The organism is Rugosimonospora acidiphila (genome assembly GCF_039543385.1).
Lineage (GTDB): Bacteria > Actinomycetota > Actinomycetes > Mycobacteriales > Micromonosporaceae > Rugosimonospora > Rugosimonospora acidiphila.
The window spans coordinates 56,622-114,292 of the sequence record NZ_BAABJQ010000021.1 but is presented as its reverse complement, the minus strand read 5'-3'; the positions used below and the strand labels follow the sequence as shown (position 1 = coordinate 114,292).

At 71.5% G+C, this 57,671-nt stretch carries 44 protein-coding genes and 1 tRNA gene (1 of these 45 only partly in view); 19 read left to right on the top strand and 26 right to left on the bottom strand.

Features of this window, described 5'->3' with window-relative positions:
* Window positions 1–589 precede the first annotated feature (589 nt).
* Window positions 590–1,429: an SAM-dependent methyltransferase gene (locus ABEA87_RS29365; RefSeq protein WP_345635074.1), complete on the top strand. Its 840-nt coding sequence runs from the start codon at window positions 590–592 to the stop codon at window positions 1,427–1,429.
* 40 nt (window positions 1,430–1,469) lie between these two features.
* Here ABEA87_RS29365 and ABEA87_RS29360 read toward each other — a convergent pair whose 3' ends face one another.
* The 12 genes from ABEA87_RS29360 to selD all read right to left on the bottom strand — a co-directional run bounded on the left by ABEA87_RS29360 (window position 1,470) and on the right by selD (window position 18,236).
* Window positions 1,470–2,309: a DUF72 domain-containing protein gene (locus ABEA87_RS29360; protein WP_345635156.1), complete on the bottom strand. Its 840-nt coding sequence runs from the start codon at window positions 2,307–2,309 to the stop codon at window positions 1,470–1,472.
* Window positions 2,310–2,606: 297 nt separating this feature from the next.
* Entirely contained in the window at window positions 2,607–4,403 is a 1,797-nt protein-coding gene (locus ABEA87_RS29355) for a serine hydrolase (RefSeq protein WP_345635072.1), read from the bottom strand.
* A 200-nt stretch (window positions 4,404–4,603) separates the two neighbouring features.
* The gene (locus tag ABEA87_RS29350) at window positions 4,604–6,235 is read right to left on the bottom strand and encodes a hypothetical protein (protein WP_345635071.1); all 1,632 of its coding nucleotides are present in this window, start codon (window positions 6,233–6,235) and stop codon (window positions 4,604–4,606) included.
* The gene (locus ABEA87_RS29345) at window positions 6,232–7,650 is read right to left on the bottom strand and encodes a vWA domain-containing protein (RefSeq protein WP_345635069.1); all 1,419 of its coding nucleotides are present in this window, start codon (window positions 7,648–7,650) and stop codon (window positions 6,232–6,234) included. The genes ABEA87_RS29350 and ABEA87_RS29345 overlap by 4 nt, the downstream gene beginning before the upstream one ends.
* 5 nt (window positions 7,651–7,655) lie before the next feature.
* The gene (locus ABEA87_RS29340; protein WP_345635068.1) at window positions 7,656–9,788 is read right to left on the bottom strand and encodes a tetratricopeptide repeat protein; all 2,133 of its coding nucleotides are present in this window, start codon (window positions 9,786–9,788) and stop codon (window positions 7,656–7,658) included.
* The gene (locus ABEA87_RS29335) at window positions 9,785–10,876 is read right to left on the bottom strand and encodes a hypothetical protein (RefSeq protein ID WP_345635066.1); all 1,092 of its coding nucleotides are present in this window, start codon (window positions 10,874–10,876) and stop codon (window positions 9,785–9,787) included. Before ABEA87_RS29335 ends, ABEA87_RS29340 begins: the two co-directional genes overlap by 4 nt.
* A complete protein-coding gene (locus ABEA87_RS29330) occupies window positions 10,873–11,904 on the bottom strand; it encodes a transporter substrate-binding domain-containing protein (protein WP_345635064.1) in 1,032 nt (343 codons plus the stop codon). The genes ABEA87_RS29335 and ABEA87_RS29330 overlap by 4 nt, the downstream gene beginning before the upstream one ends.
* A 22-nt stretch (window positions 11,905–11,926) precedes the next feature.
* Window positions 11,927–13,192 carry a hypothetical protein gene (locus ABEA87_RS29325; RefSeq protein ID WP_345635062.1) on the bottom strand — a complete coding sequence of 422 codons (1,266 nt, stop codon included), beginning with the start codon at window positions 13,190–13,192 and terminating at the stop codon, window positions 11,927–11,929.
* Between the two features lie 442 nt (window positions 13,193–13,634).
* A complete protein-coding gene (locus ABEA87_RS29320) occupies window positions 13,635–14,912 on the bottom strand; it encodes a tetratricopeptide repeat protein (protein ID WP_345635060.1) in 1,278 nt (425 codons plus the stop codon).
* 150 nt (window positions 14,913–15,062) lie between these two features.
* Window positions 15,063–16,139 (bottom strand): NYN domain-containing protein, encoded by a 1,077-nt coding sequence (locus tag ABEA87_RS29315; RefSeq protein ID WP_345635058.1) that lies wholly within the window; start codon window positions 16,137–16,139, stop codon window positions 15,063–15,065.
* Between the two features lie 145 nt (window positions 16,140–16,284).
* Window positions 16,285–17,085: an SAM-dependent methyltransferase gene (locus ABEA87_RS29310; RefSeq protein ID WP_345635056.1), complete on the bottom strand. Its 801-nt coding sequence runs from the start codon at window positions 17,083–17,085 to the stop codon at window positions 16,285–16,287.
* 152 nt (window positions 17,086–17,237) lie between these two features.
* Window positions 17,238–18,236 carry a selenide, water dikinase SelD gene (selD, locus tag ABEA87_RS29305; protein WP_345635154.1) on the bottom strand — a complete coding sequence of 333 codons (999 nt, stop codon included), beginning with the start codon at window positions 18,234–18,236 and terminating at the stop codon, window positions 17,238–17,240.
* Window positions 18,237–18,305: 69 nt separating this feature from the next.
* Here selD and ABEA87_RS29300 point away from each other — a divergent pair.
* From ABEA87_RS29300 to selB, 3 genes are all read left to right on the top strand, one after another.
* Window positions 18,306–18,398: transfer RNA gene (locus ABEA87_RS29300), tRNA-Sec, on the top strand.
* A 32-nt stretch (window positions 18,399–18,430) separates the two neighbouring features.
* Complete coding sequence (gene selA, locus ABEA87_RS29295; RefSeq protein ID WP_345635055.1) at window positions 18,431–19,738, top strand: L-seryl-tRNA(Sec) selenium transferase; 1,308 nt, start codon at window positions 18,431–18,433, stop codon at window positions 19,736–19,738.
* Complete coding sequence (selB, locus tag ABEA87_RS29290; protein WP_345635153.1) at window positions 19,729–21,546, top strand: selenocysteine-specific translation elongation factor; 1,818 nt, start codon at window positions 19,729–19,731, stop codon at window positions 21,544–21,546. Before selA ends, selB begins: the two co-directional genes overlap by 10 nt.
* Window positions 21,547–21,599: 53 nt before the next feature.
* Here selB and nrfD read toward each other — a convergent pair whose 3' ends face one another.
* Genes nrfD through fdh form a run of 3 tightly spaced genes read right to left on the bottom strand, consistent with a single transcriptional unit; the run spans window position 21,600 to window position 26,934 of the window.
* Window positions 21,600–22,604 (bottom strand): NrfD/PsrC family molybdoenzyme membrane anchor subunit, encoded by a 1,005-nt coding sequence (nrfD, locus tag ABEA87_RS29285; protein WP_425570975.1) that lies wholly within the window; start codon window positions 22,602–22,604, stop codon window positions 21,600–21,602.
* Window positions 22,601–23,650: a 4Fe-4S dicluster domain-containing protein gene (locus ABEA87_RS29280; RefSeq protein WP_345635053.1), complete on the bottom strand. Its 1,050-nt coding sequence runs from the start codon at window positions 23,648–23,650 to the stop codon at window positions 22,601–22,603. The genes nrfD and ABEA87_RS29280 overlap by 4 nt, the downstream gene beginning before the upstream one ends.
* An 8-nt stretch (window positions 23,651–23,658) precedes the next feature.
* Window positions 23,659–26,934 carry a formate dehydrogenase gene (gene fdh, locus ABEA87_RS29275; protein ID WP_345635051.1) on the bottom strand — a complete coding sequence of 1,092 codons (3,276 nt, stop codon included), beginning with the start codon at window positions 26,932–26,934 and terminating at the stop codon, window positions 23,659–23,661.
* A 236-nt stretch (window positions 26,935–27,170) separates the two neighbouring features.
* Here fdh and ABEA87_RS29270 point away from each other — a divergent pair, with 236 nt between their 5' ends.
* A complete protein-coding gene (locus ABEA87_RS29270) occupies window positions 27,171–28,067 on the top strand; it encodes a formate/nitrite transporter family protein (RefSeq protein WP_345635049.1) in 897 nt (298 codons plus the stop codon).
* A 176-nt stretch (window positions 28,068–28,243) separates the two neighbouring features.
* On the opposite strand, the gene ABEA87_RS29265 is transcribed toward ABEA87_RS29270, so the two are convergent.
* Window positions 28,244–30,172, bottom strand: a complete 1,929-nt coding sequence (locus tag ABEA87_RS29265) for an ABC transporter ATP-binding protein (RefSeq protein WP_345635047.1) — start codon at window positions 30,170–30,172, stop codon at window positions 28,244–28,246.
* A 238-nt stretch (window positions 30,173–30,410) separates the two neighbouring features.
* Here ABEA87_RS29265 and ABEA87_RS29260 point away from each other — a divergent pair, with 238 nt between their 5' ends.
* Window positions 30,411–30,932, top strand: a complete 522-nt coding sequence (locus ABEA87_RS29260; RefSeq protein ID WP_345635045.1) for a DinB family protein — start codon at window positions 30,411–30,413, stop codon at window positions 30,930–30,932.
* A gap of 36 nt (window positions 30,933–30,968) precedes the next feature.
* Here ABEA87_RS29260 and ABEA87_RS29255 read toward each other — a convergent pair whose 3' ends face one another.
* The 3 genes from ABEA87_RS29255 to ABEA87_RS29245 all read right to left on the bottom strand — a co-directional run bounded on the left by ABEA87_RS29255 (window position 30,969) and on the right by ABEA87_RS29245 (window position 35,597).
* Window positions 30,969–31,373: a rhodanese-like domain-containing protein gene (locus tag ABEA87_RS29255; protein WP_345635149.1), complete on the bottom strand. Its 405-nt coding sequence runs from the start codon at window positions 31,371–31,373 to the stop codon at window positions 30,969–30,971.
* A 203-nt stretch (window positions 31,374–31,576) separates the two neighbouring features.
* Window positions 31,577–34,690, bottom strand: a complete 3,114-nt coding sequence (gene ileS / locus ABEA87_RS29250; protein WP_345635043.1) for an isoleucine--tRNA ligase — start codon at window positions 34,688–34,690, stop codon at window positions 31,577–31,579.
* 364 nt (window positions 34,691–35,054) lie between these two features.
* Complete coding sequence (locus ABEA87_RS29245; protein WP_345635041.1) at window positions 35,055–35,597, bottom strand: DUF4240 domain-containing protein; 543 nt, start codon at window positions 35,595–35,597, stop codon at window positions 35,055–35,057.
* Window positions 35,598–35,739: 142 nt separating this feature from the next.
* Here ABEA87_RS29245 and ABEA87_RS29240 point away from each other — a divergent pair, with 142 nt between their 5' ends.
* The gene (locus tag ABEA87_RS29240) at window positions 35,740–36,261 is read left to right on the top strand and encodes a DinB family protein (protein ID WP_345635039.1); all 522 of its coding nucleotides are present in this window, start codon (window positions 35,740–35,742) and stop codon (window positions 36,259–36,261) included.
* A gap of 47 nt (window positions 36,262–36,308) precedes the next feature.
* Here ABEA87_RS29240 and ABEA87_RS29235 read toward each other — a convergent pair whose 3' ends face one another.
* Window positions 36,309–37,025 (bottom strand): SDR family oxidoreductase, encoded by a 717-nt coding sequence (locus ABEA87_RS29235; protein ID WP_345635037.1) that lies wholly within the window; start codon window positions 37,023–37,025, stop codon window positions 36,309–36,311.
* Window positions 37,026–37,157: 132 nt separating this feature from the next.
* On the opposite strand from ABEA87_RS29235, the gene ABEA87_RS29230 reads away from it, so the two are divergent.
* A complete protein-coding gene (locus tag ABEA87_RS29230; RefSeq protein ID WP_345635035.1) occupies window positions 37,158–37,670 on the top strand; it encodes a CGNR zinc finger domain-containing protein in 513 nt (170 codons plus the stop codon).
* Between the two features lie 43 nt (window positions 37,671–37,713).
* Here the strand turns inward: ABEA87_RS29230 and ABEA87_RS29225 are convergent, their stop codons facing one another.
* Complete coding sequence (locus tag ABEA87_RS29225) at window positions 37,714–38,181, bottom strand: VOC family protein (RefSeq protein ID WP_345635033.1); 468 nt, start codon at window positions 38,179–38,181, stop codon at window positions 37,714–37,716.
* 200 nt (window positions 38,182–38,381) lie between these two features.
* Entirely contained in the window at window positions 38,382–39,383 is a 1,002-nt protein-coding gene (locus ABEA87_RS29220) for an aldo/keto reductase (RefSeq protein ID WP_345635031.1), read from the bottom strand.
* A 78-nt stretch (window positions 39,384–39,461) separates the two neighbouring features.
* On the opposite strand from ABEA87_RS29220, the gene ABEA87_RS29215 reads away from it, so the two are divergent.
* Window positions 39,462–40,301 carry an NAD(P)H-binding protein gene (locus tag ABEA87_RS29215; protein ID WP_345635029.1) on the top strand — a complete coding sequence of 280 codons (840 nt, stop codon included), beginning with the start codon at window positions 39,462–39,464 and terminating at the stop codon, window positions 40,299–40,301.
* A gap of 10 nt (window positions 40,302–40,311) precedes the next feature.
* Here ABEA87_RS29215 and ABEA87_RS29210 read toward each other — a convergent pair whose 3' ends face one another.
* From ABEA87_RS29210 to ABEA87_RS29195, 4 genes are all read right to left on the bottom strand, one after another.
* Entirely contained in the window at window positions 40,312–41,268 is a 957-nt protein-coding gene (locus ABEA87_RS29210) for a hypothetical protein (RefSeq protein ID WP_345635027.1), read from the bottom strand.
* A 247-nt stretch (window positions 41,269–41,515) separates the two neighbouring features.
* Window positions 41,516–43,978, bottom strand: coding sequence for a CehA/McbA family metallohydrolase (locus ABEA87_RS29205; RefSeq protein ID WP_345635026.1), 2,463 nt, complete (start codon window positions 43,976–43,978; stop codon window positions 41,516–41,518).
* A 249-nt stretch (window positions 43,979–44,227) separates the two neighbouring features.
* Window positions 44,228–44,863, bottom strand: coding sequence for an HDIG domain-containing metalloprotein (locus ABEA87_RS29200; RefSeq protein WP_345635024.1), 636 nt, complete (start codon window positions 44,861–44,863; stop codon window positions 44,228–44,230).
* A gap of 76 nt (window positions 44,864–44,939) precedes the next feature.
* Entirely contained in the window at window positions 44,940–45,332 is a 393-nt protein-coding gene (locus ABEA87_RS29195) for a DUF5997 family protein (protein ID WP_345635022.1), read from the bottom strand.
* Between the two features lie 104 nt (window positions 45,333–45,436).
* Between ABEA87_RS29195 and ABEA87_RS29190 the strand changes: the two genes are divergently transcribed.
* From ABEA87_RS29190 to ABEA87_RS29145, 10 genes are all read left to right on the top strand, one after another.
* Window positions 45,437–46,225: a LysR substrate-binding domain-containing protein gene (locus ABEA87_RS29190; protein WP_345635020.1), complete on the top strand. Its 789-nt coding sequence runs from the start codon at window positions 45,437–45,439 to the stop codon at window positions 46,223–46,225.
* Window positions 46,226–46,325: 100 nt separating this feature from the next.
* Window positions 46,326–46,691: a hypothetical protein gene (locus ABEA87_RS29185; protein ID WP_345635018.1), complete on the top strand. Its 366-nt coding sequence runs from the start codon at window positions 46,326–46,328 to the stop codon at window positions 46,689–46,691.
* Between the two features lie 405 nt (window positions 46,692–47,096).
* Window positions 47,097–48,959, top strand: coding sequence for a family 16 glycoside hydrolase (locus ABEA87_RS29180; RefSeq protein ID WP_345635016.1), 1,863 nt, complete (start codon window positions 47,097–47,099; stop codon window positions 48,957–48,959).
* 284 nt (window positions 48,960–49,243) lie between these two features.
* Window positions 49,244–50,347, top strand: coding sequence for a glycosyltransferase family 4 protein (locus tag ABEA87_RS29175; protein ID WP_345635014.1), 1,104 nt, complete (start codon window positions 49,244–49,246; stop codon window positions 50,345–50,347).
* 307 nt (window positions 50,348–50,654) lie between these two features.
* A complete protein-coding gene (locus tag ABEA87_RS29170) occupies window positions 50,655–52,046 on the top strand; it encodes an ABC transporter substrate-binding protein (protein ID WP_345635012.1) in 1,392 nt (463 codons plus the stop codon).
* Window positions 52,047–52,195: 149 nt separating this feature from the next.
* The gene (locus ABEA87_RS29165) at window positions 52,196–53,083 is read left to right on the top strand and encodes a carbohydrate ABC transporter permease (protein WP_345635010.1); all 888 of its coding nucleotides are present in this window, start codon (window positions 52,196–52,198) and stop codon (window positions 53,081–53,083) included.
* Entirely contained in the window at window positions 53,080–54,009 is a 930-nt protein-coding gene (locus tag ABEA87_RS29160; protein ID WP_345635008.1) for a carbohydrate ABC transporter permease, read from the top strand. Before ABEA87_RS29165 ends, ABEA87_RS29160 begins: the two co-directional genes overlap by 4 nt.
* Window positions 54,010–54,216: 207 nt before the next feature.
* Window positions 54,217–55,362, top strand: a complete 1,146-nt coding sequence (locus tag ABEA87_RS29155; protein WP_345635006.1) for a mandelate racemase/muconate lactonizing enzyme family protein — start codon at window positions 54,217–54,219, stop codon at window positions 55,360–55,362.
* Between the two features lie 109 nt (window positions 55,363–55,471).
* Window positions 55,472–56,473, top strand: a complete 1,002-nt coding sequence (locus ABEA87_RS29150; protein ID WP_345635004.1) for a LacI family DNA-binding transcriptional regulator — start codon at window positions 55,472–55,474, stop codon at window positions 56,471–56,473.
* 87 nt (window positions 56,474–56,560) lie between these two features.
* Window positions 56,561–57,671: the 5' portion of an acyltransferase family protein gene (locus ABEA87_RS29145; protein ID WP_345635003.1), read on the top strand. 194 nt of this gene lie beyond the right edge of the window; only the first 1,111 of its 1,305 coding nucleotides appear in the window; its start codon is at window positions 56,561–56,563; its stop codon lies off the right edge, out of view.

Here is a 57,671-nt window from a genome sequence, read left to right as displayed (position 1 = left end):
CCGCAACCCGGGTAGCACCGTGACCCCCGCAAACACCGTGACCCCCGCAAACACCGTGACCCCCGCAAACACCGTGACCCCCGCAAACACCGTGACCCCGAGAGCACCGTGACCCCGAGAGCACCGCAACTCAGGAAACACCGCAAACCTGGGAGGCACCACAACCCGGGAAGCACCGCCGTCCAGGAAGCACCGCGACCCAGGGAAGCATCTCCCTCGCGGCGTTCGCAGCCGCAACGTTCCCCCAAGAGCGGCTGCTCCCCCGAAAGCAGCCGCTTCCTCGGCAGTCACCGCTCCCCCCGAGCCGCCGTGACGACGATCCCCCCACTGTCGCATTATCGGACGGCTCTGCGGTGGCACCCCGACATGTGTCACGACGCGGCGGCGCCACCGGTTCATCCAGCGCCGGTGATGGAGACCACGCCGTGTCGCCCAGGTCACGAGCCCCATTCAGCGATCTTGATGAGGATCCGCCGAACCGCACCGGGGGCGCGGGGTCCGCCACGGCGGCGCGATCTGCCAGGATGTCCGCGACAGGGTAGCCACACCGGGCCGCTCGGCCCTGGCCGCGACAAGGAACGGCATCCGCATGGATCCCGAATACTGGGCACGCGACATCGACCCGAACGTGCCCAGCGCGGCACGGATGTATGACTACTTCCTGGGTGGGAGCCACAACTTCGAGGCGGATCGGGAGGCGGCCCGGCGGGTGATCGAGGCCATGCCGCAGGCCCCCCTGATCGCCCGGGCCAACCGATCGTTCCTGCGCCGAGCGGTGCGGTTTCTCGTCGCCAGCGGGGTTCGGCAGTTCCTCGACATCGGTTCGGGGGTGCCCACGGTCGGCAACGTCCACGAGATCGCGCAAGGACTGGACCCGGACGCCCGAGTGGTATACGTCGACATCGACCCGGTCGCGATCAGTCACGCGCAGCAGCTACTGGAGGGCAACACCCGGGCCACGGCCATCGTCGCGGATCTGCGCCGCCCCGCCGAACTGCTCGACCTGTTGCGTCGTGCCCGGACCAGGGCTGTGCTGGACCTGAGCCGGCCGGTCGGGCTGCTGATGGTGTCCATGCTGCACTTCCTGCCCGGCGAGGGGACGTACCGGGCGGCCGCGGCGCTGCGCGACGCGCTGGCCCCGGGCAGCCACGTGGTGGTCTCGCACCCGGTCAGCGACGCGATCGACGCGCGGGCGGCCACGGAGGTCGAGGCCGTGTACCGGCGGACCGCCACCCCGGGCGGGCTTCGCACCCGCGCCGAGGTACAGCGGTTCTTCGACGGGTACGCGCTGGTCCCGCCCGGCCTGGTCTGGGTGCCCGAGTGGCGGCCGGACGATCGAGCCGACAACGCAGCCGATGACGACGGTGAGCCCGGAGCCGATCCCCGGCGCGTCGGCATGGTCGCCGGGGTGGGCGGCAAGACCGGCTGACGGTCGCCGGGCGGGCGGTCGGCCACTCAGAAGCGGCCGCTCAGAACAGGGTCAGCGGCTCGTCCGGTGGCTCGTCCGGTAGCGGCTCGGGCAGCGGCTCGAGTTCGGGCACCCGCGAACGCACCTCGTCGTGGAACCGACAGGCCAGCAGCGGCGCGTCGGCGTTGTCCGGAGTGTGGATGAACACGGTGGGGGCGCGCCCCTCCCGCAGCCACTCGCCGACCACGGTGACCCAGTGCCGCCAGCCCTCGACCGTGCGCGTGGAGTCGTCGCGGCCGAGGTACCGGACGATCGGCCGATCGGTCAGCGCGAGCGATCGGCGCGGCGTACGCGGCTTCTTGGCCCAGGCGTCCCGCTCCGCGTCGCTGGTCGGCGGGGACTGGAAGAAGACCGTGGTGTCGAAGGGGATCCACTCGGCGTCGACGTTCGCGAGCACCCCTTCCAGCAGTCGGGTCGAGCGCGGATCGTCGAAGAACGCGGGGTGGCGAACCTCCACGGCGTACCGGTGGGCCGCGGGCAGCCGGCGCAGGAAGCGGTCGAGTGCCGGAACGTCGGCCGGCCCGAAGGATGCCGGCAGTTGGACCCAGAGGGCGTGGGTACGCGGGCCGAGCGGTTCGATCGCGTCCAGGAAGGCGCCCAGCGGTTCGTCGGTGTCGGTCAGCCGGCGTTCGTGCGTGATGAGCTTCGGCAGCTTGACGACGAACCGGAAGGCGGGGTCGGTCTGCCGCGCCCAGGTCGCCACGGTGTGACTGGCCGGCGTGGCGTAGAAGGTGGTGTTCCCCTCGACCGCGTCGCACCAGCCGGCGTAGTGCCGCAGGCGTTCCCCCGGCGGCACCGCGCGATCCCACAGCCGCCCCTGCCACGACCGGTGGGTCCACATCGCGCATCCCACGTGAAGTCGCATGACCCGATCTCACCATCCCGGCCGTCGGGCCGCGCCCGCGGGCACCGATCGGCGGGCCAGTCAGCGTGGTTCGTCTCCCGGACCTGGAGGTCGATCTCGGCCACCGTGATCGCGTGGGTCCACCGCTCGGGCAGATCCGCAAGTCCGGACCGGGTGCGCTCGCGCCGCCCGCCGGCGTGCAGCACCATCCGGGACCCTATCGTGGTGCCGCGGCAGCGCGGGTGCCCGACCTCTGCCAGGTCGGGCACCCGCCTCATGCCGGTGGTCGCGGGATCAGGTCCGGTTGCGGATCCAGCCGACGGGCTGGAACAGGGCGGCGTCGCCGGGCCGCCGGTCGTCGAAGAGGACTTCCCGGTTGCCGACCACCCGCACGCCGTCAACATAGATGCCCCGGCCCCGGTAGAACGCGTCGGTGGTGGTGTAGCGCCAGCGCACGTTGGTGGCTCCACGTGGCAGCCCCGCCGACGCCCGCAACCACTGCCGGCCCTCGAACCCGGAGAACGTGCCGTCGGTCTGCCACTGGTCGCCGTTCACGGACAGCGACAGCGGCACCAGGTGCCAGGTCGCGCCGCCGTCCGACGACGCCTCCAGCGCGCCGATATCGGTCACGTCGGTGTCGTACCACAGATCGAACGACAGCCGGGCGCCGGTGGCGGGAAGGGAGACGGGAATGGTCAGCGTCGCCGTCGTGGCGGTGGCCGTGCCCGAGTACCAGTGGGTCGGGCCCTGCGACGGGGGGACCGGCTGCGCGAGCGCGAGATCGCGGGCGACGGCGGCGCGTACCGGGTTGATGCTGCCCCGGTCGCGGTCGGGGTGTACCCGGTTGGTGAGCAGGATCATGAACGAGTGCGCCAGTGGATCGATGACAATCGAAGTACCGGTGAAGCCCGTCTGCCCGGCGGTCACCGGTGAGCTCATCGCGTCCATGTACCGGCGCTGGTTGAGTTCGAAGACCAGGCTGTGTTCGTGGGTCGGGAACGCCTGGTTGTAGTTCGTGAACAACAGCCGAGTGGAGTCCTCCGAGAGGATCCTGGCCCCGCCGTACACTCCGCCGTTGAGCAGCGCCTGCGCCAGGATGGCGAGGTCGTGCGCGGTGGAGAAGACACCGGCGTGGCCGGCGACCCCACCGAGGCAGAATGCGTTCTCGTCGTGCACGGTGCCCCACACCAGGCCGCGGCCGGGCTCGAACTCGGTGGCGGCGATGCGCGGCCTGAGCGAGGCCGGCGGGTTGAACATCGTCTCGGTCATCCCCAGCGGCCGCGTGATGCGCTGCGCGATCACCCGGTCGAGAGTCTGCCCGGTGACAACCTCGATGACCTTACCCATCACCATCATGTTCATGTCCGCGTACAGGTAGGTCGTGTTCGGCGGCGCGATGGGCGTCACGTCGTAGACGGCGGCCCACTGCTCGTCGTGCGTCGGGTAGGTACACAGCGACGGGTCCGGATCGGCGGGCAGTCCGGAGGTGTGGGTGAGCAGTTCGCGGATCGTGATGTCGGACTTACCGTGCGAGGCGAACTCCGGGATGTACTTCACGACCGGGTCGTTCAGCCCGATCCGGCCCGCCTGGATGAGCTGCACGGCGGCGGTCGAGGTGAATATCTTGGTCATCGACGCCACATCGAAGATGGTGTCGGGCCGCATCGCTATCCGCTGGTCCGGCGGCAGCTTGTCGCCGCCGCGGTTGGCGTAGAGCAGTGCGTAGCCGGCGGCGTCCTGGGCGACGATGGTGCCGTCGTGCCCCGCCAGCGCGACCGCGCCGGGGTAGAGCGGCTGCATCGGTGGCGCGGGCTGCGGCCGCAGGCCGGCGGCAATGTCGTCGTAGATCTGGTCGATGTAGCGCGGAAGGAGGCCCACCGACTCGGCGCTGCCGTACCGCAGCGCCTTCGGCGGGTGCGCGAACCGGATGTCATCGGCGGTGACCGTGGGCGGCCCACCGCCGGGCGTGCCCGGCCCGGCGGGCGAGGTCAACCCCGCGGACGAGGCCGTCCCCGCCGACGCGGAGACCAGGGTCAGGCTGGCCGCGGTGGCGATGACCGCCGCGGCGCGCAAGGTACGTCCAAAAATCATCGACTGCCTCCGCGTGGCGGTAGGTTGGCCAACCCCTGCCGCGGCGCGGAGGGGGTCACGTGTCCGGCGGCCCGGATGGATCCGCAGGGGTGACGACAGGTAACAGAAAGTGTATAAGTTTCATACCGCGATAATCGGACTGTTTCCGAAGGCAGGGCCCACAACCCCATAGGGCGGACAAGCGGGCCGGCGGGGGAGGGTCAGCTCGTCCGGCGCAGCGCGAGGAACTGGGTGGTGGCCCGGCGCACCCGGGAGGGGCGGTCCGGATCGGTGGCGACCGCGTGCAGTTCGCGGCGGCGCTCGGCGGTCGTGTCGTAGCTGGCCAGCAGCGACCAGCACTCACCGTCGGCCCTCGGCGGGGTCCAGCCGGCCAGCAGCGCCGCCAGGATGTCGGCCCGCAGCTCCGGATCGTCCACCTCGCCGGACACCAGCCAGTACCCGGCGGCCAGCACCCCGGCCGGGTCGGCCAGTTGGGCGCGGGTCCGATCCGGGTCGACGCGCGCCAGGGCGGCGCTCTGCACGCCACGGGTCTGCGCGGTCACCGGCTCGTCGCCGGCCGGATCGCCGTCGCCACGGGCGATCGGGCCGGCCGCCAGGTGCTCGATGACCCGACGCCACACCGGCGCCAACTCCTCGGGGGTGAACAGGCCGGTCGCGCCGAGGATCCGGCGGACGTGCTCCGGCCAGTCGGCCGGAAGCTCGGCCGGCGCCACCCCGGCCTGCCGTGCGGTCCAGGCGACGACCGCCTCGACGGGGTTCCGCTCCGCCAGCACGGCGGTCGCGGCGACCTCGACGAGCGGCTGGTGCAGGCCGGCGAGCCGGTCCGCGAAGTCGCGACCGTGCGGCAGCCGGGCCCGGAGCTTCTCGCACGCCTCGTCCAGCGGCGCCCGGCCGGCGGGGAGCAGGTGCTGCACGAACCTGTCGAGCAGTTCGGCCGGGCCGGCCGCCTCGCCGACCGCCTCGCGCCGCCACAGCTGGGCGGCGATGCCGGCGAACAGCGGTATGCGGGTGAGCGCGTCGAGATTGCGCCGGCTGACCCATTCGGTGAAGGCCTCGGCACCGGAGCCCGTCCAGGCGTGAGCGCACCGCCGGAACGCCTCGTCGTCGAACGGAGTGAGGTGGTACGCGGTGTACCCGTGCCGGGTCAGCGCGGCCAGTTCGTCGGCCGGCAGCTGGCGGGTGGTGACGAGCACCTGCCACGGGTCGGCGCCGGTCAGCCCGGCGAGCCGGGACAGCACCGCGGCCCGGGCGCCCGGATCGGTGACGGCGTCCAGCGCGTCCACGCAGACCAGCCAGCGGCGCCCGGGCAGCGGGGGCCGGGAGAAGTCCGCCCTCGGCGCCCTGGGCGCGAGCGCGGCGGGCAGCGAACGGTGTACCAGCGCGGCGGCGGGCAACACCACGATCACCGCACCGGCCCTGCCCCACTGCTTCGGGTTCAGCCCGATGAGGTGCCGCGCGGACTCGGCGGCGGCGTGCTTGACCAGTGCCGTCTTTCCGCTGCCCGGTTCGCCGATCACCAGCGCGTTGCCGGCCTTCGGCGACAGCAGCGCGGCCTCGGTCACGGCCTGGTCGCCGCCCTCGCGCGCGACGAGGGTACGGGGCACGTACTCGTCGGACAGCAGCGGGACCGGGGACGTCAGCGGGTAGGACTTGATCGCGTCGGCGTCCCGCAGCTCCTGGATCAGGCCGCCCAGCGGGGACGCGCGGCCCTTGGGTTGCCGCCGGTCGCGCAGGATCCGGGCCGCGCCGATCGCGACGCCACCGACCGCCACGATGCCGCCGATGACGCTCGCCACCTCGTTCCACCAGTCGAGGTCGAACGGCGGGATCACGCGGACTCCGCCCCCGGGTAGCCGCAAACGTCGCAGTAGTAACCGGTGCGCTCGCCGAAGCCGCACCGCGGGCAGGGTCCGTCGGGGGCGGCGGCCTGGCCGGGCGAGGACCGCGGTGCTTCGCCCGGGTCCGGTCGCCACGCCCCGGTGCGCGCGCTCAGCACGGTGAATGGCGGCCAGAGATCGTCGCGGATGTCCGGCCGCAGGGTGACCACGCCGTGCTCCGGATCGTCCCATTCGCACAGCCGGCGCAGCAGGTCGAGCAGGTCGCGGTCATTCAGGTGGAACGCGACCCGCACCGCGGCGCCGAGCAGTTGCTCCGCCTCGGCGTGCCGGCCCGATTCGAACGCCTCGCGGGCCTCGGTCAGCCTGCGCTCCAGGGTCTGGTGCTGGGTGTAGTGCTCCACCGCGCCGTGCGTCGAGCCTTCCTGCTCCACCTCGTGCGACCAGGTGACCTGCACCGGCGACATGCGGGGATCCGGCTCCCCGGCGCCGATACCGATCCAGGCGATGCGGCGGCTCGACCCGGACGGCATCGGCTGCACCTCCAGCGTGAGGAAGAAGTCCCGGCGCTCCCCCGGCCCCCAGGCGCCGGTCGGGTAGTCGGTGGCCGCGTCCGAGCCGGGTATCCCCCGCGCGCTGAGGTCAGTGATCGTCGGATGTACCTGCTTGATCGAACGGACCCGGGCCACCGCGGCGGTGCGCACGGTCAGCGACGCGTTCGCGATCCGGCGGGACATCGCGGTGCGCAGCCGCGTGGTGAACTCGGCGACCAGCACGTCGGGATCCTCGACCGGGACCACCGGGTTCGCGCCCAACGCCGCGGCGACCATCAGCAACTCGTCGCCGCTCCAGGCGTGCCGCCCGTCCCGGGCGCCGATGGCCCAGCAGTCCACCGTGAACCGGTCGGCGCAGGCGGCCACCGCCGCCTCCAGCACGGCACGGGGTTCGGTCTCGTTGCGCCCGTCGGTGACCAGCAGCGCGTGGCCGATGGCGCCGGGATCGGTGTCCAGCAGCCGGTCGGCCAGTCGCAGCCAGGCGCCGATGGCGGTGCCGCCGTGCGGCCTCAACCGGCGGATGCGGTCCTTCGCGGCGGCGCGGGTCTGCTCATCCGCCACGGCCAGCTTGGTCTCCGACGGGTACACCATGGTGGCCTGGTCGGTGCCCTCGACGACCGCGAACGCCACGCCGTCGGGCAGCGCGTCGACGGCGCCGATGGCGGCCAGCCGGGCATTGTAGATCTTCTCCTGCGGCGCGGCCATCGATCCGGAGCAGTCCAGCAGGATCACCTCGGCGTGCCGGCCGGCGGGCCGGTCGTCGCCGCCGGGCTCGGCCCGCACGCTCACCACGATGTTGACCACCGCGTCGTCCGCCGGCAGGTATTCGTTGTAGTGCACCGAGGTGCTCAGCTGCATATTGGTCACCACCAGGTAGCCGGCCGGAAAGTGTAGGACAGGTCGACCAGGGCGCACCGCAGGACGCTGTCGCGGGTCTGCTCGGCGAGCCGGCGCAGCTGCCGGTACAGCGCCCAGCGCAGCCCGTTCTCGTCGACCGGTTCGCCGAACAGGCCGCCGGGGTGCCGGTCCGGCCGGTCGGTGCAGTTCAGCGCGGCGCGCAGGACCCGGATGCGCAGCCGCAGTCCCTGGGAACCGGGCACGTTCAGCTCCTCCACTATCGCCGCGGCCCGCAGCACGTCGGCGAACCGGGCCGCGTCGGCCGGCTCGATGAGCAGGTCGATGGCGCCGGTACGGGCGGTGACCGCGGCCGCCGCGCCGGCCGGCACCGCGAGTAGCACCTCCGCCGCGGCGGACCGGTCCTTGACCGCGAGCAGCGCACGGGCCAGGCCGAACCCGGCCGCGACCGCGCTGTGGTCGGTGCGCCACACGCCGCGGTAGTCGCCGGCCGCCGCTGGCCAGTCCCGGGCCAGCTCGCTGGCGACCGCGTTGCCGAGGCGGGCGGCGATCTCGCCCGGCAGCCAGCCGTACACGCGGTCGAACCACTGCCGGGCGGCGGCGTGGTCGGCACCGGCCAGCGCCACGAGCCCGCGGTGCCACCAGCCCGACCAGTCACCGGGCCGGTCGGGCAGCGCCCCGGCCGCCTCCCGCGCCTCACCCGGCCGGCCGGCTGCCAGCAGCGCGCGGATGCGGTGGTACGCGACCGCCGGCGAGTCGACCGGCGGACCCTCGAGCGCGGCCAGTTGCTGCGCCGGATCCAGCGAACCGAGCGAGGCGAGGAAGCTGACCGCCGGGTCGTCGGCGGCGACCAGCGGCACCGGCAGCGCGCGCACCGCGTCGAGCGGGTCCACCTCGCCGACGTCGAGGTGCTGGGCGAACTCGCGCGACACCGGGCTGAACAGCACCGAGCGGCCCGGCTGCGGCGTGCCCTCGTGCACCGCGAGCAGCTGCCGGCGCACCCCGGCAAGCTGCTCCCTCATCTGTTCGGCGGTGCCGAAGCGATCCGCCGGATCGGTCGCGGTGGCCCGGGCCAGGAGGCGGATGAACGGGTCGAGGGTGTCACGGGTGACGATGGACCGCGGATCCGTACCCGGCGGGAAGCGGCGCAGGAACTCGGTGGTGCGGGTGGCCAGCGTCAGGGCTCCGAGCGTGCGGCCGACCGTGTACAGGTCCGACCGTACGCTGGGGCCGGCCGGGCCACGCTCCTGTACCTCGGGCGCCTCGAAGCCACGGGTACCCCACGGGGTGCTGGTCCGGTCGTCGATCCGGCGCACGGCACCGAAGTCGATAATCTTGATCCGGGTGCCGGTGAGCATCACGTTGTCCGGCTTCAGGTCGCAGTACAGCCAGCCGGACTGGTGCAGGTAGCCCAGCGCCTCGAGGATCTGCTCGCCCCAGCTGAGCACCTGGGCGGCGACGGCGGCGACCGGCTGGCCCGCGCTGCCCGCGGTGAGCCGGGCGTCCTCCAGGGTACGGCCGCGCACGTACTCCATCGCCAGGTAGAACACGCCGTCCGGGACCTGCGGGGGGACCACCCGGGTGATCGCGACGATCCCCGGGTGGTCGAGGTCGACCAGTGCCCGGCGCTCCAGTTCGAACGCCTCACGGGCGTTGCGGTCCCGCGGGTTGCGCTGGCCCTTGAGCACCCGCAGCTTGCGGTCGGTGTCGAGGTCTGCGGCGAGGAACACCCAGCCGACGCCGCCGTGGCCGAGCGCCCGGATGATCTCGTGGCCGGCCAGCACTTCGCCCTTGCGCAGCGGCGGCGTCAACGAGTAGCGGGTACCGCAGGACGAGCAGAAGCCGGCCACCCGCTGCACCCGGCGGTGGCAGGCCGGGCAGTACCGTCTCGTCTCGGGGACCGCGAAGTCGTCGGTCGGCAGGACGAGCGGATCCTGACCGCTGGTGGGCGGGATCTCCACCGGCTCGTCCCATGGGTTGACCCGGGGGGAGGTGGGAATCCGCATCCCCGGCACGGTCACCGGCTCCGGCGGGCCGGCCTTGCCGTCGCACGGGTAGCCCCACTTGAGGCAGAAGCCGTCCTCGTCCACCTTGCCGGGGCAGCCCCGGTCGGCGCAGGTCCGGCGTCGGGTGGTGGTCATCCGCTCTCCTCGTTCACAGCGCGGATGTACGCACGCACCGCCCGGGCGGCCGGCCGGATCAGGAACGGCCGCGCGTGCAGGTGCCTCGTCGCCGTCCGGTCCAGCGACAGCAGCCGCGGCGTCTCACCGTGGCCCTCGTTCGCCGCCCGCTGCCGGTACGCCTCCAGCATCCCGGTCAGCTCGGACCAGCACTGCACCCGCAGGCGCTGGCGGGCCTCGTCCACGTTGCCGGTGGCGCCGGTCAGCTCCACGAGCAGACCCTCGACCGACTCGACGTTCCACCGGTTACCCTCGCGCCACGCCGGTTCGAGCGCGTCGACGCGGCCCAGCAGCGGTGCGAGCCCGAGCTTGGGGAGCGGGTCGACGCCGTCGCCCAGCTGCTCGGCGCGCGCGTCGTCGAACAGCGATCGCAGCCGGCCCATCGCCTCGCGCAGCTTCCCCACCGCCGCCAGCCCGCGCGTCTCCGCCCGCAGCATCGCGAGCTGCTCATGCCACCGGCCGTCGCGGGCCTGCCCGACCGGGTCGGTGATCGCCGGCAGCCGGGCCAGCAGCGGCGCCCGGTCCGGCTCGGGAAGCTCCCGGATCACACCGCCCGCACGCTCGAGCGCGTCGGCGAGCGCCGCGAGGTCGGCGGCGTACCCGTCCACGATCCGCCGGATGGCGGCCACCTCGGCGCCCGCCGCGGCCACGAGCTCGGCGACGGGCAGGTCCTCGGTCTGCACCGGGTCCTTCGTGGCGGCGGTGAACACCACCCGCACCGGCCGGGCGAGCAGCGCCCAGACCCCGCCCGGGTCAACCTCGGCGGCCTGATCGACGAGGGCGCCCAGGGCCAGGTGCAGGCAATCGAAGCGCTGCCGGTGATCGGCCACCTCGACCGCGGCCTGGCCGGTGGCGCCGATCGCGTCGGCCGGCAGCGGATGCGCCGGCAGCGCGAGCAGCGCCGCCGCCAGCCGGTCGTGCGCCACCCGCAGCCGGTCCACGGTCCAGGCCCCGGCCGTCGGCCCGTTGTCGTAGCTCAGCGCGGCGCGGAAGGTGTCCAGCCGGTCGCGCTCCCGGCGCAGGCGATCGGGCTCCCAGGCCGCGCTCACGGGAACGGCCAGGTGGTGCTCTGGTAGGGCGGCGGCGGTTGAGGATCGCCGTCGTCGTGGTGCTCCGGCAGCCACCTGTCGTGGCTGGCGGTCCAGGCGGTCCGGCCGGCCGGGCTCTCCAGGACGTGATTGATGAAGCCGAGCAGCTGCGTGTCGTCCGGTCGCAGGGCGAACGCGTGCGGCTCGTCGCTGACCCACGGGCACGGGGTGGCGTCGTGGTGGGAGCACGCGGCGCGGTCGTTGCTGGGCGTGTCGGGCACTATCGTGTCGTCGGTCATGCCCTGGAAGCCGAGCAGGATGTTGTGGTCGGTGCTGACCGCGGCCACCTGGTCCTGCTCCAGCATCACCAGGCAGTCGATGACGTTGTCCACCCGCACCACCCGCAGCCCGCCGAAGTTGAACAGGTTGTCGATCGAGGTGGTGTCCGCGGCGGCGCAGACCCGCTGCCCGCGCAGCGCGGCCAGGCTGTCGAAGCGGGGCGCGCCGCTGGCGTCCTTGCGGACCAGGATGGACTGGCCCGAGTCGAGGGTGTCGTCGGAGAAGGCGACCCGCTTGCCGCGGGAACAGGTGGCGGTCAACGAGGTGGCGACGATGTCGACCTCGTGGCGCAGCAGCGCGTCGAACCCGCCGGCGCCGGGCGGCACCACCACGAAGTGCAGGTGGTCCAGCGGGTGACCATCCGGCCAGATGCTCTGCGCGATCTGCTTGACCAGGTCGATGTTGAACCCGGCGAAGGTCTGCGTCACCGGGTCCCAGTGGCTCATCGTGGCGTCCGCCTGGTCGACGCCGATCGTCAGGAAACCGCTCTGCGGCCGGTACGACGCGATGGCTGGCAGGCTTCGGCGCGGGTCGCAGGAGGTGTCCTCGGCGGCGGTCGGCCCGGCCGAGGCGAACACCGCACCGGCGGGCAGCGCCGCGAGCGGGTCGTCGAGCGTGGGCTCCGGTCCGGCGCAGCCGCCGAGCACGCCGACGCCGAGGACCAGGGCGAGCACGGTGGCGAACCCCGCCAAGGCCCGTCGGTTGCGCATCGTCGCTCACACCTCCCGTTCGTCAGCGGTAGTCGGTCAACCGGATCCAGAGACCGAGGACGGCGCCGGCGGCGGCCAGCACCGCCAGCAGGGACGCCGGCCCACCCACCGCGGGTGGCGCGCCCGGCATCCTGCTCAGCGCGGACCGGGTGACGACGTCCTGCGCGTCGATGGTGCGCTGCAGCGATCGGCTCACCGCCGTGAAATCCTGGTCGACCAGCCCGCCCGGCAGCACCCGGGCGATCGCGCCGGAGCGCTGCGCCGCGTTGCCGTTCTGCTGCTGGTCCCACGCGCCCCGCTGGTCCTGGCAGAGCGTCCGGTACGCGCCGGACGGCCGGTCGCAGTGCGCGTACCGCTCGAAGTTGGCCTCGTGGACCGTCGTGTCCACCCCGGCACCCATTGCCAGGTAGACCTCGGCCCGCGCGGCCACCAGGTCACCGACCTGAATCTGGGTGGCGTTCTCCGCCCGCACCGCGGTCTCGGTCGCCTGCAGCCGGCCGCTGGCCGTCGACCAGTGGCTGGCGACGGTCAGGTACAGCACGAGGACCGCCAGGACGAGCGTGGTCGCGGCGAGCAGACCCGGGTTCAGCCTCCGGTGGGTTCGCCGCCACAGCCAGCGTTGCAGCACGATCAGCGCCGCCAGGTCGACCAGCGGCATGGCCACCGAGACCGCCAGCCACCACCTGCCCCGCGACCGGGCCTGGTCGACCCGCCGCGACTCGTCCTGCCACATCCGCTGGGCCGAGGCCAGCAGCGTACCGCGCAGGTAGTCGCTCGCCTCGTGGGCGTACGCGGCGGCGAGCACGTCCCGGGTGGCGTCGGAGTTGAGCCGGAGCGCCTTGGCGATCACCGACTGGTACACCTGGAACTCGGTGGAGATGGTGCCGATCCGGTCGCTGCCACGCTCGTGGCGGACCGACTGGTTGATCGCGTTCGCCACGGCGGCGATCGCGTCCTGGTAGCTGTCACGGAGCGTGGCGGACGCCGGAGCGCTCGCCGGCACCAGGAACATCGCGTTGGCGTCGGAGTCCACGTCGGCCAGCCGGCTGTAGATCAGCCGGGCGTCGGCGCTGGCCTCGGTCGCGTCCACGGCGGACTGCCGGCCCAGTGCCTCGGACGGATCGATCGACAACATCGCCACGAACGCGGTCAACACCGCCAGGATCCCGATTCCGGCGCCGAACACCGTGATCAGTGTCGGGCTGCGCCCGGAGATCCGGCCGGCCCGATGCCCGACCCCATCGCTCGGCATACTGATGGCATCGATCATGGCGCTGCCAGTTCGCACGACCGGTTTCCCTACCACTCGATTGTCGGGCGTACCCCGATGGCGGCGGGGATCTGGACCAGGCTGAGCAGTGTGGTAAGCACCGAGAATCGCACACGTCCGGTGCCGCGCCAAGAATTGCACGCGCGATTTGGCCAAAAATCCGCATTGTTTCGTCCAAATTCCTGAGCCCGGCCGCCATCGATCACCCTTGCGGCCATGGTCGCGCGCAAGGCCCCGCCCGTGACACCGCCGCCCAGCACGCGGGCCCGGTCCCGACCATCACCCGGCGCCGCCGTCACGCCCGATCACCACCGTCACGCCCGGCCACCGCGGCACGCCCGGCCACCGCGGCACGGCCGATCACCGCGGCACGCCCGGCCACCGCCGTCGCGGCCGATCACCGCCGGCACGCTCGATCACCGCCGGCCCGCGTCGGCGGCGCCGGGTGGCTGTCGTCGTGTCAGGCGAACCGGGAGCTGCGCACCGGGCCCGGCGAGCGCATCCGGTCCCGCGGCCCGGTCAGCCACAGGTCGCGCAGGCCGGCCACGAACGCCGACAGCGACTCGTCGGAGTCCTCGGGCGTCTCGCCGTCGCCGGTGTCGGGCTTGGGGTCCGCGCCGAGAACCTGCGCGGCCAGCGTCTCGACCGGCCGGTCGTCCGCCGGCTCCTGGCTCACCTCGTTGTCCGGGCCACCCCCCAGACGCTCACCCCATGGCGGGACGACGAACTGCGACAGCAGCCCGCTGACGTCCGCGGTGACCGCCGGCGGCTGGGTCCAGCACGTCGCCTGTTCGAAGAGCACCTGGCCCGGCGCCCGCTCGCGCAGCGCGGCGGCGGACTGCTGGTCAACGTCGGACAGGTCGTAGGCGACCACCACGGTGTCCTGCAGGCTCGGGTCGAACGGCACCGCGGGCAGACCGAACAGTTCGGCCGCGGCCCTGCCCAGGATCTGGCTGGACCGGTCGGGCAGCAGCGACACCGTCGCCGGGCGCCGCCCCGCCGCCCGGAGGATCAGGCGCAGCCGGTGCAGTCCCCGCAGGCAGTGCCCGTAGTCATCCTGGAGGTAGGCGTAGCGTCCGGTCATGCCGTGCTGGAATCCGTACGGGGACAGGGTCGCCAGCACCCCGCCACCCACCACGAAGTGCCAGCCGCGCAGATCCTCACCATCCAGCGGGCGCACGGTACGAGCCAGCGCGGCGCGATCGAGCATGTGCCGCACCCGCTCCCGCGCCGGCGCCCACTGCCGGTCCTCCGGCTCGGTCAGGCGCTCGAAGTGCCGAGCCGCCACGTCGAGCCGGCCGGCCATGATGGCGTTGAACACCAGCAGGTACCGTTCGGGCCAGTCGCGCAGTGTCGGCTCGCGCTCCGCCAGCAGCGTCACCGCCTCCTGGTGCCGGTACTCCGACTCCAGCGCGGCGACGAGTTCGGTCAGCACCCTCCGCGACTCCGGAGCCGCGCGCAACGCGGCCGACAGCGCCGGTACGGCGAGGTACGCGACGCCGTGCTCGACGCAGCCGTACCCGAAGTCGTAAAGGCCGATGGGGTTGGCGGGATCGGCGGCGACGGCGGCCGACGCGTCGACCAGGTCGGTGAACCCGACGACCCCGGCGACCCGGCCCATGACCCGGGCCAGGTCCTCGATGCCGATGGTGTCGGCGATCGGTCGCAGGCCGCGCAGGACGCCCTGCACGTCGCCCGCCTCCACCAGTTCCCAGATCTGTGCCAGTTCCGGACCCACCAAGCCATCCTCCGCCTCGAACCTACGGTGCCGGCGGCCATTGTGCCCGATCCCTGTCGGCGAAATCTCCCCCAATTCGCGCCGTCCACAGACGACGGTCACCCCAGCGATCGGTCACCCGCGATCGGTCAGCCGGCCGCGGCTTTCTCGTTACGACGCCTGGGTGGTGAGCAGATAGTCGTCGGCCTCGGGGCTCCACCGGAGTTCGACCGCGCCGCTGGTGGCGGCCGCCTTGCAGAACTGCAGGAAACTGCGGTAGCCGAGTTTCTTCTCGCTGAAGTCGGGCCGTACCCGCCGGAGCTGGTTCTTCAGGCCGGACAGCGCCACCGTGCCCTCGCTGCCGGTCAGGTCCCCGACCACGGCGCGCAGGAGTCCGAACGCCACCTCCCGGTCGCCGTGCTCGGGCAGCGACACCTCCGGGTCGCCCTTGGCGGGGCCCTCGGCCAGCTCGACCACGTTGCGTTCGGCGAGGTGTCGCAGGAGCTCTCCGAAGGTGCGGAAGCCGTAGTCGGACTCGCTGAAGGTCGCGTCCTTGCGCAGCAGGGTGCGCTTCAACGTCGAGGCGGTCACCGCACCGCTGGAACTGCCCTGCAGACCGGCCACGGTCTGCGCCACGAGTCCGACGAGCGCGTCCACGTCGTGTACCGGCTCCTCGCCCGCCGGTTGTACCTCCGGTTCCAGCTCCGGCTGCGGCGACTCGGGGCCGGGCACCCGTGCCGGGCGTCCGCGCCGGCCACGCGCCGGCGGGGTGTCGACCCCCTCCAGCCGGTCGTAGTAGAGAAACTCGTCGCACGCGGGCGGAAGCAGGGCCGAGGTGGACTTTTCGACCCCCACGCCGATGACGCGCTTGTTGAGCTCGCGGAGCTTCTGCACCAGCGGAGTGAAGTCGCTGTCGCCGGTGCAGATCACGAACGTGGAGATGTACCCGCGTTCGAAGGCCAACTCCACGGCGTCGACGGCCATCTTGATGTCGGCTGCGTTCTTGCGCGAGGCCCCCATGCGCTGGGGCATCTCGATGAGCTCCACGTGCGAGCGGGTGAGCATGCGACGGTCCTCGTCAAAGTAGGACCAGTCGGCGTATGCCCGGCGCACCACCACCCGCCCGCGCTCGGCCAGCGCGTCGGCGATCGGCCGGAGATCGAACGCCATCCCGCCCAGGTGCTCGCGCGCACCGAGCGCGAGGTTCTCGTAGTCGAGGAACAGGGCGATCCGATCTTCTTGATCCACGCACGACAGCGTACGCCCGGTGCCGGCCCGAGCCGGTGACTTCGGCGGCGACCGGCCGCCGCGCGTCTCGATCCGGGCTCACGTCTCGATCCGGGCTCGCGTCCCGGTCAGAGCCTCGCGTCCCGGTCAGAGCCTCGCGTCCCGGTCAGGGCTTCCTGCCGACCGCGCCGAAGATCGACGCCTCCAGCGGCGCGGGGCGCTCGGTGGCGTCCGGGTCGGGCCGCCACTCGCTGACCGGGACGATGCCGGGTTCGAGCAGATCGAGCCCGGAGAAGAACTCGGCGAACTCGGCCCGCTCCCGCGGGTACACGTCGGACTGGCCGTTGCGCAGCGTGGCATCCCAGTTGGCCGCCAGTTCCGGGGTGAGGAAGTCCTTGGTGGCGCAGGACATGGTCAGGTAGCTGCCGGACGGCAGTGCCCCCAGTAGGGTCGCCACGATGTCACGCGCGGTCGCCTGGTCGGGCAGGAAGTGCACGATCGCTACCAGCATGAGGGCGACCGGCTGGTCGAGGTCGACGGTGTCCACCAGATCCGGATGGGACAGAATCCGTTCCGGGTTGCGCAGGTCCTGCTCAAGGTACCGGGTGCGCCCCTGCGGCGTGCTGTGCAGCAGGGCTCGGGCGTGCGTCATCACCATCGGGTCGTTGTCCACATACACCACCCGGCTGTCCGGGAGGATGCGCTGCGCGACCTCGTGGGTGTTGTCGGCGGTCGGCAGCCCGGTGCCGATGTCCAGGAACTGGCGGATGCCCACCTCGGCGGCGAGGTAGCGCACGGCGCGCTGGAGGAAGGCGCGGTTGGCGCGGGCCGCGGTCCGGGCCGCGGGGTAGGACTTCGCCAGCAGGTCCCCGGACTCCCGGTCCGCGGCGAAGTTGTCCTTGCCGCCGAGCCAGTAGTTGTACCGCCTGGCCGGATGCGCGACCTCGGTGTCCAGACCGTCACTCATCGCCATCTCCTCCGCTCGGATGCCGCCATCGTAGGTGATGACCGAGGAGGACTCCACAAAGGACATTCGATGGCCCCGGCCGGGGTCAGCGCACGACGGGGTCAGCGCACTTCGCGGGTCAGCCCACTTCGCGGGTCAGCGCACTTCGCGGGTCAGCGCACGAGGAGGGTGAGGCCGTCCCTCGGCGGGATCAGCTCGCCGACGACCGGGTACCCGGGGACCTCACCGGCGACCAGGAGCCCGCCGGAGGTCTGCGCGTCGGCCAGCAGTAACAGCTCACCCTCGCCGGCCGGGCCTGCGTCCAGCCAGGGCCGTACCCAGTCCAGGTTGCGCCGGGTGCCGCCGCTGACGTACCCGGCGGCCAGGGCGTCACGGGCCGCGTCGAGGTACGGCACGGCGGCCGCGTCGAGGACGGCCGTCACGCCGCTGGCGCGCGCCAGCTTGTGCAGGTGGCCGAGCAGCCCGAAGCCGGTCACGTCGGTGGCACAGGTGGCTCCGGCCAGCAGCGCGGCGGCGCCCGCGTCCCGGTTGAGCGTGGTCATCGCATCGACCGCCTGCGGGAACTGCTCGCCGGTCGCCTTGTGCCGGCTGTTCAGTACGCCGATGCCGAGCGGCTTGGTGAGGGTCAGCGGCAGGCCCGGACGGCCGGCGTCGTTGCGCAGCAGCCGTCGCGGATCGGCGAGGCCGGTCACCGCCATGCCGTACTTGGGCTCCGGGTCGTCGACGCTGTGCCCGCCGCCGAGGTGGCAGCCCGCCTCCCGCGCCACGTCGAGGCCACCGCGCAGTACCTGGGCCGCGAGGTCGAGCGGCAACACCTCCCGGGGCCACGCGAGGAGGTTGACCGCCACCAGCGGCGTGCCGCCCATGGCGTACACGTCGGAGAGCGCGTTGGCGGCGGCGATGCGTCCCCAGTCGTAGGCGTCGTCGACCACGGGCGTGAAGAAGTCGGCGGTGGTCAGGATCGCGGTGCCGTCCGCGATGCGCACGGCGGCGGCGTCGTCCCCGCCGTCCAGCCCGACGAGCAGTTCGCCGAGGCCGTCCGGCGGTCGATCACCGACGAGGCCGGCGACCATCGCCTCCAGTTCGCCGGGCGGGATCTTGCAGGCGCAGCCGCCGCCGTGCGCGTACTGGGTCAGCCGAGGCCGGGTCATAATGTCGGTAACATCCCCCACGCACCAGATGTTACCTAATCGGACGGTCCGTGAGGGTAGGGTGCTTGCGGAGGCGTTCGGGTGGCTGGTGCCCTCCACGGTCTTCAAAACCGATGTGACCCGGCATCCGGGTCAGGCGGGTTCGATTCCCGTCCGCCTCCGCAAACGGCATAGCAGCACCCGGGGAGGTCAGGGTGGACTCGCGCCGGCGCGTACCGCGCACCGATACCGTCCTCGCCGACGCGCGGCTGGCCACGGCCGCCGAGACGCTGGGCCGGACGCGGGTGAAGGCGGTGATCAACGCCGCCCAGGAGCGGGCCCGCCAGGGCGAGATCAGGCCGGAGGACGTCACGGACGCCGCGCTGGCCGCCCTGTCGAAGGGGCCCACGAGCCTACGTAGCGTGATCAACGCTACCGGCGTCGTGCTGCACACCAACCTCGGCCGCGCGGCGCTGTCCCCGGCCGCGGTGGACGCGCTGGTCTCGGCCGCCGGGCACACCGACGTCGAGCTGGACCTCGCCACCGGCCGGCGGGCCCGCCGCGGGCGCGGCACGCTGGAGGCGCTGGCCGCTGCCGTACCCGGGGCGGCGGCCGTGCAGGTCGTCAACAACGGCGCGGCGGCGCTCGTCCTCGCCGCCACGGCGCTGGCCGCCGGCCGCGAGATCGTCGTCAGCCGGGGCGAGCTGGTGGAGATCGGAGACGGGTTCCGGCTGCCGGACCTGCTGTCCTCGACCGGCGCCCGGCTACGCGAGGTCGGCACGACCAACCGGACCTCGCTGGCCGACTACGCGGCGGCAGTCGGCCCCGGTACCGGCTTCGTGCTCAAGGTTCATCCGTCCAACTTCGTCATCCGCGGCTTCACCGCGGCCGTCGAGGTCGCCGAGCTGGCCACGCTGGGCGCGCCGGTGATCGTGGACATCGGCTCCGGCCTGCTGGCCGCCGACCCACTGCTGCCCGACGAGCCGGACGCCACCTCGGCGCTGCGGGCCGGGGCGGCGCTGGTCACAGCCAGCGGCGACAAGCTGCTCGGCGGCCCGCAGGCCGGTCTCCTGCTCGGCGACGCCGAGCTGGTGGAGCGGCTGCGCCGGCACCCCCTGGCCCGCGCGCTGCGGGTCGACAAGCTCACCCTCGCCGCTCTCGAGGCCACGCTGCGGGGACCACACTCCCCCACCTGGGCCGCCCTGCGCGCCGACCCGGCCGACCTGCGGGTGCGGGTGAAGGAGTTGTGCCGGGTACTGGGCGGCACCCACGTACTGGGTGACTCCGACGCGCGGGTCGTCCCCTCGGTGGCCGTGGTGGGCGGCGGCGGTGCGCCGGGGCTCGAACTCGAATCCTGGGCGCTGTCGCTGCCCGAGCGCCTGAGCGCCCCGCTGCGCGCCGGAGATCCTCCGGTGGTGGGCCGCGTCGAGCGTGGCCGGTTACTGCTCGACCTGCGATGCGTACCGCCCGAGCTGGACACCGCGCTGGCTTGCGCGGTGAGGCGGGCGGCCACGTGCACGTGATCGCGACCGCCGGTCACGTCGATCATGGCAAGTCCACGCTGATCCGGGCGCTGACCGGGATGGAGCCCGACCGGTGGGCCGAGGAGCGGCGGCGCGGCATGACCATCGACCTCGGCTTCGCCTGGACCACCCTCGCCTCGGGCGAGGAGGTCGCCTTCGTGGACGTGCCGGGCCACGAGCGGTTCGTACCCAACATGCTGGCCGGCGTCGGGCCGGTGCCGGCGGCGCTGTTCGTGGTGGCGGCCGACGAGGGCTGGATGCCGCAGTCGGCCGAGCACCTCGCCGCGCTCGACGCCCTCGGGGTGGGGCACGGGCTGCTGGTGGTCACGCGCTGCGACCTGCTCGACCCGGCGATGGCGGCGGCGCAGGCGCGGGACCGGCTCGCCGCGACCTCCCTGCGGGCGGTGGAGACCGTCGCGGTCAGCGCGGCCACCGGCACCGGCCTGGACGACCTGCGGGCGGCCCTGCGCCGGCTGGTCGCGCGGCTGCCGACGCCCGACCTGTCGGCGCCGGTACGGCTGTGGGTCGACCGATCGTTCACCATCCGGGGCAGCGGAACGGTGGTCACCGGTACGCTCGGCGCCGGCCGGTTGCGCCCCGGAGACGCGCTGGAACTCGCCGGCACCGGCCGGCCGGTGCGGGTACGGGGCCTGCAGGCGCTCGGCGCACCGGCGACGGAGGTGGCCGCCGTCGCCCGGGTCGCGGTCAACCTGCGCGGCGTCGACCGGGCCGACGTACGCCGGGGGGACGCGCTGGTCACGCCGGGCCGGTTCCACCTGACCGACCTCGTGGACGTGCGGGTGTCCGGCGATCCGGTGTCCGCGCTGCCGCCCGAGGTCACTCTCCACCTCGGCTCGGCCGCGGTCACCGCGCGGGTACGGCCCCTGGGCGCGGACACCGCCCGGCTCCGGTTGGTGGCGGCTCTGCCCCTGCGGGTCGGCGACCGCGCGCTGCTGCGCGATCCGGGCCGCCGTCACGTGGCCGCCGCGGCGGCGGTCCTCGACGTGGCCCCGCCCCCGCTGCGCCGGCGGGGTTCGGCCTCCGCCCGCGCCGCCGTACTGTCCACTATGGACGGGATGCCGTCCGAGCGCGACGAGCTACGCCGGCGGGGGCTGGCCCGCCGGGGAGACCTCGAGCGGATGGGGATCGCCGTGTCCGCCGCTCCGGTGGTCGCGGACTGGCTGGCCGATCCGGAGCACTGGGCCGCGCTGCGCGAGCGCCTCGCCGAGGAGGTCGCCCGCCACGCCCGGGCACATCCGCTCGAGGCCGGCGCGCCGGTCGAGGCGCTGCGGCACGCGCTGGGGCTGCCCGACCGCGTGCTGATCGACGCGCTCGTCTCGCCGCCGCTGGCCGCCCGCGACGGCCGGGTCGAGGCCGCCGACCGGGACGGCGCGCTGCCGTTGCCGGTGGCTCAGGCGGTGGAGCGGGTCCGTGCGGATCTCGCCAAGGAGCCCTTCCGCGCCCCGGACGCGAGTCGGCTCGCCGCGCTCGGCCTGGGGCCGCGCGAGTTGGCCGCAGCGGTGCGCGCCGATGCCCTGCTGCCCATCGCGGAGGGCATCGTGCTGCTGCCGAACGCGCCGCGGGAGGCGATGACGGTACTTGCTCGCCTGCCGCAACCGTTCACGCTCAGCGACGCCCGGCAGGCGCTGGGCACCACCCGACGGGTCGCCGTGCCGCTGCTGGAACTGCTGGACCGCCGCGGCTGCACGCAGCGCCTGCCCGACGGCCGCCGGAGCATCGGGCTCGGTCCCGACGCGGCGCGCGGCGGCCCGCCTCAGGGGGCCGCCGCACGCCGCGTCGCCGGGTGAGTCCCGGGTTCCCGCTGTCGTCCCGGCCGTGTCAGGGCGCCTCTATGCCAGCGCTAGGTCGGCGAATGGTCACCGGCTGCCGCTTGCTCCAGGCGTTGACGCTGCGGCGTCACCGTGTATTTAGGATCCTTCGCCGAGGCCACTCCGCCGTCGAAGATGCCGAAGCGGGTCAGCGCCGCCGCGGCGATCAGCGCGGCACCGGACAGCGCGGAGACGAGCCGGTTGCGCCGGCCGAGCACGGCTCCCGCCGCACCGGCCACGCTGAGGGCGCGCGCGGCCCGCAGCCGGCGCCCGGCACGCCCCTGCGTGTAGGGCTCGCTGACCAGACCCATCCCGGTCTCGATTCGGTGCGACGCGGCCACCTCCATCGCGGCGCCGATCACGGCGAGCCGGCGGGCGGGACCGCTCTGTGACAGCGGCGCCGCGAGCAGGCCCACCCCGGAGGCGCTGGCCAGTGCGCTGCCCGCGAACACGAACGGCAGTTGCGGGTACGCCTCGTGCCAGGACGGCACGGCGGTGTCGGCGAGCAGTACGGCCGTGTAGGTGGCGAGCGCCGGCGCCACCCCGGCGGCCAGGTAGCCCGAGGCCGTACCGGCGACCGGCAGCGCGCGACCGGCCAGCCCGAGCACGCCGTGCCGGGGCAGCAACGGCGCCGCCTCGGCCACCGCGGCCAGCCCCGCGGCCGGGCCGAACACAGCCAGGATCCAGGTGCCCACCGACATCGGCGAGGTCGGCTTGGCCACCCGCAGCATGTGGTGGAAGCGCTTCGGGCGCCCGAGGTCGTGAATCAGGAAGTACGTGCTGGCGCCGACGGCGGCCAGGGAGGCCAACCGGGTCGCGCGGCGCATGGCCGGCCGTCCGGTCAGGTCGGCGCCGGCGGCGAGGATCGACGAGCCGGCCGCGAGGCCGCCGGTGAAGAGGTAGGCCGGGATGTCGTGCCGCCACACCGGCGCCTTGAGGATCGGCCGGCCGTAGTAGGAGCGCAGTCCCCTGTCCGCCACGTCGGGCCGCGCCCCGGCGGCTTCCGGGGTTGCGGCGTTGGTTGCCTCGGCGGTCACGCCGACCGCCCGACGAAGGCCACCGCGGCCGCGGCGAGCATGGTGAGCGCGGCAAACCCGGCCCGCTTCCACATGTCCGGCAGGTCCCGCGTGGTCACCACCGGGTCCGGCGGCAGGCCGTACACCTCGGGCTCGTCCAGGAGCAGGAAGAAGGCGCCGTCACCGCCGACACCGTCGTTCGGGTCGTGCCCGTACAGCCGCGCGGTCGTCTGGCCCGCCGCCCGCAGGTCGGCCACCCGGCCCTCGGCGCGCTCACGCAGTTCGTCGAGCGGGCCGTACTGGATGGACTGGGTGGGGCACGCCTGGGCACAGGCCGGGGTGAGGCCGTCGCCGATCCGGTCGTAGCACAGCGTGCACTTCCACGCCCGGCCGTCGCCCTTGCGCTGGTCGATCACGCCGTACGGGCACGCCGGGATGCAGTACCCGCAGCCGTTGCAGATGTCCTGCTGCACCACGACGGTGCCGAACTCGGTGCGGAACAGCGCCCCGGTCGGGCAGACGTCGAGGCAGGCGGCGTGGGTGCAGTGCTTGCAGACGTCGGACATCATCAGCCAGCGCAGGTCCTTGCGGTCCTCCCGCCCCTGTTGCCTACCGGGCAGCCCGGACGTGGGCATGCCCAGCATCGCGGGTCCAGCGGCCATCCGCGCCGCGGACTCGGGTTCCCCGCCGGGATCCGCGCCGGGAATGGTGCCGGTGTCGATGGCGGTGGTCGCTGCGAGGGCCGCGGTCGCCGGTTCGCTCGACGGGCCGGTCGGCGTGTCGCGGAAGGGCGGCGACTGCCGCTGCCCGGCCGGGATCGGCTGCTCAATGAAGGCCACATGCCGCCACGAGTTCGCGGTCAGCGCCCCGGTGTTGTCGAACGACATGCCCAGCAGGGACAGCCCGTGGTCGGGGACGAGGTTCCACTCCTTGCACGCCACCTCGCACGCCTTGCAGCCGATGCAGATGCTCGTGTCGGTGAAGAATCCCATCCGGGCGGGGGCGTCCGCGTACCCGGCGTCGAGCGCCGGGTCGAGCGGGCCGTAGAGGCTGTTTTCACCCACCATCGCTGCTCTCACCCACCATCGCTATGATGCTCCCGATCCAGCGCGTCCGTGGTGATAATCGGCGGGTAGTGGTCGCCGGTGAGCCCCGCCAGGCGGCGGTACTCGGCCACGTAGTCCGCCAGCTCCGGGCCGGTCGGCCGCCGGCCCGGCCTGATGTCGCAGGTTCCGACCTTGCTCTCCTGGATCAGCACGTTGGGGTCGAGGGTGATGCCGAACAGGTCGTTGGCCGAGTCGCCGGTGGCCAGGCCCTCGCCGCCCCAGTGGTAGGGCAGCCAGATCTGGTGGATCACGCGGTCCTCGACCACCAACGGGGTGAGCCGGTCGGTGACCAGCACGCGCGCCTCGATCGCGGCCCGGGCGGTTATCACGTGCGCGAAGTCCAGGTGGGTCAGGCCGCGCTCGGCCGCGAGTTCCGGCGATACCTCGACGAACATCTCCGGTTGCAGTTCGGCCAGGTACTTGACCGTGCGGCTCATGCCGCCGGCGGTGTGGTGCTCGGTGAGCCGGCTGACGCTGAACACGTACGGGAAGACGTCGCTGTGCGGCTCGGGTGGGCTCGGGTTGGTCGGGTTGTCGGGCCGCTGGTACGTCTTGCGGGTGGGGTTGGCCTGCTGGCCGTACAGCGGGTTGCGCACGGGTGACTCGACCGGCTCGTAGTGCGTGGGCATCGGCCCATCGATCAGGCCGACGGGCACGTACAGCCAGCCCTTCCCGTCGCCCTGCAGGATGAACGGGTCGTCACCGGCGAGCGCCTCGACACCCGTCGCCTCCGGCGGCGGCCGGTACGACGGCGGCTTGTTCTTTTCGAAGTCGGGCACGTCGACGCCGGTCCACTCGCCCTTCTCGGCGTCCCACCACACGTACGCCTTGCGCTCGCTCCACGGCCGCCCCTCGGGGTCGGCGGAGGCGCGGTTGTACATGATGCGGCGGTTGGCCGGCCACGCCCAGCCCCACTCGGGCGCCACCCAGCTCTGCTCCCGGCCGGGCTTGCGCCGCGCCGCCTGGTTGACGCCGTCCGCGTAGACGCCGCAGTAGATCCAGCAGCCGCCCACGGTCGAGCCGTCGTCGCGCAGCTGGTTGAAGGTGGACAGCGGGCGCCGGGTGGCGACGTCGTACCCGTTGATTTCGAACAGCACCGCCTCGGCGCTCGGCTCGTCCTGCGGCCCGTGCATGGGGTAATCCCACGCCAGGTCGAGCACGGCGCGGTCGCGCGGTAGTTTCGAGGCGGCCAGCTTCCGCCGGATGATGCGGCCCAGGTGGTAGAAGAACCACAGCTCGGAGCGGCAGTCGCCCGGCGGGTCGAGGGCCTTCTCACGCCACTGCAGCATCCGTTGGGTCTGGGTGAACGTGCCCTCCTTCTCCACGTGGGACGCGGCCGGCAGGAAGAACACCTCGGTGCGGCACTCCTCGGGCGTGATCTCGCCCGACTCGACCTCCGGGCCGCGCTTCCAGAACGTGGCGCTCTCGATCATGAACAGGTCGCGGACGACCAGCCAGTCGAGGTTGGCCATGCCCAGCCGCTGCGCCCTACCGTGCGCCGAGCCGACGGCGGGGTTCTGCCCGAGCAGGAAGTACCCCTTAATCTTGCCGTCGATCATGTTGAGCACCTGCCGGTAGGTGCCGTGGTCGCCGGTCATCCGGGGCAGGTAGTCGTAGCAGAAGTCGTTGTCGGGCGTGGCCGCGTCGCCCCAGTACGCCTTGAGCAGGCTGACGCCGTACGCGCTCGCGTTGCCCCAGAACCCCTTCTGCGTGGGGTGCCGGATGCCCCCTATCCACTCATCGAAGGTGGTGTGCTTCACCTGCGGCATCGGCAGGTACCCGGGCAGCAGGTTGAACAGCGTCGGGACGTCGGTGGACCCCTGGATGCTCGCGTGGCCCCGCAGCGCCAGGATCCCGCCGCCCGGCCGCCCCATGTTGCCCAGCAGGAGTTGAATGATCGCGCCGGTGCGGATGTACTGCACGCCGACGCTGTGCTGCGTCCAGCCGACCGAGTAGATCAGCGCCGAAGTGCGCTCCCGGCCGGAATTCTGCGTCCACGCGCGGGCCACGTCCTCGAACATCTCCACCGGCACGCCGCAGGTCCGCGCGACCATCTCCGGGGTGTAGCGCGCATAGTGCCGCTTGAGGATCTGGTAGACGCAGCGGGGATGCTGCAACGTCTCGTCACGTCCGGACAGGGCGCGCACCGGCTTCCCGTGCGACTCGTGCTGAAGCGCCCCGGCGGTCTCCCGCTCGGCCGTGGTGTCGAACCTGGCGCCGTCGCCCTCCTGCCCCGCGTACTGCCAGCTACGAGGGTTGTAGGTGCCGGTCGTCGGGTCGTAGCCGGAGAACAGGCCGTCGAGGTCCTCGGTGTCGCGGAAATCCTCGCTGACAATGGTGGACGCGTTGGTGTAGGCCAGCACGTACTCCCGGAAATCCAGCTCGTTCTCCAGGATGTAGCGGACGATCCCGCCCAGGAACGCGATGTCGCTGCCGGCGCGGATCGGCACGTACGTGTCGGCCAGGGCGCTGGTACGGGTGAACCGCGGGTCGACGTGGATGACCCGCGCCCCGCGTAGCTTCGCCTCCATGACCCACTGGAACCCCACCGGGTGCGCCTCGGCCATGTTGGAGCCCTGGATGATGATGCAGTCGGCGTTGGCCATGTCCTGCTGGAAGGTGGTGGCGCCACCCCGACCGAAACTGGTTCCCAGACCGGGAACGGTGGAGGAGTGTCAAATACGCGCCTGGTTCTCGATCTGCAGCGCGCCCAGGGCGGTGAACAACTTCTTGATGAGGTAGTTCTCCTCGTTGTCCAGCGTCGCCCCGCCCAGGCTGGAGATGCCGAGGGTGCGGTGCAGCGGCCGGCCCTCGTCGTCGACGTCCTCCCAGGTCGCTCCCCGCGCCGCGATGATCCGGTCGGCGATCATGTCCATCGCCGTCTCGAGTTCGAGGTCCTCCCAGTCTGTGCTGTAGGGACGGCGGTAACGGACCTTCGTCTGCCGCAGTTCGCTGGTCACCAGGTTCTTGCTCGCCGAGCCCTTCGGGCACAGCCGGCCACGCGAGATGGGGCTGTCCGGGTCGCCCTCGATCTGGCTGACCCGCCCATCCTTGACATACACGCGCTGACCGCAGCCCACGGCACAGAACGGGCAGACGGAACGGGCCATCGAGTCGGCCGTCCCGGTGCGCGCGGCGAGCTGCGCCGAGCGCGGCGACATGGCGGCGGCCCCGCGACCCAACGGGTCGGTCCCGGTCAGCTGCCGGTAGACCGGCCACTCCCGGAGCCAGGTGCGCACGCCCATAAATCAATGCGTACCACGTCGCATACCACCCAAAGAAGCGATCCCCGGTATCTCCTCCAGTTGAGCGGGCCGTCAGCGCGCCCGGGGCGTTGCCGCGCCTCCCCTCCCGACATGAACGTGTTTCACCGTTCCGCTTATGGGCATCAGCCGGATCGGGACTACCAGAACCGGGTGAGCGCCCACCGGAGCTACCAGCCGGTCCATATCGCCAGCAGCGTCAGAACCCGAGGGAAACCATGGCCTTCAAGACACCCGATCAGATCGCGACGGCGGCGGTGAACGCCGGTGTCGCCAAGACGAAGCTCAGTCCCGACCGGATGTTCGCCGGTGGGATCCTGGCCGGCGCCTACATCGCCTTCGCCGGGTTGGTTGCCGTCGTCGTCACCGCGGGTATGCCGGTCAGTATCTGGGGCAACCTGTCCACCCTGTTCCTCGGCGCGGTCTTCGCGACGGGTCTGATCCTCGTCATCATCGCCGGCTCCGAACTGATCACCGGCAACATGGCGCTGCTGCCGCTGGCACTGACCTCGGGCCGGGCGTCGGCCGGGCGGGCCCTGATGAGCGTGGTACTGGTGACCGCCGGCAACCTCGTCGGCTCGCTGCTGGTGGCGTACCTGCTCGCCGTGAAGACCGGCGTCATCGGCGACGCGCACTCGGCGGCGGGCTCCGCGGGCGCACTGACCTTCGCCAAACTGGCCACCGTCGCCAAGGGCAAGGCGGTGACCGAAACCAGCGTGGCCATCTTCCTGCGCGCCATCGGCTGCAACTGGCTGGTCTGCCTCGCCGTCTGGATGGCGTACGCCGCGGAGGACATCGCCGGGAAGATCCTCGCCATCTTCTTCCCCATCATGGCGTTCGTCGCGATGGGCTTCGACCACGTGGTCGCCAACATGTTCTTCATACCGGCCGCGATGTTCGCGGGGGTCGGCGGGATCAGCTTCGTGAATCTCGTGCGCAACCTCGGCCTCGCCTTCGCCGGGAACCTGGTGGGCGGCGCGTTCTTCGTAGCCTGCTTCTACTGGTTCATCTACCTACGCGGCCAGGCGCGACCGATGTCGCCGGACGGCATCCAGGAGACGCCGACCCCAGATCCGCGCAGCAAGGGCGGTCAGGAAGCGGCGGGCCCCCGCTGACCGCCGGTCGGCTCACCGACACCCACGCTCAACGACGCGCACGCTCAACGACACAGCGCACCGATCGACAGAGCACCCATCGACGCATTGCTCCCCGGCTTCGGCCGGGGAGCAATGTGTGTCGGCTCCGAGGGCCGGCGGCGACGGTCGTGATGCGCGCGGCCGGTAGGCGGCGCTCAGCGATCCGTGGTGTGGCCAACGTCCTGTGTGTCGGCGATACGCGCATCAGGGATATCAGGGATATCAGGCGGGAGGTACGCCCGCGCGCGGTTCTGGTCTACGGTCGTGCCCAGGAATCCGCCGGACTGCCGCGTCCACAACTGCGCGTAGAGCCCACGTCGTCGCACGAGTTCAGCGTGAGTACCGCGCTCGACGATCCGGCCGGCGTCGAGGACCACAATTCGGTCCATGTGGGCGATGGTGGAGAGCCGGTGGGCGATCGCGATCACGGTACGGCCGGTCATCACCTCGCCGAGCGTGTCGTGGATGGCGCCCTCCGCCTCGGAGTCGAGCGCGGAGGTGGCCTCGTCCATGACCAGAATCGGCGCGTTCCGGTAGAACGCGCGGGCTAGCGCGATCCGCTGCCGTTGGCCGCCGGACAGGCGCACGCCGCGCTCGCCGACCTGTGCGTCCAGTCCGGTCCGGCCGTCCGCATCCCTGAGCGTGGCGACGAATCCGTCGGCGGACGCGCGGCGCAACGCCGCCTCGATCTGCGCGTCGTCGGCGCCACCTGGGCCGGCGATGTTCTCTCGGATCGAGCGGTGCAGCAGGGTGGCGTCCTGGGCGACCATGGAGATCTGGGCGCGGAGGCTCTCCTGGGTCACGTCCGTAATGTCGGTACCATCGATGCTGATCGTGCCGGACTCCGCGTCATGGAACCGCAGCAGCAGGCCGACCAGCGTGGACTTTCCCGCGCCCGACCGGCCCACGATGCCGACCCGCTCGCCCGCGGCGACGTCGAGGCTCAGGTGGTCGAGCCCCCCTTCGCCGCGGCCGTAGTGGTGACTGACCTCCGAGAAACTGATGGCTCCGCCCCGTACCCCAAGAGGGGATGCCCCGGGTTTGTCCGCAACCGCGAGTGGTTGCGCGACCGTTCGCAGTGCCCGCCGGAGCGCGCCGACCGATCCGAACAGTGCCGACACGGCATCCAGCAGCCACTCCCCCATCGAGGTGATCCGGAAACTGAGGGCCAGCGCGGCCGCGACAAGCCCCAGGGGTGTGGCTTCGGTACGCCAGAGCACAATCCCGTATCCGACCAGCCCGACGAGCAGCGCGCTGCCGAGCGCCATCATGGTGCTGTTGACTGTCACCTCGATCCGTTGCAGGTTCAGATGTGCGCGTCTAGCCACCGCGAACAACCGACGATCGTGTTCGACGCGGGTGCTCTGGCCGCCGAGCAACGCGAGCGTGTCGACGTTGGCGTACGAGTCGACCAGCAGGCCGGTCAGCGCGGACTCCGCATCCTGCAGACGCTCCGAGGCTCGCCGGTAGCGGGGCACCGCCCACCGCATGAGCAGCGCGTACGCCACAATCCAGGCGCCCAACGGAAGCAGCAGGCGCACATCGATCGCGGACATCACCCATACCGAGCCAGCGATGTAGACAATCACGAAAACCAGCGTGTGAACAACGACGTATGCGGCGGTGCTGGCGGCATCGCCGCCGTCGCGGACCCAGGTAGCGATGCGCCCGGCCAGATCGTCGCGAAACCAGCCAACGGACTGCCGGGAGACGTGCCGGTGCGCCCGCCAGCGGGCGAGCGAGCGAGCATTGGCACGGAACGCGATGTCGTCCAACGCCTCGCTGACGAGGTTGATCAGTGGCCTGATCAGAAGCACGAAACCGGCGACGGTGAGCAGCTCGGGGGCGCGTTCGGGCCAGAACGTGTCCGGGCTTCCGGCGGCGAGCGTGTCGACCAGACGTCCGGTGTATCCGATGAGCCAGACCTCGATCGCGGCGCACATGATCGTGGTGGCAATGGCTGCCGCTACGACCAGTCGAAGGGGCCGCAGTTCTTCCAGGAGGAACCGCCGGACACTGGCGCCCGGGGTGCGGTCGTCGCCGTTGGGGAATGGGTTAACAGGGCTTTCGAACAGACCTAACACGAAGTGCCTTTCCGGCAGTGGAGAACAAGGGACCAGGGAAACTGCCGGACGTCCTCATGATCGATCCCCTCTTCGTGGTCAGCTGTTTCGTGCTCCTCCGCGGGAGCCTAGGCCATGGCCTTCGGGTCCGCTTCCCATTTGCGGCCGTACGAAACGCTGGCATCCATTGACCAAACCGCAGTCCGCGCCCCACACCGCGCGTGGACCGCCGCCCGTCGCCGTAATAGGGTCGTCGGACATGACGGTGACACAGCCTGATCCGCCGCTCACCGCGGACGAACTCGTGAGTACGGGTGGGGAACGCGAGGTGCTGGAGGCGTTTCTGGACCTGTACCGCGGGGTGGTCACGCGCAAGCTGATGGGTGTGTCCGCCGAGCAGGCGCGCTTACGGCTCGTACCCTCCTTGACCACTCTCGCCGGGTTGGTCAAGCACCTCGCGGCCGTAGAGCGGGAATGGTTTCAGCTCGTGCTGGCTCAACGCTCGGCTGACGAGATCGGCGGGGTACCGCGAGACGACGGTTGGACCGTCGGCACGGAGGAGACCGTTGAGGACCTCGTCGCGGAGTACGAGCGAGCATGCGCACAGTCTCGGCAGGTCGCGGCGGGCTTCGCGTTGGAGGATTCGGTACCCCATCCTCGATTGGGTCGGGTTTCGCTGCGTTGGATCTACGCTCACCTGATCGAGGAGACCGCACGGCATGCCGGGCACGCCGATGTCCTTCGGGAGCAGACCGACGGCGCGACCGGGTTCGATGGCTGACGGCACCCTACCGGCCGTTTGGGACGCGGCGCTCGCTCAGCGGCGGACGTCGGCCGGGCCCGACGTGAGCGGCAGCCCGGCCTCCTGCCACGCCTCGACCCCACCGATCAGGTCGGTGGCGCGCCACAGCCCGATCGACCGGAGGCTCTCCGCCGCCAGGCCGGAGCTGTACCCCTGCCGGCAGATGACCACTACCTCCACGTCGTGGTCGACGGCCTCCGGTATGCGGGCGTCGCTGGTCGGATCCAGCCGCCATTCCAGTACCGTACGGTCGATCACGATGGCCCCGGGGACCTCGCCCTGCTCGAGTCGCTGCGTCTCGGTACGCGTGTCAATGATCAGCGCACCCCTGCGCCCCGCCTCCACGGTCTCCCGCGGCGTCATCCGGCGCGTGCCGGCGCGCGCCTTGGCGAGAACCTGATCGATCCCCGGCCCCCGCATGCGTTCCACGCCACCAGTTTCGGGGACGGGAAGCCCGTTCGCGCCGCATCTGTCCGGAACCACCTCAGGGGCGTACCACCTCAGAGGCATACCACCGACGCGGTGCTTCCCCGACCGTGGTTCCCCGGCGGTGCTTCCCCGGCGGTCGTTCCCCGGCGGTGGTCGACGGACGACCACCGCCGGGGTCCGGTCCGGCCGAACAATCAGACCCGGCGGATCCAGAACGTGAGGCCCAGGTCCGCGTCCTCGTGCGCCTCGGACTCCCAGGACGGCTCGCCCGGCCCGAAGCTCGTCGCCAGCACCTCGTCGGCGACCAGAGCCCGGTGCTCGTCCAGCGCCGCGGCCGTCTCCTCCCGGGTCGCCACGTATCGCAGCTCGATGCGGTCGGAGACCTCGAGGCCGCTGGACTTGCGGGCCTCCTGGATCAGCCGGACCGCCTCCCGGGCCTGGCCGGCCCGGCGCAGCTCCGGGGTGAGGTGCAGGTCCAGCGCCAGGGTGGCGCCGCCCTCCGAGGCGACCGCCCAGCCCTCGCGCGGCGTCTCGGTGATGATCACCTCGTCCGTGGCGAGGGCGACCGGCTCGCCGCCCACGGTCACCGTGGCCGTGCCGGCGGCGAGTTCCCGCTTGAGCGCGGCGGCATCCGCGGCGGCGATGGCCTTGGCGACATCCTGCACGGTCTTGCCGAAACGCTTGCCCAGCAGGCGGAAGTTGGCCTTCGCGGTCGTGTCGACCAGCGAGTCCTCCGACGCCGTGACCGGCAGGACCTCGGCCACGTTGAGCTCGGCCGCGATTTCGGCGATCAGCTCTGGACCGAGGGCGTCGAATCCCTGCGCCGAGGCGAGCGAGCGGGCCAGCGGCTGGCGCGTCTTGACCCCGGACTCGGCGCGGGCGGTGCGGCCCAGCTCGACCAGCCGCCGGGCCAGCGCCATGCGCTCGCCCAGCCCCGGCTCGATCAGGCCCTCGTCGACCTCCGGGTAGGCGGCGAGGTGCACCGACGGCGCGGCGGTCGGGTCCACCGCGGCCACCAGGTCCTGCCAGACCCGCTCGGTGATGAACGGGGTGATCGGCGCGAGCAGCAGCGTCACCGTCCGCAGGGCCTCGTGCAGGGTGGCCAGGGCGGCCGGGTCGCCGCGCCAGAAACGGCGGCGGCTGCGGCGCACGTACCAGTTGGACAGGTCGTCGACGAAGGCGGCGAGCAGCTTGCCGGTCTCCTGGGTGTCGAACGCCGCCATCGCCTCGTCCACCCGGCGCACCAGGAGGTTGAGCTCGGAGAGCACCCAGCGGTCGAGCACCGGACGGTCGGCCGGCGCCGGGTCCGCCTCCGACGGGGCCCAGTCGGCGGTACGCCCGTAGAGCGCCTGGAACGCGACGGTGTTCCAGTAGGTCAGCAGGGTCTTGCGAACCACTTCCTGCAGCGTGGCGTGGCCGACCCGGCGGGCCGACCAGGGTGAGCCCGCCGCCGCCATGTACCAGCGGACCGCGTCGGCGCCGTGCTGTTCCAGCAGCGGGATCGGCTCCAGGATGTTGCCCAGGTGCTTGGACATCTTGCGGCCGTCCTCGGCCAGGATGTGCCCGAGGCAGACCACGTTCTCGTACGCGGACCGGTCGAAGACCAGCGTGCCCACCGCCATGAGGGTGTAGAACCAGCCCCGGGTCTGGTCGATGGCCTCGCAGATGAACTGGGCCGGGTACCTGTGCTCGAACAGCTCCTTGTTCCGGTGCGGGTACCCGAACTGGGCGAACGGCATCGAACCCGAGTCGTACCAGGCATCGATGACCTCCGGCACCCGGGTGGCCGTCGCGCCGCACTGGCAGGTCAGCGTGACGTCGTCGACGAACGGGCGGTGCGGGTCGAGGTTCGACAGGTCCTGCCCGGCCAGCTCGCTCAGCTCGGCGAGCGAGCCGACACAGGTCAGGTGGCCCTCCGGGCAGCGCCAGATGGGCAGCGGCGTGCCCCAGTACCGGGCCCGCGACAGCGCCCAGTCGACGTTGTTGGTCAACCAGTCGCCGTACCGGCCGTGCTTGATGGTCTCGGGCTGCCAGTTGGTCCGCTCGTTCTCGCGCAGCAGCTGGTCGCGTACCGCAGTGGTGCGCACGTACCAGGACGGCTGCGCGTAGTAGATCAGGGCTGTGTGACAGCGCCAGCAGTGCGGGTAGCTGTGCTCGTACGGCTGCTCCCGGAACAGCAGGCCCCGGGCCTGCAGGTCGATCACCAGCGGCGCATTGGCGGTCCGGAAGAACATCCCGCCGACCAGCGGAACGTCCGGCTCGAACGTGCCGTCCCGGCGCACGGGGTTGACCATCGGCAGCCCGTACGCGCGGCAGCTGGCCAGGTCGTCCGCGCCGAACGCGGGCGACTGGTGCACCAGGCCGGTGCCGCTGTCGGTGGTCACGTAGGTGGCCAGGATGACGAAGTGCGCGTCCGGCACCTCGACCAGGTCGAACGGGCGCCGGTACGTCCAGCGCTCCAGTTCCTTGCCGGTAAAGCTGCGCCCGGTGCGGGTCCAGCCCGGCAGCACCTGGTCCATCAGCGGCTCGGCGATGACCAGCTGCTCGGTGCCGTCGGTGGCCACCACGTAGGTGACCTCCGGATGCACCGCGACCGCCGTGTTGGACACCAGCGTCCACGGGGTGGTCGTCCACACCAGCAGCGCGGCCTGGCCGGCCAGCGGCCCCGAGGTCAGCGGGAACCGCACGAAGACCGACGGGTCGATGTCGGTTTCGTACCCCTGGGCCAACTCGTGGTCCGACAGCGCGGTCTGGTCCCGGGGGCACCACGGCGCCACCCGGAAGTCCTCGACCAGCAGGCCCTTGTCGAAGATCTGCTTGAGCGACCACCAGACCGACTCGACGTACTCCGGGTCCATGGTCCGGTACGCGTCGTCCATGTCGACCCAGTAGCCCATGCGCCTGGTCAGCTCGGCGAACGCGTCGGTGTGCCGGGTCACCGACTCCCGGCACCTGGCGTTGAACTCGGCGATGCCGTACGCCTCGATGTCCTGCTTGCCGGTGAAGCCGAGCTCCTTCTCGACGGCCAGCTCGACCGGCAGCCCGTGGCAGTCCCAGCCCGCCTTGCGCGGAACGTGAAAGCCCTTCATGGTCTTGTAGCGGGGAAAGACATCCTTGAAGACGCGCGCCTCGATGTGGTGGGTGCCGGGCATGCCGTTGGCGGTCGGCGGCCCCTCGTAGAAGATCCAGTCGGGGCGGCCCTCGGTCTGCTCCAGGCTGCGCGTGAAGACGCTGTTGGCCTGCCAGAAGTGCAGCACCTCGTGGTCGAGGGCGGGCAGGTCGACCTGCGCGGGCACGGATCTGTACATCGGGTAGTTCCTCCGTCAGGCTCATTCACCAACGGAGGGACGAGGCCGCAGCCCCGCGGTACCACCCTCCTTGGCCGCGCACGATCCACGGCCCGCTCATTCCAACACTGCCGGTTCTACTCGGCCCGAGGGCCTTTCTTCCGGCGGCTCTGGGGTGATCTTCCCACCGCGCACGCTCCCGGGCTCACACCGTCCCCGGGTCGCTACCAGCTGCGTTCGGCGGTACTCGTCCCCATCAACGCCTCGCGGACAGCAATGCTACAGCAGAGCGCCGGCCGGCCGGCCGCCGCCGCCAGCCGGCCCGCCACCGCCAACCGGCCCGCCACCGCCAACCAGCACCCGACGCCAGCCGGCACCCGACGCGCTAGGCGTCCGACCAGCCGGCGGTGTTGCGGCCGGATTCCCGGGAGATGCCGGAGTCGGTCTCCGGCCAGTCGCCGAACCGCTCATCGTGCAGGTGCGTGAAGAGGTAACACATTCTCTCGCACTCGGCATCGACGATCGCCATGGCCGGGGTGGCGCTCACGGCCTCGTAGAACTCGCGACCCATCGCCACGATGAAGCCCCGGCAGTACAGGAATCCGTCGTCCGATCCGTCGGTCACGTCGTGGACATCGGACCGGTCGATGTCATAGAGCTTGCGCTCAGCCACCCGGTCCAGGTCGGTCAGCTCCTGGCTGGACAGCTCCGCGGCCAGGGCCAGAAGGTTGCCCAGGAACGGATCGAGCCACTTGTCGATGGCGTACGCGTCCTCGTCGTCCGCCGCCGGATCGCGCTCGATCAGGGCCCGGCGCAGTGCCGCGGGCTCGGCGCCGAGCCGCTCCCAGGCGGACTCGATCAGCGCCCAGAACCGGGCCTCTTCCGCCGCGGTCGGAAGTCTTCCCGCACCGCCAGTGGTCGTCGTCACCGGGGCAGCTTAGCGGTCGGACACCGTCGCCACCCGATGCGTTCAGATCATGATCGGAGGCCGCTCGGCTGGGGCGAATCCCACCGGGATTTCGCTTATCAACCCAGTTGCCTGGGTCGGCGCGGCCGGCAATCATGAGCAGATGACCTGGAGCGCCCCGCAGCTCGAACGCCGACCCGAGCCCGTCATCGCCGACGAGCGGGCCATGGTGCAGGGCTGGCTCGACTGGCATCGCGACACGTTGCTGCACAAATGCGCGGGCCTGACGGCCGAGCAGCTGAAGCGGGCCAGCACCGAGCCGTCCAACCTCACCCTGCTCGGCCTGGTCCGGCACATGGCCGACGTGGAGCGCTCCTGGTTCCGCAGGAGAGTCGCGGGTGAGGACGTCGACGGCATCTACATCGGCCCCGGCAACGACGACGGCGACTTCGACGACGTGGCCGGCGCGGACGCCGAGGCCGACTTCGCCACGTTCCGGGCGGAGGTGGCGGCCTGCGACGCGGCGGTGGCCGGCCGCTCGCTGGACGACACGTTCGTCCACCCGCGCAGCCAGAAGGAGATCAGCGTCCGCTGGGTGTACCTCCACATGATCGAGGAGTACGCCCGGCACAACGGCCACGCCGACCTGATCCGGGAGCGGATCGACGGCGTGACCGGCGACTGATCCCGCCAGCCCGACCGATCCCGTCAGCCCGAGTTCCACCCGCCGGGTCACACCAGGGGTTCGCCCCCGTCGACGCTCAGTGAGACGCCGGTCATGAAGGTGTTGGTCAGCGCGAAGACGACGGCCTCGGCGATGTCCTCGCCGCGCCCGATGCGGCGTACCGGGTTGCCGGCCTCGCGCGCGGCGAACAGCTCCGCCTTGCGCTGCTCTCCGAGGCCGTCATAGGCCCCGGTGTCGATGGTGCCGGGCGAGATGGCGTTGACCCGGATGGGTGCCAGCTCGACCGCGAGGCTCCGGGTGAGCGCGTCCACGGCCGCGTTGGTCGCGCCGACGGCCAGCATGCCTGCGGTGGGCTTGCGGGCCGACGAGCCGGAGAAGAAGACGAACGAGCCGCCCTCCGGCATGCGTGGCGCGAAGTGCTTGGCCAGGAGCATGGGCCCGACAACCTTGACGTTGAAGGACATCAGCACCGTGTCGTGGTTCAGGTCGCCCACGGCGCCACGGGCCCGGGCCGACGCGGTCGAGACCACGTGGTCGAGGCGACCGAGCCGCTCGGCGAGCGCGGTGATGCTGGACTCGTCGGTGACGTCGACCCGTTCGGCCCGGACATCCTGGCCGCCGTAGGCCGCCGCGAGGGCCGCCGGGTCGCGGCCTGCCACGACGACGGTGCCGCCGGCCCGCCGGACGGCCAGCGTGACGGCGCGGGCGATGCCGGTGGCGCGACCGACAACCAGGACGGTGCGATCGTCGAGAGAGGTGGACATGGATGTTCTCATCGCCTTCGGTTCGATCATGAGCCGGCCACCAATTTTCTAACCTTCATGGCTCCGCTCGGTGGTTAGACTCAAGCATGCCACCATGTAACCCGTCAAGCTTCTTTTGGAGGTTAGGGTCGCGTGATCATCGAGACTGACGAGACACTGCTGCTCGACCTGCTGAACACCACGCCCGTCATCGACGGCGCGCCGCGCGACGACCTCGCCGACGTACGCGCCGGACGGGCCTGGCTCGCCGACCACGGCCAGCCGGCCACCGAGGACGAGTGGCGCGCCCTGCTCGACGCGCGCTCGGCTCTGCAGGACATCGTCCGAGGCGACGGCGCCCCGGCCTCGGCCGCGCGTTTCATCGAGGGGGTGAGCTACCGACCGTCGCTCATCGACGACGGCCTCACCTGGGACCTTGAGGTTCCGCGGGGCCGGTCGGCGGCGGCCGCGGCCGTGCTCGCCTGGGACGCGGTGCGCGCGTCAAGCCCCGGTCGCCTGCGCCCGTGCGCCAACCCGGAGTGCCGACTGTTCCTGATCGACCACAGCAAGGCGAACAGCGCCCGCTGGTGCTCGATGGCGATCTGCGGCAACCGGATGAAGGCCCGGCGCCACTACCAGCGTGCCCGCCAGGTCCGCGCGGACTGAGCGGGGCGGCACGCCACGCCGACCCCGCGCCGTGCGCTGGCCGTCAGAGCCCCTGGCCGATCTCCACGAGGTACCCGTCGGGGTCGCGCAGGTAGCAGCGGATCTCCGTGCCGTGGTCCTTCGGTTCGGTGAGGAAGTCCGCGCCGCGAGCCTTCCACTCCTGGTAGAGCTTCCTGATGTCGGTGACCCGGACGTTCATCGCACAGCTCAACGTGTTCGAGTCGGTCGGCGCCTTGGCCTGCACCGTGGGCTTGTCATCCGTGGGGCCGCCCTCGACATTGATGATGATGTAGCTGTTCAGGAACTTCATGATCAAGGGATTTTCCTCGTGCACACAGGTGGCCCCGAACACCCGCTCGTAATACTCCCGCGACCGGGCCGTGTCACGAACGATCAGCAGGGTCGCGAGGAACATCCCGTCCTCGGGCTTGAAATAGTCAGGTGCCGGGTTCGCCAGGGCCATGTCCACCCCCATGATCGACTGCCCAAACGGCTGGGACGCCGACGGCATTCCCGATCGTGTCCGGCCGAAACCTCGCACGGCTCACCGCGTTTTCGGCCCGCGGCGGTCACATGAAAGACCACGCGACCGCCGCCCGAGCGCCCGGCTGGCGCGGCCACACAAACGGACGCCCGGCTGGCGCGGCCTGGGAAAACGGGCGGCCGGGGCCCGGAAGACGCCCGGACGGGGTGGACGGGGCGGTGGCGCCGTCAGGCGCCGGCGGCGTCCAGCCGGGCCAGCTGATCCTCGGTGAGCTTGATGTCCAGCGCGGGCAACGCCGCCTGGTACTGCTCGAAGGTGCGCGGGCCGACGAGCGGTAGCGCGCCGGGCTCCCGCTGGTGCAGCAGCCAGGCGAGCACCAGCTGGTTGCCCGTCACGCCGAGCTCGCCGGCCAGCCGCGCGACCGCCGCCAGTCGAGCATCGGCATCCGGACCCACGTACGGATCCATCGCCCAGTGCCCCACCCGCTTGGCCGGATCGTCGTAGATGCCCTTGAGGATGGGCGAGTATGCCACGAGCGTCAGCTCCGGATTCGCCCGCAGATAGTCGAGCTGCTCATCGTCCACAATGGAGCCATGCGCCAGCCCGGCCCGGCGGCGCAGGTACGAGTGCTGCTGCTGCACCGCGACCGGCGCCGGCCAGCCGTGCCGCTCGCACAGCTGCCGGATCCGCTCCAGCCGCCAGGTGCGCACGTTGGACCAGCCGAGGTAACGGACCTTGCCCGCCTCGACTATCTCCGCGAGCGCCCGCAGGGTCTCCTCCAGCGGGGTGGCCCGGTCGTCCACGTGCACGTAGTACAGGTCCACGTGGTCGGTGCCCAACCGGCGCAGGCTCTCGTCGATCCCCCGCCGGATGGTCCGCGCGCCGGCCCCCTCGTACCGCACCCGGCCCCAGTCGGCCCGGCCGTGCGCGTCGAAGACCGGAGCCTCGACCATCCCGCCGACCTTGGTCGCCAGGAACACCCGGTCTCGCCGGCCGCCGCCCTGGGCGAACCAGCGCCCCAGCAGCGTCTCGCTCTCCGCACCGGTCGCGTCGGGGCTCGGCCACCAGGCGTAGCAGTTGGCGGTGTCCAGGAAGGCGCCGCCGGCGTCCAGGTAGTGGTCCAGCATCCGGTACGAGGTCGCCTCGTCGGTCGAGGTGCCCATCAGCATGCAGCCGAGGGCGAGTTGGCTCACCTGCTCGCCGGTGCGTCCCAGTTCCACGGTCCTCATGCCGACGACGGTACGCATTCGAGTGGGCTCGAAGTCAATCGATAGGATCGGGGCCCAACCGGGATGAGGGAGGCCGGCATGGTCGCCGTGGTGTTCGGGGCCCGAGGCGGCGTCGGGCGGCACGTCGTGACCGGGCTGCTCGCCGCCGGGGTGCGGGTGCGCGCGACCAGCAGGTTCCCCGATCCGGCGGGCCTGCCGGCCGGTACCCCCGTCGTGGCGGCGGACCTGGAGCGCCCCGAGACCCTGCCCGACGCGCTTCGGGGCGCCGAGACGGCCTTCATCTACGCCAGGCCGCTGGGCATCGAGGGGTTCGTCGCCGCGGCCGAGTCCGCCGGGGTGCGGCACGTGGTGCTGCTGTCGTCCGGCGCGGTCGTGCACCCCGGTTCGCAGGACAGTCCGATCGCCCGGCAGCACCGCGCCGTCGAGGTCGCCCTGGAGCGCTCCGGGCTGGCCTGGACCTTCCTGCGCGGGGGAATGTTCGCCAGCAACGTGGGGTGGTGGTGGCGGGATTCGATCCGGGCGCGGGTCGCGGTGCGGCTGCCGTACCCGGACGCGCAGACCGCCCCGGTGCACGAACGGGACCTCGCGGCGCTCGCCGTGGCCGCGCTGACCGGACCGGGGCACGCGCGGCGGGCGTACACCGTCCACGGACCGGAGTCGCTCACCCTGCGCCGTCAGGTCGAGCACCTCGGGGACGCCATCGGCCGGGAGGTCAGGGTCGAGGTCGTCTCCCCCGACGAGGCGCGTGCCTCGCTGGGCAGGATCGTGCCGCCGGCCGCCGTCGATGCCACCCTGGGCCTGTGGGAGGCCGGCACCCGGGCACCGGCCGAGGTCTCCACGGTGGTCGAGGAGATCACCGGCCGCCCGGGGTACGACTTCGCCCAGTGGGCGCGCGACCACGCGGAGGACTTCCGGTAGCCCGCGCGCGTTACCGGGGTGGGACGAGGGCGTCGTGGAGGTTGCGCGCGGCCAGCAGCGAGGAGCGCACCTCCTGGAGCAGTTCGGTGGTGCTCAGTGGCCGGCCCCACTCCCGCGTCGCGAGGTCGTCGAAGCCGACCGTCTCGATGCCGCAGCCGTAGCGCATGCCGAGCAGGCGGATCGCGTCACAGTGCTGGTACCGCACGTACGGGTCGTTGGTGACCAGCAGCACGCGGTCGGCCGCGGTCGGGGCGCTCACGTACTCGGCCCAGCCGATGAGGGTGTCGGCGGTGTTCGCCCGCTGCGGTGGCCGGGTCGACGGGGCGGCCAGCACGTGGACCTCCGCCACGCCCGGGCGCGGATCGGCCCAGACGCGATGCCACCAGCCGTCCCCCCCACGCTCGGAGGTCGGTCGCGCGAGGTCCATGGCCCGGCACAGGCCCACCGACATCATGTCGGCCTCGGTCTCGATCGGGCCCAGGCCCAGCCGCACGCTCTCCCGGTGCTCCCGGTCGTGTCGCCAGCGCAGGCTGGCCAGCCCGGCCAGGGTTCGCGCGCGCAGGCCCTTCGCGAGCAGCCGGGCCGTGTAGTCGGTGCGGCCGAGGGTCACCCGGATGCCGCCGCCGAGCACGATGATGTGGTCGTAGCTCTCGCGAACGGGGCGGTCGGACCCGCCGAGCCCGAGCACGGAGATCAGCAGACGCAGCCGGGCGTCCACGTCGCCCTCGTAGTCGACGCGTTCGGTGTCGAACCGTTCCTTCACCCCGCCGCGAAAGTCCCACACCCGTGAAAACTCCGCCAGCCGCGCCAGCACCGACCCGATCGGGCCGTCCGGCACCTCGCCACCGAAGTGCACGACCAGTTCGGCCAGCTCCGGCGACGTCACCCATTCGCCGATCGAGGCCACCACCCCCGCCGGGTCGGGTCCACCGGGCTCGCACGGCGGCAGCGCGAAGGGTATGACCATTACACCAACGCCTCCTCGTCGCGGCCCGGAACCAGCAGCCTACAAGACGGTGCCCGGCTGGCCACCGACCGCCGCCAACCGGCGGGTTGCCCATGCCGTTCGGGTGACCGTCTGACCCCCGCCCACCGCCCCGCCGTCCCAGGCTCCGGGCCGGGGCCCGGGGATGAGGCGCCTCCGGCGATGCCGCGGCCGGCCCGGCCCGGTGGGTTCGGGCCGGGCCGGCCACGGTCGCCGACGTGCTCGCGGATCAATGCGCCTGCAGCAGGTAGATCTGCTGGGTCCAGTCCCGCTGCGTGCGCCGCGCCTGCCGGTCGCTGGTGAACACGACGACGCCCTGATCGGCGGCCGGCCAGGTCCCGTTGCCGGCGATGCTGAGCTGGGTCGGCGCGGTCCATCCCTTGTGGACGTCCAGCCGGGCGGTGAACACCTTCCACCGCCAGTCGGCCGCCCGGGTGTCATACCAGACCACCCGCACCGACCGGTCCGGATCCAGGGACAGCCGGGGACGCTGGCTCATCGCGTCCGGGTCCGGCGCCACGGTCTGGAACGGCGACCAGGTCTTCCCACCGTCGGTCGACCGGCCGTACCGCAAACCGATATTGGCGCCGGAACTCTGCAGGGCGCTGCTTTCCCAGACCGCCACGAAGGCGCCCTCGGCGTCGGCCAGCACGGACGGGTGACGGTCGGCCATGGTGGTCACCGCGCTGACCTGAACCGGCGCGCCCCAGCCCTGCCCGCGCTCCGGGCGGGTGCTGGCCAGGATCTGCCAGTTGTCGGGGTCGGTGCCGCTAGGTGCCTGGCCGGGCGCCGGGGTGTGGCCGGTCCACAATGGATCCGGGTCGAACCGGTCGTCCTGCCAGGCGACGAGCACCCGCCCGTCGCGCCCCACCGCGACCGACGGGAACAGCGAGGCGGGGAAGCGCGCTGACCGGGCGTCGGTACCGTCGCCGGGGCTGGTGGTCTTGCCGGTGGCCGACAGGTTGGCCGGGTCGCGGTCGAGGCCGACGACCTGCGCGTAGACGTCGAACGCGCCGCCGGTGTTGTCCGCCCAGGCGACCACCGGGTGCTCGGCGTCAAGCAGCGCGATGGCCGGGTGGATCGCCCGGCCGGTGCCGTGGGTCAGCCGGGTCTCGGGGTCGAACGAGTGCCCGCCGTTGCGGCTGTGCCGCAGGTAGATGGACGACCTGTGCGGCTGCTCCTGGCCGCGCTCGTCCGCCCACACCACCCACACGTCCCGGCCCGAGACCGCCACGCGGGGCGAGCGCGCGGTCGCGGAGTCGCCGGACAGCGTCACCGGCTTGGCCGGCTGGCCGTGCGGCGGCACCTGCCGGTACACCACCGTGGTCGACGAGCCGTCGTGTACCTCGGCCACCACGTGGGCGACACCGTCCCGCACGGCCACATCGGCGAAGCCCGCGAAGCCGCCGTCCTCGCCCAGCGCGACGCTCGCCCGGTCATCGCCCCGCGCCGGTGCCGGCAGCGGGAGCTCGGGCCGCGGGTCGGCCGGCCGCTTCACCGAGATGAACACCGGTGAGGTGGCGGCCCGTAGCTGGTCGGGCAGGGTCGGGTCGGCTTCGGCGCCGGAGGCCGCACCCGGGGCGCGGACCTCGACGCGGTACCAGGTCTGCGCGCCGGTCAGCCGGATCGGCACGAGGTGCGTCTCGTCCGCCGCGGAGGGGGTGACGGTGGCGACCGGCCCGGCCGAGCGCCCGGGCGAGGCGTACACCCGGACCGTGGTGCCGGCCCCCGACTGGATGCGCACCCGCAGGCTCGCCCGGTGCGGCAGGCGGTCGTCGTTGACGATGACCTCGTCGCCGCCCATCGCCTCGAACACGCCGTCGCCGTCGACGTCGGCCTCCAGCGTCACGAACGGCCCGGTGCGGCTGACGGACACCGTCGTGCGGCCGGCCCGCAGCCCGTCGAGGATGCCGCGCACCGAACGCTGCGCGGCGAAGACGTAGGTGGTCGGCTGGCCGGGGCCGGCGATGCCCCACAGCTCGCGGAAGTGGCAGTCGCTGGCCGCGGTCACACCGAACCGGAACCCACGGTTCCACCGGTTCTCCGCGTAGTCGATTTCAGCGTCCGGGTCGGAGGCGACGTTGTACACCTCCACCGTGTTCATGCCCTGCACGCTCGCGTTGTCGTTCGGGCCGTCCTCGGGCGTGTACTCGCCGTCGTCCGGGTGGGCCACCGACCAGATCGCGTTCTGGGCGTGCGCGTCCCACACCGACTGCTGCACGTGCCGGAAGGCCGCGGAACCGGCCGGGTTGGCCCCATCCACAATGGTGTCCACCGCGCCGAGGACGATCGCGTGCGGCGAGCCGTTGGCCTCCTCGCCCGGGATCAGCAGCAGCTTCGAGGACTGCCAACCGGGGTCCCACTGCTGGTCGTAGGTCCGGTGGTCGGTCAGCGGCATGAAGTCGAGGTCGGTCCGCTCGCCCTGGCCGATCTGGTCGGCGACCGGAAGGTTGCCCGGCAGGGTCTGGCCGGACTCCTGCCGGGGCAGGCTGCCGTCCGAGGAGTGGTCGTCGTGCACGTGGGTGTCCCCGGCCAGCCACACGCCCTTCGGCGCCTGCCGACCGGGACCGTCCGGCTTCTTGGCCCCGTCGGCATCGGCGGCCGAGGCGAACGCGGGCGTGGCGGTCAGCCCGGTCGCGGCCACTACGGTGCCGCCACTGATCGCCATGAGTTGCCGGCGACTCAGTTCCATCTTGTCGTTCCCCATTCTGCGTCGGGGGCGCGGGCCGACACGGCCGGTCAGACCGGGGCCGGTCCGCTCCGAGAAACGACCGACATATTGCCGATCCGGCATGCCGATCAAGTGCCGGTAACGGTAGCGAGCGTCCCGTGTGGAATGGGGATGGCGAGATGACGCGACCGTGACCGCGCCGTGAATTCGCCCGCTCCGGGCAGGCTGCTCCACGCGACCGGCCCCGTCGGGTTCGCTCGATTCAGGCGCTCACACCACTGGATGCCGGTACCGGCGGGACAGGCCCGAGAGGTCCGGCTCGCCGAACTCATCCACCATCGCCGCGAACCGCGCCACCTTGTCCTCGCCGAACCGCCGGACGCCGGCGGCGTAGGAGGCTGCCGACACAAACACCGGCGGGATCGTCTTGCTGTGAAACTTGTCCGCGTACATCACGAGTCGCTCCTCATCGGTCTCGGCCAGATAGTCGCCGGCCGGCAGCGGCAGCCCCTGCCGCAGCACGTCCTCCCGGCTGATGCCGACCCCGGTGTGATGCGAACAGAACCTGCGCAGCGACTCGGGCAGGCCGAGCTCGCGCAGCAGGGCGTCCCCCAGCACTCCGTGCCGGAGGTAGTTCTTCTGGTCGAGCTGGCCCTCCTGGTCGTACAGGCGGTACACCCCGATGTCGTGGAGCAGGCACCCCGCTCGGACCAGGCCGACGTCGACGGCCGAGCCGAGCCCGGCGAGCAACTGCTCCGCCACCGCGCAGACGATCTCGCAGTGGGTGTAGACGAGTTCGAAGGCGTCCAGGGTCGGCGCGTACCGCTCGTGCAGCGCCCGGATCTGCCCGTCGGTCGGAATCACCGTCCGCTGGCCGGGCTCCTCCGCCGCCGGCACGCCGGTCACCGACCGGACCGTCGGTCGTGCCCCGCCGGGGCGGACTCCGGCCGCCGGTCCGGCCGGGGGCGGCGGCTCGTCGTCATCACCCGTTGGCCCGGTCGGTCCCCTCGTCCCGCCCCCGCAGCCGCCGCTGCTCGCGCAGCACCTCGGCCTGCGTCTCGCGCTCGCGCTCCAGCCACGGCGGCGGGTCGGCGACGAGTTCCGCGATCTGTGCGGTCGTGAGCGGCTCCGTGATGCCCCCGCGGGCCAGCCCGCTGTTGGAGATCCGCAGGCGCGCGGCGACGACATGCCGCGGGTGCGGCCCGTCCCGGCGCAGGTCGACCAGCCAACCGGGCGGGTTGCGCCGCAGCTCGTCGAACTCCTCGCGGGACACCATGCGCTCCTGGAACTCCCGGGGCGTGGCGGGGAGGTATACCTCCAGCTTCAGCGCCGCCGTGGCGGACTTCATCATCTGGGGCTTCTTCGGCTTGTTCACTGAGCCAGGGTAACGGCCCGGTGAACTGCGGGCACACGACCCGGGCACGGTACCCTGGCCAGGTCTCGTGTCGTCACGACGCCGGTCCACGCCTGAGAGGTATCGTGCCCGAAGATCACCATTCGCCGGAGTTCCGCCTGCTGGTCGTGCCCGGTATCACGATCGACCGGTGGAGCCGCACCTGGGCGGAGCGGTTGCCGAGGGTGGAGCTGCGGCTGGTGCCGGCCGAGGCCGCCCGGGCCGGAGCGCTCCTCGCCGGGGAGGTCGACGCCGGGCTCGTCCGGCTGCCGGTCGACCGGGACGTGCTCGACGCCATCCCGCTGTACACCGAGGCGACCGTCGCCGTGGTCCCGCGCGACCACCTCCTCGCCGCGGCCGATGAACTGACCGTCGCGGATCTTGCCGACGAGACGCTGCTGTGGCCCCTGGACGACGTGCTGGACTGGGGCGGCGCGCCGGCCGCGCCCGCGGCCCCCGTCACGGACCGCCCCACCACGGACCGCCCCGCCACGACGGCCGCCGCCGTGGAGCTGGTGGCGGCTGGTGTCGGTGTCCTGGTCGTACCGCAGTCCCTTGCCCGCCTGTACCACCGCCGCGACCTCACCTACCGCACGGTAACCGACGCCCCGACGTCGTCCGTCGCGCTCGCCTGGACGCGCGAGCGCCACAACGACCTGGTCGAGGAGATGATCGGGATCGTCCGGGGGCGGACCGCGAACAGCACCCGGGGTCGCGCCCAGCCGGCGGAGGCGCCCGGCTCCCCGGCCGCCCGGACACCGACCGCCCGGACACCGACCGCGGGCCGGGACTCCCGCTCCACGCCGGGCGCGGGACGGACCGGCGCCCGCCCCGGCCGCCCGAACCCCCGCACGCCCCGTCGTCGCGGACGCTGACACCCCGGCGCGGACCGGACCGCCTCGCGACCACCGGAGGCGGTCGCATGCCCCCGCTATCCTCGACGGCACCCCAACCCCCTCCCCCGGAGGTCCGGCGATGTTCGGCAGAAGAGCTAAGCCGCCCGTGGTCAGGCTCGGCGGGCACGCGACCGTGCTCGCCGTCGGCGGCTCCACCGCGCAGACGCAGCAGGACGCGGTGAGCGCGCGGGTCAGGGTGCGGGTGGAGCTGGACGGCGGCGGTGGGTACGAGGTAAGCACCGCGTGGAGCGTGGCGATCGGGCAGTTGGCCCGGCTGAAGGAGGGCTTGCGGCTGCGCGTCGACGTCGAGGCCGACCGGCCGCAGGCGGTGCACCCGCGGGACGGTTGGGCGCACTTCGATGTCGTGAAGGCGCCCCGGGAGCCGAAGCTCCGGCAGTTGGCGGACGGCGACAACGATCCGCCCGACCCCACGCCGGCCGGCTGAGCCTCCGCGCGGCTGAACCGCGTGGCTGAGCCTCCGCGCGACTGGGCCCCGGGCGGCCAAGTCTCGCGCGGCTCAGCGTCCGGACGGCTGAGCCTCCGCGCCTCCGCGCCTCCACGCCTCCGGGCCGCTGGGCCGCTGGGCCGCTGGGCTTGCGGGCGCCGCGAGGAACGACGGCACCGCGACCACGCGGTAGCATCGACGGTCATCATCGGATACGGCGCGTCGATGCAACGAAACTGCAAACGATTGCTATTGACTGTTGCTGATGTTGGTGCGAGTTTCTTTCTGAGGAATGCGCTTTCCTACCTTCTCACCTAGGCCGCGTGAATTCGACACCGGCCGGCCTGGAGCACCCCTGCCCACCCGCCGGCGGGGCCTCCGATCCTGTCCATCGAGAGAGGTGACATGAAACTCGCACCCCGCACGGCCCGCCGCCGCTGGTGGATCCTCGGCCTGGCCTCGGGCATGGCCGGGTTGACCGCGACAGCGGTACTCGGCCTCGGCACGGCCGCCCTGGCAGCCACCCTGTTCAGCGACAACTTCGAGTCCGGACTGTCCAGCAGCTGGTCGAAGTCCGGCGGCACCTGGGCCGTCGCCACCGACGGCAACCAGGTGCTCAAGGAGTCCAGCTCGACCAGCGACCTGGCCCGCGACTTCAACGGCTCGACGAGCTGGACCGACTACTCGCTTCAGGCCTCCGTGAAGCCGCTCGCCTTCGGCTCGTCCGACGGCCTGGTCGCCATCTCGGCCCGCGCCTCGGGTTCGTCGAAGTTCTACCGGCTGGGGCTGACCAGCTCCGGCCAGGCGGTACTCCAGGCGTACGCCGGCACCTCCAGCGTCACCACGCTGGGCAGCGCCTCGGTCGGCGCGAGCGCTGGCACGTGGTACACGCTGCGCATCGACGTCGCCGGCAACACCGTGACCGGGTACGTCAACGGGCAGCAGGTTGGTTCCGCGACCAGCACGCTGTCCAGCACCGGCCGGATCGGCATGCAGACCTTCCACGCCAGCGGCGAGTTCGACAACGTCACGGTGACCTCGTCGGCCGGCGGTACCCCGACCGGGTCCCCGAGCCCCACCCACTCGGCGAGCCCGAGCCCCACCCCGAGCCCCACCCGAACGACGAGCCCGACGCCCAGCCCGACCGGCAGCACGAGCCCGCCGCCCACCAGCCCGCCCGGCAGCACGCTGTACGTGGCGCCGAACGGCACCGACGGCGCGGCCGGAACGATGACGGCCCCGACCACTCTCACCTCGGCCATCGCCCGCATCGGAAGCGGTGGGACCATCTACCTGCGCGCCGGCACGTACAACTTCTCCTCGACTGTCACCATCGCGACCGGCAACAACGGCACCTCAAGCGCCCGCAAGACGCTGTCCGCCTACCCCGGCGAGACTCCGGTGCTGAACTTCTCGGCCATGGCCGAGGCCGATGCGAACCGCGGCCTCGCCCTGGACGGGTCCTACTGGCACGTGTACGGCATCGTGGTCCAGGACGCCGGCGACAACGGCATCTTCGTCGGCGGCAGCAACAACATCATCGAGCGCGTGGTGACGCGCGGCAACCACGACACGGGGCTGCAGATCTCGCGGACCGCCTCCGACACGCCGGAGAGCCAGTGGCCGGCCAACAACCTCGTCATCAGTTCGGAGTCCTACGACAACGCCGACTCCGGCGGCGAAAACGCCGACGGCTTCGCCGCGAAGCTCACCGCCGGCCCCGGCAACATCTTCCGCTACGACGTGTCGCACAACAACATCGATGACGGTTGGGACCTCTACACCAAGACCGATACCGGCCCTATCGGCCCGGTGACCATCGAATACTCCCTCTCCTATGACCAGGGGACCCTCACCAACGGCACCCAGGCCGACAACGGCGACCGCAACGGCTTCAAGCTCGGCGGCGACGACATCCCGGTCAACAACATCGCCCAGCACGACATCGCCTACAACAACGGCAAGCACGGTTTCACCTACAACAGCAACCCCGGCACGCTGTCGATTTCGAACGACGTCAGCATCGACAACGCCGAGCGCAACTTCTCGTTCGACGAAGGCACCTCGGTGTTCCGGAACAACACCTCGTGCCGGTTCGACGTCGACGGGTCCAACGACAAGACCATCGGTGACGCCGACAGCTCGAACCAGTTCTGGACGGGCACGAACGGGTCCCGTTGCGCCACGTACAGCGGCGCCCTGGGCTGGTCCTTCGCCGCGAGCGGCCAGCTCGTCGTGACCTTCGGCGGTCACGCCGTGACGATGTAACCGACCCGAGGTCCCCGGTCGGCCCATCCGGTTCGCCGGACGGACCGACCGGGCCCGTGGCGCCAATTGGTCACGTCGATTGGTCGCGTCGATCGGAGGCGCCGCCCGCCGTCGCCCGGTGTCGGCCGGTTCGTGCCCGGGCACGCGACCTCGTCCCGGGAAGGAGGATTGGCCCAAACGGCAGTCCGGGCCCGACCCGGCCGCCTAAACTCGCACCAGGGACGACCGGTGGCCGCGATCGCCACACCGCGGGCGCTGGACGTGGCCGCCGGAGGGAGCAACCCATGCGGATAGGGCTGATCTCCACGCCGTGGACGCCGCTTCCGCCACCCGCGTACGGCGGCCTCGAGGCAGTGGTCGACAGCCTCGCCCGCGGATTCGCCGCCGCCGGGCACGAGCTGCTCGTGGCCGCGACGGGCGACAGCACCTGCCCGGTGCCCCTGGTCCCCGACTCCCCGCCGGCCGACCCCGGCGGCACCTGGCTCACCGAGGCCGAACTCGGCCAGGTTGTGCGCGCCTACGACGCGATGCGCGGGATGGACATCATCCACGACCACACGCTGGCCGGCCCGCTGTGTCTGCTGCGACCGCCCGACGTCCCGGTCGTCACGACCAACCACGGCCCGTACCGGCCTCAGCTGCTGCCCATCTACCAGGCGATGAACCGGCACGCCGCGATCGTCGCGGTCTCCCATCACCAGGCGTCCACCGCGACGGGAGTACACATCGCCCGGGTAATTCACCACGGCATCGATGTCGACGCGGTACCCGTCGGCGACGGGGCGGGCGGCTACTTCTGCTTCCTCGGCCGGATGAGCCCCCGGAAGGGTGTCCGGGAGGCGGCACTCGTGGCGCACAAGGCGGGCGTGCCGCTGCGTATCGCGGCGAAGATACAGGACTCGACCGAGCAGGAGTACTTCGACCGCGAGGTGGCCGGCCTGCTGGACTCCGACGTGGAGTATCTCGGCGAGTTGAACTCGACGGAGAAGTACGCGCTGCTCGGCGGCGCCACCGCCCTGCTGAACCCGATGCGGTGGCCGGAGCCCTTCGGCCTGGTGATGGTCGAGGCGCTCGCCACGGGCACCCCGGTGGTGGCCACACCGGCCGGCGCGGCACCCGAAATCGTCGATGACGGCGTCACCGGCTTCCTGTGCGAGGACGTCGACGCCCTGGCCGCCGCCCTGCCGCGGACCAACGGCCTGGACCGGCGGCGCTGCCGCCAGGAGGCGCGGACCCGGTTCGCCGCGGACCGAATGGTGGCCGAACACCTCGACCTGTACACGACGCTGCTCAACGGCAACGGCAACGGCAACGGCAACCGCGCCGCGCCGATGGCCTGGCAGGAGGGCTGGCACTACACCCTGCCCACCGGCTGGACCGGCCAATAGGCCCCGCTAGGCCATCGGCCCGTCCACCACAGCCACCACACCACCGCGGCGTCGCCGCGCCCGCTGAAGGTGCGGCGACGCGTGCCGGCGGGCGCGTGGTCGCCCAGGTCGCCTCGCCCGCGGGCGTTCCTCGGCCCCCGCGCCGCGAATCTCACCGCTTCTCCACGCATCTGAGGGGTTGACAGGCTGAATGATAGCGCTAACATTACGACCTGCTGATAGCGCTATCATTCCCGCCACTCGTCCTACGCAACTCTCCGGAAGTGCCACCCCGCAACTAGTTATGTAACTCGAGGAGTTTTTGTCGATGCGGAGAGTAAGAATATCTCTTGCCTTACTTGCGGTTCTCGGCGCCAGCGCGCTCGTCGCTGGCTGCTCCAGCTCCACCAGCTCGTCCGGCGATGCCAACAGCATTACGGTTTGGAGCCTTGAGGAGCAGCCCGACCGCCTGGCCAAGGCGAAGGCCGACGCCGCCGACTTCACCAAGCAGACCGGCATCAAGGTAAAGCTCGTCGGCATCAACGAGGACCAGTTCCCGCAGTTGCTGACCGCGGCCGCGGCGGCCGGCACGATGCCGGACGTCATCGGCGCGCTCCCGCTCAACGACGTGCGAACCATGTCGAGCAACCAACTCGTCGACACCAAGACCGCCACGCAGATCGTCAAGGATCTGGGGCCGGACACGTTCTCGAAGTCGGCGCTCGACCTGACCAAGGACGGCAGCACCCAGCTCGCGGTGCCCAGCGACGGGTTCGCGCTGTCGGTCATCTACCGCAAGGACCTGTTCGCGAAGGCGGGCCTGCCGGCGCCGAAGACCTACGCGGACCTGCTCAACGCGGCCCAGAAGCTCAACAGCCCGCAGATCGCCGGCTTCGTCGGCGGAACCAGCCCGAGCACCGCGTTCACCCAGCAATTGTTCGAATGGGTGGCGCTCGCGAACGGGTGCCAACTGGTCAATGGATCAGGCAAGGTAACAATTGACAGCAAGCAATGTGTTGACGCGTTCAATTTCTACGGAAACCTCATAAAGAATTACTCGGTGCCGGGTTCCCTGGACTCGACCGCCGTCAAGACGACCTACATGGCGGGCAAGGCGGCAATCACCATTTGGGCGTCATTCATCCTGCCGGAGATGGCCGGGCAGGACAAGGACATCATGCCGACCTGCCCGCAGTGCGCGACCGACCCGGCCTTCATCGCCAAGAACAGCGGCTTCGTCACCTCGTTCCAGGGGCCGGACGGCACCGCGCCGGTGCAGGGCGGCGACGTCACCTCCTGGGTCGTCACGTCGACCGCGAAGACCTCGCCGGCGACGAAGTTCGTCGAGTACTTCATGAACGACGGGTACCTGCCCTGGCTCAACCAGGCCCCGGAGGGCAAGTTCCCCACCCGGCACGGCACGCCCGACGACCCGCAGAAGTTCATCACGGGGTGGTCGAAACTGTCGACCGGCATCGACACGAAGGCACCGCTGTCGGCCTACTACAGCCAGGACGAGATCGCGGCGTGGCAGAACAGCGTTGACTCGTTCTCCCGGTGGGCGTTCACCGAGGGACAGGGCAACCTGATGGGTGCGATCCTGACCCAACTGCCGGTACCCAAGGCGATCAACGCCCTCGACAACGGCGACGTCAACGGTTCCGGCGCGGCCGCCCAGGCACAAAAGGCGGTCCAGTCGATCCAGAACAGCACCAAGTGATGAGCAAGCAGCTTGTGACGACCCCTGGCGGCGCGACCGCACCAGCGCCGCCGGGGGCGCCCCCCACCCAGCGGACCTCGACCGCCCGCCGCACAACACGGCCCGGAGGAATGCGCCGCAGCGAGGCGCGCGCCGGTATCGGGCTCATCATGCCCACGGTCGTCATCGTGATCGCGGTCGTCGTGCTGCCGATCGTCTGGAGCATCTCGCTGGCCTTCCAGCGGGTACGACTGCTCAATCTGCACACTGCCGGCTTCTTCGGCCAGTACACGATCGAGAACTTCAAGCTCGTGTTCACCTCGCAGGGCTTCGTGTCAACCCTGCTGACCACCGTGGCGTACTCCGTGCTGGGCACCGCGGCGTCGATTGCCATCGGACTGGTGGCGGCGCTCGCGCTGCGCCGCCGGTTCAAGGGGCGCGGGCTGGTTCGCTCGATCATGTTGCTGCCCTACGTCGCGCCGGTGGTCGCCGCGGCGTTCGTCTGGCAGGTCATGCTCAGCCCGCAGTTCGGCTTTGTCGACTACTGGGGCAAGCGCCTGTTCGGCTGGGACAAGCCGGTGGCCTTCCTGAGCCAGCAGACCAGCAGGGTGTCGATTTTCGGTCTGCACGTAGGGATCCCGCTGGCACTGATCACGGTCATCCTGTTCGAGGCGTGGCGGCAGTTCCCGTTCGCATTCCTGTTCCTGACCGCCCGCCTGCAGGCGATTCCGGAATCGTTGGAGGAGGCCGCGAAGGTCGATGGGGCCACCATCTCGCAGCGCTTCCGCTACGTGTTGTGGCCGCAACTACTCCAGACCATCGCGGTGCTGTCGGTACTGCGTTTCATCTGGACGTTCACCAAGTTCGATGACATCTACCTCCTCACCGGAGGCGGTGCCGGCACCGAGGTGATCAGTGTGCGGGTCTACAACTTCCTCACCGGAAACGGGGACATCGGCCTGGCCTCGGCCCAGGCGCTCGTGCTGGCCGTCGTGATGGCCGTCCCCGTTGGCTTCTACATGTGGCGCTTCGGCAGACGAGAAGAGCGGCTATCATGACGGCGACCGACACACGGCGGCCATCTCCCACCCCCGCGGGGACCCGTTCCCCACGGTGGACCCGGGACGGCTTCGAGATCCGATTCTTCGGCATAGCGCGCTGGGTCGTCATCGCCCTGCTGGTAGTCGTGACGGCCTTTCCGTTCTACTACATGGCGCTGCTGTCCATCCGCGATCTGGGCTCCGTGCTCAACAACCCCGGCGCGCTGTGGGTGGACCTGAAGCACCTGAACCTGAGCGCGTACAAGCGGGTCCTGGTATCGGTCTCCTCGGGTGGCGAGGGATTCCTCGGATTCATGCGCAACAGCGCGGTGCTTTCCTTCAGCACAGTGGCGCTGACCCTGCTGGTGTCGATACCAGGCTCCTACGCCATCAGCCGGCTCCGTTTCTTCGGCCGCAGGCAGGTCAGCGTCCTGTTCCTCGCCGTGTACCTGTTCCCGAGCATCATCCTGGCCGTGCCACTGTTCGTGTTCTTCACCCGGGTGAACATGCGCGGTTCGCTGGTCGCGGTGCTGCTGGTGTACGTGTCGCAGACCGTCGCGGTCTCCATCTACATGCTGCGCAACTACTTCGACACGATCCCGGTGAGCCTGGAGGAAGCGGCCGCGCTGGACGGGTGCGGCCGGCTAGCCACCTTGTGGCGGATCAGCCTGCCGCTGGCGATGCCGGCGATCCTGGCCAACGCCCTGTTCATCTTCATGGTGGCGTGGAACGAGTTCCTGTTCGCCCTGCTTTTCCTCGCCGATGACCGCAGCCGCTGGACGGTCTCGCTCGGCCTGTCCGAGCTGACCGGCAACAGCATCGAGATTCCCACCACGGTGCTGATGGCCGCCTCGGTGGTCACCACGATCCCAATCATCGTGCTCTTCTTCGCGAGCGAGCGCCTCCTGGCCGGCGGCCTCACCACCGGCGCCGAAAAGGGCTGAACGCCATGGAAGGGCTGAGGTCCGTGGAAGGGCTGAGGTCCGTGGAAGGGCTGACCCGGCGAAGGGATGACCCGGCGGGCGGATGACCGGGCCAGTGGCCAGGGCGCGGCCGGGCGAGGCGGGCGACGACGCGACGCCGGGCCGGCCGGATGGGTGGATACGACACGTGAATTTCCAGAAGGGCAGTTGTAGGTGCGAATTGAGCGCGTGACCCCGATTTTCATCGATCGCTACCTGTTCGTAGAGGTGGCGACCGACACCGGGCTCGTCGGGTTGGGTGAATCCGGTGCGTGGGGTCTGCAGGAGGGAACGGCGGCCACCATCGAGCGGTTCGCCGAGTACCTGGTCGGGCAGGACCCGCTGCGGATCGAGCATCACTGGCAGTACCTGTACCGATGGACGCATTTCCGGGGTTCGGTGGTGATGGGCGCGATCAGCGCTATCGACATCGCCCTGTGGGACATCGCCGGCAAGCACTTCGAGGCGCCGGTGCACGCGCTGCTCGGCGGTAAGGTCCGCCACCGGGCACGGGTCTACTCGCACGTGTTCGGCGAGACGACTGACGAGTTGTGCGAAGGCGTCGCCGACGCCCGGCGGAAGGGATTCACCGCCGTCGGTCACCTGACGCCGTTCCTGGACTCGCCGAGGGAGGAGCCCTACTTCGAGACCCATGCGCAAAAGATAAGCCGGGCGGTGGCCGCCGTGGCGCGCTACCGCGAGGCGGCCGGGGACGAGGTCGACCTGTGCATCGAGATCCACCGGCGGCTCGCCCCGTTCGAGGCGGTCCAGCTGGGCCTGGGCATCCAGCAGTACACCCCGCTGTTCCTTGAGGATCCCGTGCTACCGGACAACATCGACGACATGGCGTACGTGGCGTCCAAAATCAACATTCCGATCGCCACCGGCGAACGGTACACCTCCCTGTGGGACTTCCAGATGCTGCTGACCCGCGGCGGAGCACAGCTCGTGCGGCCGGACGTCTGCCTGGTTGGCGGGATCACCGGGGCCCGGAAGGTTGCCGCGCTGGCCGAGGCGTCACACATCGGCGTCGTACCGCACAACCCGCTCAGCCCGGTCTCGACGGCGGCCTGCCTGCAGATCGCCGCGACCGCGCCCAACTTCGTGCTCCAGGAGTTCCCGAACGAGTCGTGGGGTGACGGCGACGTCATGCGCCCCGAACCCACGCAGCTCGTTTCGGGCGCCGCGCAGCACGACGGGCAGGGCTTCGTACCCATCAGCGACGAGCCGGGCATCGGGGTCGCGCTGCGGCCCGACGCGGCCGAGAGGTTCCCGTACGCTAAGCGGCACATCCTCACCCGGCTGCATGTCGATGGCTCCGTTGTGGACCAGTAGCCGGCCGGCACGGGCGGGTCGAGGACGGCGACCGATGTACGCGCAAGCGATATACCCGCAACGGTATAGTGGCGGAGCCATGCGGCCCCGAAGGCGAGGATGAACCCCGGTGGCGAAGATTTCGGACGTGGCGCAGCTCGCCGGAGTGTCCCCGCAGACGGTGTCCCGGACCATCAACTATCCGGACCTGGTTCGGCCGGAGACCCGGGCGACGGTGGAAGCCGCCATCCGCCAGCTGAATTACCACCCCAACAACGCCGCCCGCACCCTGGCCACCCGCCGGAGCAAGACGATAGGTCTGATCAGCACCGGCGTGGCCGCCCACACCATCTCGAAGCGAATGCGCGCGGTTGACGAGGCCGCGCGCAGCGCGGGTTACCAGGTGAGCATCGCGAATCTGGACTCGGCCGACCGCGGTCAACTGTTGGCGGCCCTCGATGTGCTGCTGCGGCAGCAGATCGAGGGCCTCGTCCTGATCGCCGCCGACCAGGACGCGCTGGAGGCCATCCATTCCATCGAGCTGGACGTGCCCCTGGTGACCGCCGAGAGCAGCGGCCGGCCCGACCTGCACAGCGTCTCGATCGACCAGTTCCTCGGCGCCCGGCTCGCGGTGCGGCACCTGGTGGACCTGGGGCACCGTGAGATCCTGCACCTCTCCGGGCCGCTGCGTCACCTGGACGCGGTCGAGCGGCTGCGCGGGTGGCGCGCCGAACTGGAGACCCACGGACTGGCCGTGCGTGAACCGTTGATCGGCGACTGGCGGGCGGACAGCGGGTACACGGCCGGCATCCAGCTGGCCGACTCGCTCGACTGCACAGCCGTCTTCGCGGGCAGCGACGAGATGGCCCTCGGTCTGCTGCACGCGTTCCGGGACCGCGGGATCCGGGTCCCCGAGGACCTCAGCGTCGTCGGGTTCGACGATCTGCCGGGCGCGGCGCACTTCCTTCCGCCGCTGACGACGGTCCGGCAGGACTTCGACGAGCTCGCCCGCGGCGTCATCGCCACCCTGCTGGCGATGATGGACGGCACGGAGGTGGCCACACCGCTGCACACCGAGCCCGAGCTGGTCGTCCGGGAGTCGACCCGACCCCTGAGCCTCGCCCCCAGCTAAAGCGGCAAACTTTCTGGCGCCCGAGGCGCCCGTCCGGCCGCGCCATGCGTATGTAGATACGCGACGCGACCGACGAGGAGGTCAGGGTTGAACCGCACCGACAGCCCGGGCGGCCGGCCGACGGCGACGCGCGCCGCCCCCAACCCGCCTTCGGGCGCCACTGGCGTCCGGGAGCCGGAGCACGCCCGGGTGGCCGGGCTGGATGGGCTGCGCGGCCTGGCCGCACTGTACGTGGTGCTGTTCCACTGCTGGCTGCTGACCTTCCACGGGTTCCCGGCCAACCACGGCCCCTGGTGGCTGGGTTGGCTGCTGTACGGGCACCTCGCGGTGGTGTTCTTCTTCGTGCTGTCCGGCTTCTCGATGGCCATCTCGCCGGCCCGCGACGGGTGGCGGCCCGGCGGGGTGCTCCGGTTCGCCCGGCGACGTGCCTGGAGGATCCTGCCGCCGTACTGGGCCGCCCTGGTCTTCAGCCTGGTGATCGCGTGGACGGTGACGCCCCAGCCCCACTCCGGCGCGCCGACCGCCCGCACGTTGCTGGTCTACGGTCCGTTGCTGCAGGACGTCTTCACGGCACCGCTGCCCAACGGCGCCTTCTGGTCGATAGGGGTCGAGGCCGGGCTGTACCTGGTCTTCCCGCTCCTGCTGCTGATCCGTCGCCACGCCGGCGCGGCCACGACGCTCGCCGTGGTGACCGTACCGGTGGTCGCGATCGGCCTGGTCCATCCGACCGGTTCTCCGGTCAACCGGCTCACCGGCCTGACCCCGCTGTTCATCCCGGTCTTCACGATGGGAGTGGTGGGCGCCGGCATCGTCGTGGCGGGGCAACGCGCACGCCGGTCACCGTGGCCGTGGTTGGCCGGGCTGGCCGCCGCTCCGCTGCTGGCGCTGATGGTCTGGGGCGGCTCGGTCTGGACGGTGGACAACTACTACTGGATCGACCTGGCGGCCGGCCCCGCGATGGCCCTGCTTCTGGCGGCCGTGGCGACCCGGCGGCCGGCCCCGCTGGTGTGGCTGCTGGCCACCCGGCCGGTACGCGGGCTCGGCGAGTTCTCCTACAGCCTGTATCTCATCCACCTGCCCATCGTGGTGGTGGTCAGCCGGGAACTGGCCGGGCCGCACGTCGCCGCCGGCCTGCCGGCCTTCTGGGTCACCCTCGGTGCGGCGGTGCCGATCTCACTGGCCACGGCGTGGGCATTCT

Excerpts from the sequence above, each read along its gene's own strand:
- ABEA87_RS29215 (WP_345635029.1), top strand. The coding sequence starts at position 39,462 with ATGGTCGCCGTGGTGTTCGGGGCCCGAGGCGGCGTCGGGCGGCACGTC.
- ABEA87_RS29255 (WP_345635149.1), bottom strand. The coding sequence starts at position 31,373 with ATGCGGGGGCCGGGGATCGATCAGGTTCTCGCCAAGGCGCGCGCCGGC.
- ABEA87_RS29180 (WP_345635016.1), top strand. The coding sequence starts at position 47,097 with ATGAAACTCGCACCCCGCACGGCCCGCCGCCGCTGGTGGATCCTCGGC.
- ABEA87_RS29355 (WP_345635072.1), bottom strand. The coding sequence starts at position 4,403 with ATGATTTTTGGACGTACCTTGCGCGCCGCGGCGGTCATCGCCACCGCG.
- ABEA87_RS29330 (WP_345635064.1), bottom strand. The coding sequence starts at position 11,904 with ATGCGCAACCGACGGGCCTTGGCGGGGTTCGCCACCGTGCTCGCCCTG.
- ABEA87_RS29160 (WP_345635008.1), top strand. The coding sequence starts at position 53,080 with ATGACGGCGACCGACACACGGCGGCCATCTCCCACCCCCGCGGGGACC.
- ABEA87_RS29165 (WP_345635010.1), top strand. The coding sequence starts at position 52,196 with ATGCCCACGGTCGTCATCGTGATCGCGGTCGTCGTGCTGCCGATCGTC.
- ABEA87_RS29360 (WP_345635156.1), bottom strand. The coding sequence starts at position 2,309 with ATGTGGACCCACCGGTCGTGGCAGGGGCGGCTGTGGGATCGCGCGGTG.
- ABEA87_RS29310 (WP_345635056.1), bottom strand. The coding sequence starts at position 17,085 with ATGAGTGACGGTCTGGACACCGAGGTCGCGCATCCGGCCAGGCGGTAC.
- ABEA87_RS29205 (WP_345635026.1), bottom strand. The coding sequence starts at position 43,978 with ATGGAACTGAGTCGCCGGCAACTCATGGCGATCAGTGGCGGCACCGTA.
- ABEA87_RS29235 (WP_345635037.1), bottom strand. The coding sequence starts at position 37,025 with ATGTCCACCTCTCTCGACGATCGCACCGTCCTGGTTGTCGGTCGCGCC.
- ABEA87_RS29270 (WP_345635049.1), top strand. The coding sequence starts at position 27,171 with ATGGCCTTCAAGACACCCGATCAGATCGCGACGGCGGCGGTGAACGCC.
- ABEA87_RS29280 (WP_345635053.1), bottom strand. The coding sequence starts at position 23,650 with ATGGTGGGTGAAAACAGCCTCTACGGCCCGCTCGACCCGGCGCTCGAC.
- selD (WP_345635154.1), bottom strand. The coding sequence starts at position 18,236 with ATGACCCGGCCTCGGCTGACCCAGTACGCGCACGGCGGCGGCTGCGCC.
- ABEA87_RS29345 (WP_345635069.1), bottom strand. The coding sequence starts at position 7,650 with ATGCAGCTGAGCACCTCGGTGCACTACAACGAATACCTGCCGGCGGAC.
- ABEA87_RS29170 (WP_345635012.1), top strand. The coding sequence starts at position 50,655 with ATGCGGAGAGTAAGAATATCTCTTGCCTTACTTGCGGTTCTCGGCGCC.
- ABEA87_RS29210 (WP_345635027.1), bottom strand. The coding sequence starts at position 41,268 with ATGGTCATACCCTTCGCGCTGCCGCCGTGCGAGCCCGGTGGACCCGAC.
- ABEA87_RS29185 (WP_345635018.1), top strand. The coding sequence starts at position 46,326 with ATGTTCGGCAGAAGAGCTAAGCCGCCCGTGGTCAGGCTCGGCGGGCAC.
- ABEA87_RS29220 (WP_345635031.1), bottom strand. The coding sequence starts at position 39,383 with ATGAGGACCGTGGAACTGGGACGCACCGGCGAGCAGGTGAGCCAACTC.
- ABEA87_RS29175 (WP_345635014.1), top strand. The coding sequence starts at position 49,244 with ATGCGGATAGGGCTGATCTCCACGCCGTGGACGCCGCTTCCGCCACCC.
- ABEA87_RS29225 (WP_345635033.1), bottom strand. The coding sequence starts at position 38,181 with ATGCCGTCGGCGTCCCAGCCGTTTGGGCAGTCGATCATGGGGGTGGAC.
- ABEA87_RS29260 (WP_345635045.1), top strand. The coding sequence starts at position 30,411 with ATGACGGTGACACAGCCTGATCCGCCGCTCACCGCGGACGAACTCGTG.
- ileS (WP_345635043.1), bottom strand. The coding sequence starts at position 34,690 with ATGTACAGATCCGTGCCCGCGCAGGTCGACCTGCCCGCCCTCGACCAC.
- ABEA87_RS29240 (WP_345635039.1), top strand. The coding sequence starts at position 35,740 with ATGACCTGGAGCGCCCCGCAGCTCGAACGCCGACCCGAGCCCGTCATC.
- ABEA87_RS29365 (WP_345635074.1), top strand. The coding sequence starts at position 590 with ATGGATCCCGAATACTGGGCACGCGACATCGACCCGAACGTGCCCAGC.
- ABEA87_RS29340 (WP_345635068.1), bottom strand. The coding sequence starts at position 9,788 with ATGACCACCACCCGACGCCGGACCTGCGCCGACCGGGGCTGCCCCGGC.